This is a genomic window from Geobacter sp. PheSNFMC (assembly GCF_059620965.1).
In genome coordinates, this window is record NZ_JCAMRN010000017.1 from 1 (window position 1) to 56089 (window position 56089).

Consider the following 56089-nt stretch of genomic DNA (forward strand, 5'->3'; position numbering starts at 1 on the left):
ACGGCATCGACGTCATCACTGAAGATACAGTCGTCCGGATCGAGGGGGACGGGGCCGAGAGTGCCGGCGTAACGCTCCGCTCCGGCGATTTCATCCCTTGCGATACGATTATCGTGGCCATCGGGGTGCGCCCCGCCTGCGGCTTCCTCAAGGGAAGCGGGGTTGAGGTGAACCGCGGCATCGTGGTCGACGACCGGATGGAGACTTCGGTTGAAGGCATTTATGCCGCGGGCGACGTGGCCGAAGCAAAGGACTTCTTCTCCGGGGTAAAGAATCCCATGCCCATCTGGCCCGATGCGTACATCCAGGGCGACATCGCCGGGGTGAGCATGGCCGGCGGCGCCAGGGCCTACGAAGGGGGCCTGGCCATGAACTCCATCGAGCTTTTCAAGGTATCGACCATCTCCATGGGGATCACCAATCCGGCGGAGCCCAAAGAGTACGAAATCCTCACCTACCAGGACCTGGAAAACTACCAGTACCGCAAGATCGTCATCAAGGACGGGCTGCTGGCGGGTGCGGTCCTCGTGGGTGCAGTGGACCGGGCCGGAATTTTCTCGGGACTCATCCGGGAGAAGATTGCCGTAGCCCCCTTCAAGGACCAGTTGCTCGCGCCTGACTTCGGCTTTGCCAACCTGCCGAAGGATATCCGGACCACCCTCTTCGCCCCGGCCGGCAAGGTGACGGAAACCGGCAGACAGGCCGTGGCGCTGGGGCACTGAGGGGCCGGCAGCTCACACGATTCGACGACCAGACCGAGGTTCGAACAATGATACAGACAACGCGGAAACCGACGCATAACTTCCAGAAGGACATCTCCAACTGCGGCCTGACCGGCTTCATATCCACGGCGGGAAACCTCGTGGAGGGAAGCGTGATCATCAAGTCGATCTCCCTGATGCACGACCGGGGCAACGGCCTCGGCGGAGGATTTGCCGCCTACGGCATCTACCCGGACTTCAAGGAATTCTTCGCCTTCCATCTCATGTACGAGAACGGCATGGCCCTGCAACTGACCGAGGAATACCTGGAGCGCCACTTCTTTGTGGAGCACTATGAGGAGATTCCTACCCGCCGCACCCCGGCCATCGTCCACCCACCCCTGTTCAAGCGCTATTTCGTGAGGCCCCTGGAAACGCCTGAGTACCGCGAGGCCATCGACTTCCAGAACATGACCGATGAGGACGTGGTCGTGCGCCACGTGATGGCCATCAACAACGAAATCGAAGGCGCCTTTGTGGTTTCCTCGGGCAAGAACATGGGGGCATTCAAGGGGGTCGGCTACCCCGAAGAGATCGCCGACTTTTTCCGCCTCGAAGAATACACGGGGTATATCTGGACCGCCCACAACCGATTCCCGACCAACACCCCGGGCTGGTGGGGCGGCGCCCACCCCTTCACGCTGCTCGACTGGTCCATCGTCCATAACGGCGAAATCTCGTCCTACGGCATCAACAAGCGCTACCTGGAGATGTACGGATACGTCTGCACCATGTTGACCGACACCGAGGTGGTCGCCTACACCCTCGACCTTCTGATCCGCAAGCACGGCCTGACGCCCGAACTCGCCAGCCTTGCCATGGCCGCCCCCTTCTGGGACATGATCGACGGGCTCCCCGATGACGAGCGTCAGCTTCTCACCGCCATCCGCCAGGTTTACGGCAGCGCGCTTCTCAATGGTCCGTTCGCAATCCTCTTCGCCAGCAACGAAGGGCTCATCGGCCTCAATGACCGGGTCAAGCTGCGGCCGCTGGTCTGCGCCACCAAGGACGACTTCGTGTACATGGCATCCGAAGAGGCTGCAATCCGCGAGATCTGCCCGGCCCCCGACAAGGTATGGTCACCCCGCGGCGGAGAACCGGTGATCGTCAAGATGCAGCCGGGCGTCATCTAAACCATCGGGGACCAGGGACCGGATGTCGGTTGCTCCGAGCCTGCCCCCTCAGGAGAGGTTGGTATTATGAACATTAACGCACAGGGTCTTTACTACCGGGATCTGAACCGGAAAGTACGCGAGGCGGTGGCGGCCGGAGCATCGGAGATCGTGCTCGACAACGTGAACGGGCAGTATTTCATCGGCGACGGGATCAACAAGCCGGTAAAAATCATCATCAACGGCGTTCCCGGCAACGACCTGGCAGCGTTCATGAACGGCGCCACCGTGGTTGTCAACGACAACGGCCAGGACAACATCGGCAACACCATGAATGCGGGTAAGGTCATCGTGCACGGCCACGCGGGCGACGTCCTGGGCTACGGCATGCGCGGCGGACGGGTCCACATCCGCAAGGACGTGGGCTACCGGGTCGGCATCCACATGAAGTCCTATAACGAGAACAAGCCCGTGCTCATTGCCGGCGGCAAGGCGGGTGACTTTTTCGGCGAGTACATGGCAGGCGGGGTACTGGTACTGCTCGGCATGTTCACGGATGACCCGGAAAAGCCGAAGCACGGCTTCCGGTTCGGCACCGGCATGCACGGCGGCACGATCTTCGTGCGGGGCGGCGTGGACGAGTCGAAGCTCTCCCGCGAGGTCGGGGTCTTCGAACTGACCGATGGCGACCGCGCCGAACTGGAGCGCTACCTGAAGGACTACTGTGCGGACTTCGACATCGACTTCAGCGAAGTGATTGCGGAAGAGTTCGTGAAAGTCCTGCCCCGGAGCAGGCGCCCCTACGGCACCCTCTACTGCCCCATGCCGCGCTGACGTGGCAATCCTGAAAACGGCAGTGTTCGACTGCCGAATAGAGGATAATTCTCCTGGAAATGAAAAGAGGGATGCCGCCATCGGGCGGCATCCCTCTTTTCATGGAATCAGAGAGGGGCGGCTCACTCCAGCTCGTAGCTGAAGCTGAGCCCCTCCCCCTTACGCACCGACCCGCGCACCGCCTCGGCCACCTCGCCGAACAGCATGTCCCGCAGCAGCTTCCGCTTTTTCGGGGGAATGATCAGGGTTGGCTCCCCCTCGATCCCCGCCAGACGCCCCGCCTCCATCACGGCATCGTGCAGCGTGCCGAGCCGGTCCACGAGCTTCAGGCGCAGGGCCTGCTCGCCGGTGTAGACGCGACCGTCGGCAAGCCGCCGCACCTCCTCGACCGGCAGTTTTCTTCCCTCTGCCACGGCCCGCACGAACTGATCGTGAAGGTTGTCGATAACCCCCTGGAGAACGGCCCGTTCCTCCTCGGTGAGTTTCCGCACGGGGGAGCCCGAGTCCTTGAACTTGCCGCTCTTGAGGGTGAAGGCCTTGAGTCCCACCTTGTCCATGAGCCCTTCGATGTTCGAAAGCTTCATGAGCACGCCGATGCTGCCGGTGATGGTACCCGGATTGGCATAGATCACGGCCGCGGGCACGGCGACGTGGTAGCCGCCCGAGGCCGCCACGCTCCCCATGGAAACCACCACCTTCTTGGTGGCGGCCAGCCGCTTGACCGCGGCGTAGATCTCCTGGGACGGACCGATGACCCCGCCCGGCGACTCGACCCTCAGCACCACCGCCTTGACGCTGCTCTTCTTGCGCAGGTCGTCGAGCTGCTTGACGGTCTCCTGGGAATCGATGATGGGCCCCTTCACCTCCGCGTAACCAACCCCGTCGCCGATGGTTGCGGCCGTCATGTCTCCCATGAGAATTCGCGCCACCTGCACCGAAAACGTGAAGAGGATGATCAGTGCAACCAGGGTTACCCCGGTAATAAGAACATGTTTCCTGGTCATGAATGGTCCGTCGGGTCCGCTCCGCGCCGGAGAAACTGGCGTCGCTTTCCGTGATCAGTGCTTGGGCGCTTCACCATGAGCGGGTGTTCCCACTATTCCTGTTGAGGCGTTCAGTGGCGCTCTGCTAGAATGAACAGTATGAAAATCGTGGTCCTCTCCGATACCCACGGCAATCAGAGCCTGGCACTGAGCATCCTCGACCTGCACGAAGATGCCGGCCACGTGGTCCATCTGGGCGACGAGCTCCAGGATGCCGACTTCCTTGAGGATGCCACGGGAAAAACCATCATCAAAGTCCAGGGCAACTGCGACTGCTCCCCTGCCCACCCCCGTGAGGCATCGCTGGAACTGGCCGGCCGGCGCTTCCTCCTGACCCATGGGGACGCCTACCACGTCAAATCGGGCCTTGAACGGCTCCGGGAGCGGGCCGCGGCCGTTGACGCGGCAGTGGTCCTCTTCGGGCATACCCACGTTGCCTGCGTCGAAGCAATCGACGGCATCCTCTACGTCAATCCGGGCTGCCTGAAGCGCGGTGCCGGCACCCTCACCTATGCCGTTGTAACCATGAACGGCGATACCGTCACGGCGGAAATCCTCCCTGCCGTGCTACCCTGAAAGGGCTGTATCAGCAACCGCAGCCGCAGTTGTGGCAGACCTTGCGGTTATGGTCCTCGGGAGGGACGGTTTCCGGGGCAAAGGCAATGCGGGTCACGGCGCGCCTGATATCGTCCAGCAGGTCGAGATTCGGGCTCTGGCCGATCACGTGGCCAACGCACACGTTGGCAAAGCCGTCGGTCGGGGACGATATCCGGACCGCGTTGAGCAGATCGTTGTAACTGTTGATGTCGATGGTGAAACCGTCGTTGACCGCCCGTTTGAGAATAACCCCGCTACGGGAGAGATCGTCGGCCAGCGTGCCGAAAAACCGTTGCGACTCGGGTCCCTGCAAATCGACCTTCCAGTTGTCCCTCACGTGGTTCTGTTGATAGAAAATGACCGTTATCTCCTTGCCAGCCATCCCATGGCCTCCTTCGTCACCGGCATACCGCTTCCGACGTCTTGCGCTGCAGTGATCCCAATACCATGTCGAGCACTGCCTTCTGGCCGGCCTCGTACTTGTTCATGACCGCCAGGCAGGTTCCCAGGGGAAAGTGCTGGTGCAGGTAGTCCGCATCACGGCTCGACAAGACGATGATCCTGTTCCGGTCCATGCCCACCTGGCAGGCATAGCGAACCACCTTTTCCCCATCCATGACCGGCATCTCGTAATCCACGAGGAGGAGATCCACATCCCCCTTCCTGATGAGTCCGAGGGCCCGGACGGGATCAGAGCAGGTATGCACGCGCAGCGCGGGAAAGCACTGCCGGATGTACTTTTTCAGAAACTGCGAAAACGATCTGTCATCATCAACGATCAGGATGTTTCCCATCAACTACCTCAAAGGGAGCGCCACGGCTGCTCCCTACTTGATCACTCGTGTGGCTGCGCTCAGTGCTTTGAATGGTACATGGAGATCCAGCGTTCTGGCAACTCCCATGTTGAGCACCAAGTCAACCTTGCGCGGCGTGTAAACGGGGAACTCTCCCGGCCTTCGGCCGGAAAGTATCTTGGATGCGTAATCCGCCGCCAGTTGCCCCTGTTCGGTCGGGCTGATTTCGAGGGAAACCAGCGCCCCCCGCTCAGAAGAGCCTGGCGTAAGAGAGATGACCGCCACCCGTGCGTCCGTGGCTTTCCGGACGATGCGGTCGAACCCCTTGCCGATCACCGAACTCTCGGAGACAAAAAGGCAGTCAGCGCGGCCGAGCAGATAGGTAAGCGCCGTATCGAGCCCCGCGGCGGACGGAACGTTCGCCTCGACAACCGCGAACCCCTGCTGGGCAGCCACACGCTTGACCTCCTTGAGCTGGAGGATGGAGCCGGCTTCCCGGGTATTGTAGAGAACGCCCAGCACCCTGATGGGCCGGATATCGCCCATGGCCCTGATGAGGGTTGCCACGGGCACCTTGGAACTGACTCCGCAAAGGCTTCCCCCCGTCTGGGACATGCTGCGCGAGATGCCGGTTTCGACCGGCCCGTAGACGTCCACGAACACAACGGGAATGCCGCTGGTTTCCTGCTTGGCGGCAAGGGTGGCGGGAGCGCCGAACGTCACGAGAAGATCGGGCTTGATGGCATCGAATTTCCGCACACTGTTCGCCCAGGAGATGGGATCGGGGTTGGGCGTCTGCGTTACCACTTCCACGGCCCCCTCCTCATACCCCCTTGCCGCCAGGGCCTTGAGGAACGAACGGTATGCATCACGGTAACGCTCCATGTCGCTGGTCAGAACGGCAGCCACCAGCTTGCCCGCCGCGAACGCCGACGACGCGCCGCAACAGAGGCAGAGCATGCACGCGAGTGCTATGAACGGTTTTCTGAACGCCATTACTCGGTTCCGGTCATCCCGCTACCACTTCGCCCTCACAAGAGCGGTCACCTGATGCACATTCCCCTCGTACAGGGAAGAGAGTTTATTGTCGTAATCCCGATAGGAATAGTCGAGGCCGCAGGAAACCAGTCGCGAGAGATGGTAATTGACCCGCGCGGAGAGCGAGTTCTCGATGGTCTTGGCTCGCGACACATCCCTGATCAGGAAGGTTGATATCCCGTCGGCCGTGGTATCTTCGGGCTTGAAGTCGGAGAGTGAGCGCACCTGCTGGAGCGCCAAGGAAAGGTCGACCCGCTCCGTGAACCGGTAGGATGCGTTCAATGATACAATCTGTGCCTCGGAAGTGTACTGGGTTCCCGCGTATCCGCCGAGGAGAAAGCGGGACAGGAGGATGGCCTGATCGGAGTGGTCCCGGAGGTATCCTGCGCTGACGCTCACCATGAGGGGCTCAAGGGGTGCGAACCAGACACTCGCCGCCCCGTGGACCGAACGGCGATCGCGCGGCAGGGTCAGGGTTCCGTGCAACGGCGGATCGTCGAACGTAGTGACGTCCTGCGTGATGTGATCGTTGTTTTCACGGACGATCTTGTAACTGGCGGAGATCCCCCAGCGCCCGGCCATGGTGTAGGAGGCCAGGATGTTCCCCTCATGGCGGTTTTCAGCCTCGGTGCCGTAGGACGGGCTGTCGGTGGCCGTGTAGGCGTACAGCGCCCGCAGGCGCATCCCCTTGAACGGGCGATACAGCAGGGTCATCGTGCCGCGGTTTGAGGAGGTGGTATCGGGCAGGCGCCAGCGGTCAACGTCCGTGCCGGTGTTCGACCGCTGCAGGAAGTCGCCCCGATACTCGCCGTTAACGGTCAGGATGGTGTTCGGACGGAGGGAAAAGTTGGCCGACACCACATCGCGCCGCGTGTCCATGCCCGACCGGACACCCACAACCGGGTTCGACAGCGAGGGGACCTGAACGACGGACGGCGTGTCCCGGTCGATCTCCTGGTGCCGGTACTTCACCGAAAACGAAAACCATTGACAGGGGGTATAGACGAAATCTCCGGCCACATTCTGCAGGGTGTTGGAGGTCTGGTCGGCCCCGGCCACGGTCGTGAGCGACGACTGGTTGTCCCTTTTGCCGTACGAATAGGAGGCGGACCCGATGATCCCCCCCGTAAGCGACGTGTAGAGCTTGGCGGTATGGGAGTAGTAGCGGCTCTCCGGGGTGGTGTTGTGCTGGAGGAGCCCGGCGCTGCGGATCAGGGCGCCGTTTTCGCCATAGCGGGGCGCAAACTGGAAGCCCGGCGGCGCGATGCCGTCGTCCAGTTGCCTGATCAGGAAGGTGTAGAGGATATTGACCGGTCCCAGGTGGGCGTCAAAGCCGATGGTCCCCTCCTGGGTGTGGTTCTTGACGGGACGGGTCCGGAACAGGAGCCTGTTGCGCCGGTCCTGGTTGTTTGCATCCAGGTCGGCCGGGTCGGGCGACTCGTCGAAGCCGTAATCGGAGAAACGAAGCTGGGAGTAGCCGTCGCGTACCAGCATCCAGTGGCCGAGATTGAGGTGAATGGGATAGTCGTGGAATTTATAACGGAAATTGACGCTGTCCTGCCGCACGTACATGCCGTACTCGTCAGCAGGGTTCAGGTCGGTCGCGATGGGAACGTGCGGCGTTTCATGGTCAAGGTTGTGGTAGAGCGCCTCGGTCCGTAGGTTCAGCCGGTAGTACCCCTTGTAGTCAAACAGCAGGGACGCGTTGTAGTCCTTGGTATTAAGGTATTCGCCCTCAACGACCAGCTTGAGATCCCTGCCCACGGATCCGGCGGTGAACCGCCCCGCCCCGCTCGACCGGAGACGATCGTATTCCGCGGCCCGGCGCCCCTCGCGGCTGACATCGACAAACCGGTAGCCGGCGGAAAGATCGACAATCTCCCGCGTGCGGACGTCAACCTCCTCAAGGGGCACCTCGACGTACTCGCCTTCTTCCGTGACACTCTCCAGCGGAACAGCGGCAGTGTAGGAGAGTTCCTCCGGCTCTGCCGCCACAGCCAGCTCCTCGCCTCCGGCACCGGCCGGAATTGCCGCCGCAAGCAGCACGAACGCCGCCGCCAGCGTTGCTCTTAGCCTCACGAGTTCCTTCACGGGTCAACTCCTTGGCACAGTTGTCGGCAACTCACTGCAGGAACCAGGCACGCCCTTCGGCGGAAGGCATGTCGGTTCCATGGATCTGTGAATGGCAGTCGGTACAGCGGCTGGCGAAAAGCCGCCTGTTCTGGGACGCAGTCGCCGGGTCCGCGTCGAGGGTGTAGAAATGTCCCGAATGGCACTGGAGACACAGGAACGGCATGGCCGCGTTCAGAAGATGGTTGCTGACCGAGCCGTGGGGAGTGTGGCAGGTGGAGCAGTTCTCGGTCACGTCGCCATGCTCGAAGGCAAAGGGGCCCTGTTTGTCCATGTGGCAGCGGGTGCACATCTCCTTGACCGTGTTGCCCCGCAGCAGGTGCTCCTGGGTGGAGCCGTGGGGTTCGTGGCAGTCGGTGCACGCCATTTTCCTCTCCCGGAGCGGATGGTGTGAAAAGAGCTGGGCTTCGGCCTTCACCTGGGGATGGCAGCCGTAGCACATCTCCGCCATCTCCTCCCGGCTCACCTTCTGCTGGGAGCCCTGGTGAAGCTTGTGACAGTCGAAGCATCCGACGTCGTTCAGGGCATGAACGCCGGTGTTCCAGTGGGCAAGACTCGGCGTTGACGCGGCGGTATGACATTTGAGGCAGATGAGCGATTGGGCGGGGGTATGCAGGTTCTTGATATCGAGGAGCTTGCCGGTGTCGCACTTGACCTTGTGTTCGTCATTGTACTCCACGTCCTCCCCGACTTTCTCGATGGCCAGGCTTCCCGGGCCGTGGCATGATTCGCAGTTGACCAGGGGGAGGCCTGTTTCGGGGCGGATTTGCTCCCCGTGGACGCTGTGGCGGAAATCGTCGGTTATCTTCTCATGTTTGTGGCAGCGGGCCACACAGTTGTCGGTCCCCACGTACTCCGCATCGAGCCGCCCGACGATCATCCGCTCATACTCCCTGACCGGCAGGAGCGGACGGTCCTGCTTGAGCGCGGCACAGCCCGCGAGGAACGAGACGCCGGCGACCAGTGTGGCACTCAATGCAACAAACGCTTTTCCGTATCCTCTCATGGATCTTCCCCTGTGGGCGAAACGCCAGACGCGGTCACGCGGTCATTCGCCCTTGATCCCCTTGGTGGTCGTGTAGATGAACCCCCTCACAATCGGGTTCTGGCTTGCCTTTATCTCGGCGGGGGTGCCCACGTCGACGATCCCGCCGTCGTGCATCATGGCGATGCGGTCTGAGACATAAAGGGCGAAGTTCAGATCGTGAGTCACGATTATGGTGGTGTTTTTCGTCGTTTCCTTCAGCCTCAGGATGGTGTTCGCCAGTTCGTCGGTGGTCACGGGATCCAGCTCCGCCGTCGGCTCGTCATACAGGATGAGGTCGGGGTTCATGGCCAGGGACCGGGCAATGGCGACCCGTTTCTTCATGCCGCCCGACAGCTCCGACGTCTTGAGCTGCTCGGTATTCTCCAGCCCCACCATGGCCAGCTTTTCGCGGATGATCTCCCGGATGCGCTGTTCCTTGCAGATACGCTTCTCGCGCAGCCAGAGCCCCACGTTCTCGCCCACGGTCAGGGAGTTGAACAGGGCCGACGACTGGAACACCATGCTGTAGCGGTAGTCGCTCGGCGTATCCTTTCCCCTGTTGACGAAGACCGGATGGCCGTCGATGAAAATCTCTCCGCTGTCAGGTCGCTCCAGCTTGACGATATGGCGCAGGAGAACGCTCTTGCCGGTTCCGGACGGACCGATGATGCAGAAGGTCTCCCCCGCGTTGATGGCCAGATTGACATCCTTCAGGACATGTTTCTCGCCGAAGTGCTTGTTGAGGTTCTCGATCCGGATGGAAACCCCGCGGGTATCGGTCAGGTCAACCCGGCAATCGCACCCCTCTTTCTGGAAAAAGGAGGGGGCAAGACCGTGCATCAGCTTATGAAAGAGCCCTTCGCCATCGTGTGCCGAATCCATCTGTGAAACAAAAACCACGGTATTATTCCTCGCGCGATAGTGGCCGGCATGATACCAGAGGCGCGGTCGTGCCTCAACAGCGGTGTTCAGGGCCGCTTCGCGCTCACATTAAAAAAGATAGCGACGCCGGTTGGTAAAAAACGAGCGGTGCCGGTAAATGTACTGCGTTAACAGCAGGATCGCCAGGGCGCTGGCGATGTTGTTGACCACCAGGGCTTCCTTGTCGATCGGCTCTCCAATAATCCGTTCCAGCTCGGCAGTGGAAATCATGTTCAGGTTGACGATGGTGTTCACCACCTCGAAGAGGTTGTAGCCGATCAGGCAATACCAGGTCAGCAGTTGCCTCTTGTGGATCCCCAGAAAGAGATAGAGGCAGATGAGGCTGTCAACGAACACGATTGCCTTGGCCGCCGTGCCCACGTATATCCTCCCCAGAAAGGGGAAGGGATTACCGTAACTGGTGGCCGTGACGATGAAGAAAAAGAGATAGAGCCCGGTCAGCAGCACGAGGCCGAGGGGGCGCGATTCCATTTCCAGTTCCTGATCTTCGGTCATTTGGCGGCCTTTCCGGGTGATCCGGCTGAATTGCTTCAGCGCTTCGGGCGGCGCATGTCGCTAATGGCGACACAGGCGAAAATCGTGGCCATGACCAGCGCGATGAAGATCCAGTCTGCAATACTGAAGCCAAACATATCCTATTCCTCCCCCGTGGCCTTCCTGAGGCAGGCAAGCGACTCCTCGTGGGCCGGATCGAGCTGAAGCGCGGCGCGGAACGACTCCTCGGCATAACGCGGCATGTCCAGGTGCATGAAGCTCTTGCCAATGACGCAGTGGATGTCGGCAATGGGAAACTCGGCGCAGAAGATCCCGTCCATGAGCACGTCCTGGAGAATGGCGACGGCTTCCTCGTAGCCGCCGGCGTGAAAACAGGCAAAGGCGGCTCCGATGGCCTCCAGGTAATCCACCGGGGCAATGAGGGGGAGCCGCCCCTCGCTGATTCGGGCAAGCCGTACCCGGAAACGCTCCGCTTCATCGGCATCGGCCGGATCAAGGGTATCGCGCCAGCAGGAGGCAGCCTCTTCGTATTTCCCCAGCAGGTAGCAGACCTCCCCCAGCAGGCGGAGCGCTCTGCCGTCCCCCGGCTTCAGTTCCAGGGCGCGCCGCAGGAAGTGCTCGGCCCGGTAGATGCTGACCGTGGACATGTGAAGCGCCGAAAGCCGCAGTCCCCGGTCAAGATAGGCACGGCCGATCTCCAGGGGAAGCCCCCCATTGCCGGGTTCGAGGAGGGAGAGGACCTTGAGGCTGGCGATCTTCCGGTCGATGTAAGGGACCTCCACATCCTTGCTGTCCAGCATGATGGCGTGGCTGGCCAGCTCCGCCAGGTAGTGGGGGTAGGCGTCCCGCAGCAGCGTCGCATAGGCCGCGCAGTGGATGCAGTCCGGGTTGGTCCGCAGGGCCTGGTAGACGCCCCTGCCCACCGCATCATAGGAGGGCTCTCCGTCGAGGGAGGCGTAATCCTCCTCCAGAAGGGGGACCGGCAGCCCGCCATAGGGAATCTCGGCCGCGCCGTCCTTGAAGACGAGCACCGCGTCAAGGGGGGGATAGTAGTAGGTGACTCCCTTGATGGGAGTCAGGTCCTGCACCTGCGCACTCATAGTCGTACTCCTCCTCGTGTTTCGCCAGCGGGGTCGTTCTGCCGGTCGGGAAAGGTATCGACTCCCGCATGGATGCCGATCATCTTATAGATGCGCACGTCGTCCCACGGCTCGTCCATGATGCCGTCGTGGATGGCCCAGCTCCGCCCACGCACCGTCCGTTCGGCGCCGGGCAGCCGGAATGGCGTCGAGCCGTCGAGCCGCTGGTGGAGAATTCCGCCGGGCCTGAATTCCCGGTCGATCTCCAGCATGAGTCGCTTGCCCGTGACATAGTCGAAGCCGTACTTCTCGTACCGGATTGCATTGTCGTAGGTCAGGGGCTCCGCCGCGATCATTTCCACGCCGAGGGCATCCACAAACCGCTCGAACCGGGGAAAGAACTCGCCGAACAGATTGAGCCCGTGACGCGTCTGGTTCGGGAACAACCCCGCAGCCATGGCACGGATCTCCTCGGGAACGTTCCGCCCCTGGGAGGCGAAATAGTTGGACCGCCCTTCGGCATCCCTGTCCACATCGAAACGCGGGGCATGCGGGTCGGCAATGATGCAGAAGGCCAGCTCCATCTGCCGGTACGGGGTATCGGCCAGTTCCAGAAAGAAGACTGTGTCCCGGTCATCGGGCCGTGCCCTCACCTCGATCCGCACCAGGCCGATTCCCTCCGGGGCGATGATCCGCACCCTGCCGAGCCCGTCGGACCCCCTGAGGGTTTCGTGCGACATTCCGAGCAGTTCGAACAGCCGGGGCGGAATCAGGCCGGCGTAAATCCGGTCGCGCTCCGCCTGGCCGAGACCATTGATCTCGCGCAGGGTATGGAGCTCGCGGCCCGAAGCCGCCACCAGCGGTTCATTCCCCGGAAGTCTCGCCATAGGAACCGATGATCACCGGGAAAATCGTCTTCCGGATGAGGGCTATGCTGTGCTCCACCGCATCCAGGGCCTGGTTGCGGTCGTCCTCCTGGGCCCAGTGCATGGCATCGAGGAGCATCCTGTTGGGATAGCCGAGCCGGCCGATAATCGACACGAACGAATCCGGCAGCCGCGGCGGCAGCTCGACCCCGTTCATCACACCCCAGGCAAGGGTCCAGGCCCTGGCCACGTTGACCAGGTTGTATCCGCCCCCTCCCACGGCAACCCAGGGAATGCCGAGCGCCTTGAGCTTGCGCAGGATGTAGGTGTAGCTGTGAGTCGTCACCTCAAGCCGCGTGAGGGGATCGGTACGGAAGGTGTCGGCGCCCAGTTGGGTCACGAGGACATCGGGATTATAGGCGGCGAGAAGCGGAAACGCCACTTCGTCGAAGGCCTTCATGAAAAGCGCATCGTCGGCGTGGGCCACAAGCGGGATATTGACCGAATACCCCGTGCCCGCGCCGGTGCCGGTTTCCCCCTCGAAACCGGTGCCGGGGAAAAAGTACATGCCGCTCTCGTGAATCGAAATGGTCAGGACCCGGTCCGTATCGTAGAACGCTTCCTGCACGCCGTCGCCGTGGTGGGCGTCGATATCGAGGTACGCCACCCGCAGGCCCTTTTCCAGGAGCAGGTTGATGGCCACGACCGCGTCGTTCAGATAGGAAAATCCCGAGGCCTTGGCCCGATGGGCATGATGCCACCCCCCCGCGAGGTTGAAGGCGATGTCGTAGCCCTCCTCGGCAACCAGCCGGGCCGCCTCGATGGTCCCTCCGGCACCCAGCCGGGCCCAGTCGTAGAGCCCCCGGAAAACCGGGTTGTCCAGATCGCCGAGACCGTACCGGAAATCAGCGCGGGCATCGTCCGACTCGCTGAATTCCCTGAGACGATCGAGATAGTCGGGGGAGTGAAAGGTGAGCAGCGCCTCTTCCGTGGCCCGGGGACAGTCGAGGGTGCTGGCGTCCGGAAGCTCCATGAGGCCATAGGCGCGCATGAGCTCGAAGGCGAGGAGAAAACGCTGAATCTTGAACGGATGGTCGTCGCCATAGCTGAACCGGGCGAAATCGTTCGAGTATATGAGGGCTGTTCTGGCTGGCAATAGGATTCCCGTGACAAAAAGACGCAAGAAACCTCAATTTCTTTTAACCACGCGAATTTACAATGTAGACGTTCCCCCGTCAACCCCTATTTTCCCCAGCGGTCGGAGCGTACCGCAGAACGGACGCCATTATGTGAGGCAGCCTTGCCGAAGGGTTGGCCAGGGCGAACATCCAATGGTGCATTCGAATACAGCCATTTCCTGTGATTTCGAACCATTATCGGTTTTGCAGAGAGAGTGCCATCGAAGGCAGAGCCCCAACGGCTGGCATGACCGCAGACCACTGGATGGCTTCTCTGTCACCCGCGCCGGCACCGACTGCCCAGTTCACCAGACAGGCACCTATCCTGAGGATCATGTGCGTTAATCCTGCCTGACATATCGAACAAAAGCCCCCGCCTGCGCCTCCTGTTTCCCCACGACAACCCCCCGGATTTTTTGACAACAACTCTAAAGTATTCTCATTACCGGCCGATTTGATTACCATGGGATACACATGCGACAGGCGAGTGCGCATACGCCGGCCAAGGGTCACACCGCAACCGGTGTGATATCAAGCGGTTGGTATACGGTGCAAAGTGTGTCATAGTAGTGGTCGGACCGCAAGATCACTACCACAAACGCAATGGAGAGCATACATGTCGGACAAGAAGCAGTTGGGCGATCTTCTCGTGGATGCGGGGATCATCACGGTAAAGACCCTTGAGCGGGCCCTTGATCGGCAAAAGGGGAGCGGCAAGCGCCTCGGCCAGATCCTGGAAGAGATGGGGGTCATTAACGGCGACGAACTGATCGACGCCCTCTCCAAGCAGTTCGCCTTCAAGACGGTAAGAGATTTCGCGGACTATGCGTTCCCTCCCGAGCTGCTCGCGCTTGTGCCCCAGGACATCGCGGTACAAAAGCAGGTGTTTCCCATCAAGCAGAAGGACAACATGCTGGCGCTCGCCATCAATGACCCCTTCGACGTAGAAACGATCGATTTTTTGGGCAAAAAAAACGGGGTACAGATCATCCCGGTCCTGGCCACCCGCCAGGAACTGCTGACTGCGATCGAAAAGCACTACCTGCACGGCAAAGCCAAGGATTCCCAGCGTCAGAAGATTCTGGTGGTTGAGGACACGCCGCCGGTGGCCACGATAATCCAGGTGGCCCTGCACAAGGAAGGATACGACGTCCTGCTGGCCGGCGATGGGGTGGAAGGGCTCAAAACCGCCGTGGCGGAAAAGCCCGACCTGATCATCTGCGACTCGGTCATGCCCCGCATGGATGGATTCAGTCTCATGCGGGCGGTACGGGCAAACCCCCTGATCGCCGACACCCCCATGATTCTCCTTACCTCCAAGGCTACCGGCGAGGACGAGCAGCGGGCCCTGGAGGCCGGCTTCATCGACTTCATCGCCAAGCCGGTCCAGCCCATACGGATCGTGACCCGTGTGCGGCGGGCCTTCGATCTCCTGAAACGGTTCAAATAATACCCTGCCCCCAGCCTCGGAAAGTCGCCGGGGCAAGGGCCGGACCTCTCGACACCAAAGGGGCGGCACGAATCCGATCGTGCCGCCCCTTGTGCAGTGCGCTACATGCTTAGGTCTACCGTTCCAGGTACGCCACGGCCCGGCGCAACCGCCGCAGTGTCTCGTCCTTGCCGAGAGCCTCGACAACCTCGTAGATACCGGGTGAAGCGGTGCCGCCGCACAGGGAAACGCGCACGGCCGGTCCCAGTTGCCCGAACTTGATCCCCTTTTCCGCGATGAACTCCTTGAACGCGGCCTCGAGCCCCGAATGGCTGAAATCGGCACACGCGTCGAGCTTCTCCGCGAGCGAGGCGAGCAGGGGCAGCGTTCCCGGCACCAGGTGCTTGGCGGCGGCCTCCTCGTCATAGCTGACATCGCTCCGATAGTAGAACAGGGCGCCATCGGCCATCTCCACGAGGGTCCGCGACCGCTCCTGGAGGGTCTTGACCACCAGGGGAAGGTTCGGTCCGGCCGAGGGGTCGACCCCCCGCTCCCGGAGAAACGGCACCAGCAGCTCCGCGAGCCGCTCGGGTGAGCTCTCCTTGATGTAGTGATGGTTGAGCCAGAGGAGCTTGTCCGGATTGAACACCCCAGCCGACTTGCCCACCGCTTCAATCGTGAACTTCTCGACCAGGTCCTGCCGGCTGAAGATCTCTTCGTCCCCGTGGCTCCAGCCAAGCCGCACCAAGTAATTGACCATCGCCTCGGGCAGGAACCCCATGTCGCGGTAAGCCATGACGCTCGTGGCGCCATGCCGCTTGGAAAGCCGGGTCTTGTCGGCGCCGAGGATCATCGGCACGTGGGCAAAGCGGGGCACCGGATAGCCCAGGGCCTCGTAGAGCAGGATCTGACGGGGCGTATTGTTGATGTGATCGTCACCCCGGATGACAGTGGTGATCCCCATAGTTGCATCGTCGATTACCACCACGAAGTTATAGGTGGGAGTCCCGTCGGTGCGCTGTATGATCAGGTCGTCCAGTTCCTCGTTGTTAAAGGCGATCCGGCCTTTGATCAGATCGTCGAACGCGGTCACCCCTTCGCGGGGGGCCCTGAAGCGGACCACGAAGGGCCTGTCGGCGTCCTGAGCGTCAAGTTCGCGGCAGGTACCGTCATACTTGGGCTTGCGTCCCTCCTTCATGGCCTGTTCGCGCCGCGCCTCCAACTCCTCGGGCGTGCAGTAGCAGCGGTACGCCTTTCCCTCGGCCAGGAGCCGTTCCACGAACTCCCGGTAGACGGGAAACCGCTCGGATTGATAGAAGGGCCCCTCATCCCAGTCGAGGCCGAGCCACTCCATCCCCTGGAGGATGGCATCCACCGATTCCTGGGTGGAGCGGGCAACATCGGTATCCTCGATGCGCAGGATGAACGTCCCGCCCTGCTTGCGGGCCAGCAGCCAATTGAAAAGAGCGGTACGCGCTCCCCCCACGTGGAGGTAGCCCGTGGGGCTCGGCGCGAAGCGCAAACGTACGTCGGACATGGAGTGCTCCTTACTCTCGGTCGTTTTCGTCGTTGTCGGCAGGGGTCTCGGGACCGGCGATGCGATATTCCTCGTCGGCCCAGGCGGCCAGATCAACGGTCTTGCAGCGTGCCGAACAGAACGGCCGGTGGGGATTCCCCTCCCAGACGGTTTCGGTTCGGCAGCGGGGGCATTTCAGAGTGGTGATCATCGGTGTCTCACGGTGAAACAAAAACCCCCAGGAGCAGGCGCATCCCGGGGACGTACGGTATCGGTCGGTCAGATCCCAAGCACGGAATACTACCGCCATCGCGCGTTTCCAGTCAATGTCAAAGTGGGATCAACGGAAGAACTGGAAACCCCGCCGGTGGAGTTCGCCCACCATGGCGTCGGGAACAACCCAGTACATGTTGTCGGGGCCCAGGACGATGGAGACCGGCTGGTCCATGGCAAACGAATGGACCTGGGCCACTGAAAGAAAGGAAAAACGGTAGACTGGCTCTTCCACGTACCTTGGCTCCCTGGACGATTGCGCGTCGGCTCTTTATCTGATTCATCGGCACAACCTCAGTGAACTTTAAAGAAATAGTGCACCCGTTCAGCCAGGGCACCGCAGGCTGGGCGGTGGGAGATGATCAGCACGGTCTTCCCCCCGATCCGATTCGCCAACGCTGCAATCACCCGTTGTTCGGTGGTCCAGTCGAGCCCTTCGGTGGGCTCGTCCAGCAGAAAAACCGGCGCATCCTTCAGCAGGGCCCGGGCCAGGGCGATCCGGCGGGCCTCTCCTCCCGACACGGCACTCCCCCCCTCACCCACCGGGGTATCCAGACCCAGGGGCAATCCGTCGACCCACTCGGCAAGGGCAGCATCCCGGACGGCCCGACGCACCTGTTCCTCTTCGGCCGCCGGGTTGCCCAGAAGGATATTCTCTCTGATGGTGCCGTTGAAGAGGTGGGGCTGCTGGGGAACCACAGCGATCAGCCCGCGAATAGCCTCCCCTCCCAGGTCACGGAGCTCGACTCCCCCCAGGGTGACGCTCCCCCCGTAATCGCGGAAGCGAAGGAGGATGTCGGCCACGGTGCTCTTGCCCGAGCCGCTGGGACCCATGAGCGCCACCCGTCCCCCGGCGGGCACGTCCAGGTTGAAGTCCCGAAGTACCGGCAGGGAAGGGGCATGGGAAAACGAGACGTTGCGGAAGGCGATCCCCGCGGATGCCGGGAGAGGCGCTGGCACGGCAGGTTCCGGCACCGGCGGCGGAGAATCGGCCAGCTCGAGAATTCTTCGCACCGACTCCCGGGCGGCCGGCAGGTGCTGGAGCGCAGCGGGCATTCCGCCGGCTGACTCGAAGGCAGCCGCGGCAAAGAGCAGCAGCATCACCAGCAACGGTCCGCCGAGTTCCCCGGCGGCAACCTGAAAGGATGCAATCGCAAGGACCGCGGCCACCCCGACCCCGCCGCAGGCAATCCCTCCCGCCAGGGTGATGCCTCCTCCTGCCGCCAGACGCTCCTGTTCCGCCACCAGCCGTCGCGAAAGATCGTCAACCAGTGCGGCCTGACGCTCGGTCGCCCCCAGCAGGATCAGCTCCTCTCCGCCCTGCAGCCCTTCGGTCACGGTTTCCCGCAGGCTGCCGGCCAGTTCGGCGGAACGGCGGCCGGGCTCCTCGGCCAGTCGCCGCGCCACCAGGGGCAGGCCCACCCCGGCGGCCAGCAGGGCGAGAAAAAGAACCCCGGCGGCAGAGGTGCTCCAGATTGCAACAAAAGCCGTCGCAGCCAGGATTGCAACCCCACCGGCGGCGAGAGGGAGCATGATCCGCAGATAGAGACTTTCCAGGGCATCCACGTCAGCCCGGAGCCTCCCGGCCACGTCTCCCCCGCCCAACCGCTCCAGCGTTGCCGGCGCCAGGGGCTCAAGCCGCCGGAAAAGCCAGACGCGCAAGAGGGCAAGGACCCGGAAACCGGCCTCGTGGGTCGCCAAGCGCTCCAGGTAGCGCCCCACGGTCCGCAGGATGGCGAGGCCCCGGATGGCGGCCGAGGGGAAAAAGTAGTTGAAGGCGGCGCCCGTGGTGCCGGCAACGGCCATGGAGGCGATGAACCAGCCGGAGACGGCCATGAGAAGCGCGTTGGCGGCGATAACGAGCACGGCGAGGAGCATGCCGGCCGCCATCCAGGGCCACTGCCCGCGGGCCACGGCGAGGATGCGGAAGAGCTCTCTCACGCCGGGCCCTCCTGCGCCAGAAACGCTTCGGGCTCCATGACCCGTTCGATGGTGCCTCCCGCGAGCACCGCCACCCGCCCGGCCCGGCGGATGGTCTCCTCACGGTGGGAAATCACCAGCACCGTCCTTCCCGCGGCGATCCGGTCCAGGGCATCGCCCACCAGGCGTTCGTTTTCGGGGTCGAGACCGGCGGTCGGCTCATCCAGGACCACGAGCGTCGCCCGGCGCACAAACGCCCGCGCCAGGGCCAGCCGCCGCAGCTCGCCCCCGGACAGCCCCGCGCCCCGATCGCCCAGCAAGGTTTCAAGCCCCTGGGGCAGCCGTCGGATGAAAGGCGTTGCCGCCGCCCCATCAAGGGCGGCACGGATATCGTCATCGGAGGCATCCGGCCGGCCGAGCAGAAGGTTCTCCCGAATGGTCGCCCTGAAGAAAAAGGGACGTTGGGGCACCCAGGCGATAGTCGACCGCCAGGCGTCCGGTTGTACGAGTCCCAGGTCGACCCCGTTGACAGTGATCCTCCCCTGCTCCGGCCTGGCCAGCCCCACCAGAAGCCGGACCAGCGTGGTCTTGCCCGCGCCGCTCCCTCCCGCAAGCGCCGTGATGCTGCCGGCCGGCAATTCCAGGTCGATCCCTTCGACCCCGCCCCGTTCGCCGCCATAGCGGAAGCCGACCCCTTCGAACCGGACGGCCGGCGCTCCCGGCGGGACGGGCAGCCCGTCCATCCCGCCATGGGGCAGGGGAAGGGACATGAGGGGGGCGAGCCGCTCGGCCGCGGCCACCCCCTGCATTCGGGCATGGTAGGAGAGCCCCAGCGTCCGGAGCGGCAGGTAGAACTCCGGCGCCAGGAGCAGCACGAAGAGGCCATCGGCGAGCCCCAAGTTGCCGGCCAGGAGCCGGAACCCCACCACCACGGCCACCACGGCCGTGCCGACGGTGGCGAAAAACTCCAGGGTAAAGGCCGAGAGAAAGGCGATCCTGAGCACCGCCATGGTCGCTTGGCGATACTCCTCGGAAACCCGCGCCACGGCCTCGGCCTCGCGCTTGACCGCGCCGAACAGTTTCAGGTCCGGCAGCCCCTGCACCAGGTCGAGGAGGTGTCCGGCCAGCAGGGAAAGCCGGCCCCACTGGCGCCGGTTGAGGCTTTCGGAGCCCCGGCCGATGAGTACCATGAACAGGGGAATGAATGGGGCGGAGAAGAGGAGGACGAGGCCGGCGCGCCACTCGGCCGGGACCACGACGAACAGGACCGCCGTCGGCAGGAGCGCCGCCAGGGCCAGGTGGGGCAGAAAGCGGGCCACGTAGGGTTCGAGCCCTTCCACGCCCGCCGTCACCGCTTCCACCAGAGGGCCGGTCTCCTCCCCTGCCCTGCCGGCCGGTCCCAGGGCCAGGAGCCGCCGGTAGAGAGCGCTGCGCACCCGTTCCTTGAGGCGCGCCGCAGCCGCGGCGGAACGCCGTTCGGACACAAGGGCCAGCACGCCCCGCGCCAGGGCCACGGCGGCAACGGCAGCCGCAAGGGGAAGTACCGACTCTCCTCCGGCGCCCTCGATAACCACCCGATGGCAGGCCGACGCCAGAAGCCAGGCCTGGAGGATGACCAGCAGCCCGGCCACGAAGGCACAACCTATCGCGACCATGAGAGGATCCCGCACCTGCCGGGCCTCGCCCATGAGCCACTGCTCGGGTCGTTGCCCGGTATGCTCAGGCGTGTCGTTACTCATGAAGGGATGAATCTCAGGCAACGGTCCCGACAATGACGCCGGCACCGTTGGGGAGATCCAGGGGAAGACGCCGCAGGTCACGCACGCCGGCTGCCGCCATCATGGCCGTCAGCTCACCTTCGGCATAGGACTGTCCCCGCGCTGTCCCCACCAGCATGTTCAGGGAAAAGAGGGCCGGGAAGAGCGGCCCGTCCTTGGCATCGTTCAGAATAAACTCCTGGACCATGATGATGCCTCCGGGCTCGAGGGCCGCCACCGCCTTTCCAAGGATGACCGCGCACCCTTCGGGCCCCTCGGAGTGAAGAATCTGGGAGAGCCAGGCCACGTCGTACCTCCCCGGAATGTGCCCGGAGAGGAAATCCCCCTCCTCGAAGGAAACCCGGTCTGCCAGGCCGAAGCGGGCAATGGTCCGCTCGGCAAAGGGACGGGTGGTGGGAAGGTCGTAGACCACGGCCCGAAGCCCGGCATTGTGGAGACAGAACTGGATGGCCCAGGTACCGGGGCCGCCCCCCAGGTCCAGGAGCCGTTGCCGTCCCGAAAGATCGATCCGGGGCACCACCTGCGGAGCCGACAGCATGGCCAGGTTGAACATGCCCATCAGGAAGCTCTCCCGCGCCGATTCGTCGCTGCCGTGGGACGAGCTCTGCCGAACCGGTCCGCCGCTGCGCACCGCTTCGTCCAGGCGCGCCCACCCGGCCACCAGGTGATGGTGGTGGCTGATGATATGGCCCAGGTAATCGGGCGAATCCTGCGAGAGAAAGCGGCAGGCGGCGGGAGCTGCCCCGTAGCGCTCTCCCCGCTTGCGCACGAGCTCCATGGCGGTGAGGGCATCCAGGAGCATGGCGAGGGCCCTGCCGTCGACGCCCAGCCGCTCCGCAAGTTCCCCGGCCGTGATATCCCCGCCGGTAAGGGGGGTAAAGACATCCAGGCTCACTGCGGCGTGGAGCGCGCCGATGTTCCAGTGGCCACTCGAAAGGTGCAAGAGTTCTGCCGGTGTCCAGTTTTTCGGTTCCATGCGTGCCTCCGGTCGTAAGCTGTCTCCCGCGGCCGTGAATGGCTCAGGCGCGGGATAATGACAATGAACATACCCGCGTCACTGAAATATGCAAGATTCTTTATTCTGATTTCGGTGCGCGTGCGGCGGATAAGCGGCAGCGCCGCACCCCGTGCCGCCGCTGGAGGCCCGTGCGCACGCGGCTGTCCAAATGGCCGGGCAAGGGATGCGCAACAAAAAATTGCCGTTATACTTTAGGAGATTCAATCGAAGCCCGGCAGCCTTCCGGACCGGGTCATGACGCTCCGGAAGGCACCAGAGGAGATCGTATGAAATCGATAATCACGAGAGCGCTGCGGTTGGCCTGCATCATCATCGTCATGCTCATGATACCGGCCGGCTTGCTTGCGCAGGACGAAGAGAGCGCACCCGAGCAGGCAACTACATTCAGCAAAGAGGAATTGACCCAGATGCTTGCGCCGATTGCCCTCTACCCCGACTCATTGACGGCCCAGATACTGATGGCTTCCACCTATCCGCTTGAAGTGGTGGATGCGGAGCGATGGCGGCGGCAAAACATGGGCCTTAAGGGTGAAGAGTTGGATAAAGCCCTCCAGGAAAAGTCTTGGGATCCCAGCGTCAAGTCGCTCTGCCACTTCCCGGAGGTCCTTTTCGCCATGAGCGAAAAGCTCGACCAGACGAGGAAGCTGGGCGATGCCTTCCTGAGTCAGGAGGACGATGTTACGGCCACCATTCAGGAACTGAGGCGCAAGGCCGAGGAACAGGGAAATCTCAAAACAACCACCGAGCAGAAGGTCATCCATGAGAAGGAAATCATCCGGATCGAACCGGCCGACCCGACCATCGTCTATGTGCCGGTCTACAACCCCCTGTATGTGTACGGCCCCTGGTGGTATCCCGCCTACCCGCCCTACTACTGGTACTATCCGCCCGGGTTCGCCGTCACGGGCGGCTATATCGGCTTCGGCCCGGGGATTTTCATCGGCTTCGACCTCTTTGCCTGGGCCTGGTTCGATTGGCCGGTCCACCGGGTCTACGTGGACATCGGCAAGACGAGACGGTTCCACCGCTACTACTATCGAGGGAACGTGGTCAGCCACGTCTGGCAGCACAACCCCGTTCACCGGCGGGGCGTGGCCTATCGGGACAGGAGAACGAGCGAATTCTACGGCAAGCGGCCGCCACGGATGGCACCGGTCAGGCCGGAAACGCGCGGCTACCCCGATAAATTCCCTGGCCGGCCGGAGAGCAGGCAGCAGCCGGCTCGTGAGCGGCGTGACGTGCCGGGCACGCCACAACCGGGGAAAGGCCCCGGCCAAGTCCAGCGGCGGGACAGCACGGTCGCGCCACAGGCGCAACCACCCCAGCGCGAGCAGGTGCAGAAGCCGGCAAGACGCGATACCCCCTTCCAGGGCGTGGGCGAAGGTTCGTTTGAACGCCGGGCCATCAAACGCGGCGAATCCAGCTTCCGGAGCGTCACGCCGGCGCCCCAGGGGGGCAGCAGGGGGGGCTGGAGCGGACAGCGGGCACCTTCCGGCGGCGGCAGAGGGGGCGGCGAAATGAGAGCGCCGGGCGGCGGTGGCCGCGGTGGAGGCAAGAAGGAATTCAGGTAGCGCCAGCCACTGCCGGACGTTCCGTTCCCCGAGAGCCCACTGCGCGCAGAGGAGAAGACACATGAAACAGTTCGCATCCCACCATCAAGGCGCACGCGGCCGGCTCGCCCTGGCGGCCGTTATCGCAGCCGTTGCCATGCTCCTGTCGCTGATAGCCTCGCCCTCCACGGCCGCAACCGTTCGGCACAGAACCTTCGCCTCACCCGACGATGCGGTCAAGGCCCTCGTTGCTGCCGTAAGAGCGCATGACGAGAAGGAACTGCTGCTGATCCTGGGCCCCGGCAGCAGGGAGTTGATCTCTTCGGGCGACGAGGTGGCGGACAAGACGGATCGGGAGCGCTTCCTCAGTTCGTACGAACAGGCGAACCGACTTGAGCGGAAATCGGCAACCACGGCAGTCGTGCACGTGGGCCCCGACCAGTGGACCATGCCGATTCCCATCGTAAAAAAAGGCTCCCGCTGGGCCTTTGACGTGGGGAAAGGTAAGAACGAAATCCTGAAGCGGAGGATCGGCAGGAATGAGCTGCACGTCATCGATGTGCTCGACGCATACGTGGATGCCCAACAGGAATATGCGAGCAAGGATTGCCGCGGCGGAGGAAAGGTCGAGTTCGCCCAGCGGCTTTTCAGCACGGAGGGAAACCGTGACGGGCTCTACTGGGAAGCGAAGGAGGGCGAGCCGCAGAGCCCCCTCGGTCCGCTGGTGGCCCAGGCGGCAAAGGAAGGGTATGCGCCGGAGCGCAACCTCTCCCCCTTCCACGGCTACTATTTCAAGGTTCTCAAGGGCCAGGGAAAGCATGCCGCCGGGGGAGCATACCACTACGTGATCAAGGACAAGATGCTCCTTGGCTTTGCGCTGGTTGCCTATCCCGCCGAATACGGCAACTCGGGGGTGATGACCTTCATCGTGAATCAGGCGGGCAAGGTGTACGAAAAAAATCTCGGCAAGGACACCCGGCGCAGGGCCGAGGCCATGGAACTGTTCGATCCCGATTCCACGTGGAAGCAGGTAAAGACCGAGCAGGTTCCCGCGCGGAAATAGCGGCGCCGGGGTTCTGCCCCTGCGCAACCTTGCGAGACAGAAAAGGCCCCGGGTTCCGGGGCCTTCTTTATTCCGGAGGTGGCAGTTGCCTACTCACGTTTTGCTGCGGTCGTCCAGATAGTCCCCAAGCACGCCGCGGCTGTGCTCGTCGTCGTGGCACCATACACAGAGGTTCTCCCAGTTGCTGCCATCGGGGGGATTGTTGTGATGGTTGCCGTCCCGGTGGTGCACCGTGAGCAGGTGCAGATTGTTGAGTTCAAACTCCCGGCCGCACTTGGCGCAGATCCAGCCGTGGATCTTCAGCGACTGCTCCCGGTAGCTGCCGGGGCCGGACTGTTCCGCGCGCATGCGCCGCACCATCTCATCGAGCTCGGCATCGCTGCGCACGGGCGGCTTGCCGGGCCTGCGGGGTCGGAACGACTGTCCCATCTCACGCCTCCCGTTGCTCGGCGGCGCCCCAAAGCAGCCTGCCCCCGTCGAAGATCATGGCGATCCGCCCCTCTTCGGACAGGAAGGCGAGGATGGAGCGGATGGTATTCCCCACGAGCACGTACTGGTTCGGGTCGAGGACGATGCCGTACTCCCCGCAGACGCGTTCAAGCACCGTTTCGAAGGAGGCCGGCGCCGCGCAGCAGGACTCCACAAAGGAAACGGTCTGGCGCACCCGCTGTTCATTGGCTTCTATCAGCGGGCCGATCTCCGGGGAAGGCGCCCCGTGGCTCGGCACATAGATGGCCGCGTCCAGCTCCCGGAGCCGCCGGAGCGACGCCAGGTGCTCCCGGACGTCGTAGAGGTAGAAGATGGGGTACTTGGCGAGGATTGACTCCGGAAACAGGCTGTCGGCGGCAAAGAGGACGCCGTCCGGGGTGCGGATGCCGATCATGCCGAAAAAGTGTCCGGCCAGCGTGACCGCCTCCAACCCCGTGTCGAGGATGGGGCCGGTGGCTTCGATGATGTCGGTGACCGTGGACGGCTTGGCCATGAGAAACTTGTTGCGCAGCGCCTTCACGGGATAGCCGCCGTAGAGGAAGGACGGCTCAAGGATCGGATTGGCGATGAAGGCGGCCTCCGGGACCGTGGCAGCGATGCGGCAGCCGGTCTTTTTCTGAAGGAACGCGTTGCCGCCGATGTGGTCGGCATTGGAATGGGTGTTGACGATGAGGTCAAGGGTCCACCCCTGGCCGTTCAGGAGCTTCAGGATCTGCCGTCCCGCATCCTCGTCGTTGCCGCTGTCAATGAGCACGGCCCGTCCGTCGCGCACATACACGCCGATGGCGGCCGGTGCGGGGATGAGCCAGGTGTTGCCTGCCAGGTGTCGAAGGGTGAGGGAAGCCATAACTCTACCTCGCTGGATGGAAATGGGACGGAAGGTGCGCCCTGTCTTGCATAATCGGCAAAACCAATCATACTTCACGTGGATGGGGAGGCACACTCGGTACGGAAAAGGAGGCACCCATGAAACGTCTGCTGCTGCTCGCCTGTCTGGCAACGCTCGTGACCGCAGGAGAGTGCCGGGCCGGTTTTCTCGATGAACTGACGCAACGGGCCGCGCCCCTGCTGCAGGGTTCCGCCCTCGACGACGCCACGGTGGTCAAGGGACTGAAGGAGGCACTGGCCACGGGCACGGAACGGGCAGTGAACGCCGTGGCAAAGCCCGACGGCTATTTCGGCAACCAGTTGGTCAAGATCCTCCTGCCGGAAAAAATCCGCACGGCTGCCGACGTCCTCGGCACCCTGGGCTACCGCAAGCAGGTGGACGAATTCGTTCTGAGCATGAACCGGGCGGCCGAGAAGGCGGCGCCCAAGGCCGCGGGACTCTTCGGCGACGCGGTCCGTCAGATGACCTTTGACGACGCCAAGAAGATCCTCAACGGCGGAGACCGGGCCGCCACCACGTTCCTGGAAGGGAAGACCCGCCCCAAGCTGTTCGAAGAGTTCAAGCCGGTCATCGCCAAGAGCATGTCCGAGGTGGGAACCACCCGGGCGTACCAGGAGATGATCGGCAAGTACGAGGCCCTTCCCCTGGCGGCCCTGGCGGGCGGGACATCCCTTGACCTGGACACCTACGTGACCGACAAGGCCCTGGACGGTCTCTTCACCATGCTGGGCGAAGAGGAGAAAAAAATCAGGACCAACCCCGCGGCCCGCACCACGGACCTGCTCAAGACCGTGTTCGGCTCCAAGTAGGGGGGGCGGATGTCCCGTTTTACCCCTTACCGTCCTCTGCGTCTCCCTCCCCCGGCCTGGGGGCGAGCCCCTTTATCCGCGGGAGGGAAAGGCCGAAGCGCATGGCGAGCAGACGCAGAACAAGGGTGACCGTCAGACAGGTGAAGAGCTGGACCTGCTCTGGCGCGCCGGCGGCCCGGACCGCCACGAAGCATACGCCGCCGAGGATGGCGGCGCTGGCGTAGAAGTCGGTGCGGAGCACGGCGGGGATCTCCATCACCAGGATATCCCGCACCACGCCGCCGCCGGTGGCGGTCATGGCCGCCATCATGACGATGCCGAAGCCGCCGAGCCCACCCGCGGCCCCCTTTTGGGCACCGATGGCGGCAAAGGCGCCCAGGCCCACGGCATCGGCCACCATGACCCAGTCCCAGAGCGGGGCGAGCCGGCCGGCGGCCAGAAAGACCAGGAGCCCTCCGGCCACGCAGATGGCCAGATAGGATTCATTCCTAAAGACCATGGGCGGCGTGGTCCCCAGGAGCAGATCGCGGATCATGCCGCCCCCCACCCCGGTGGCAACCGCCAGCACAAGCACTCCGAGAAGGTCCAGTTCGTGCTTGATCGCCCTGAATGCCCCTGACAGGGCGAAAACGAACGTCCCGAAGACGTCCAGCGCATAAATCATGATCCGGCTCCACCCTTAGCAGCAGACATCGCCCGATTCCCGCCTGAAGACGAGTCCCTCTCCGTGCTCATTGGTAATGTAGTCAAGTATCTGGTCGTCCAGGAGGGAGCGGAAATTACTGGTCACCGCCACCTCGATGCCGTTCAGGACCATCCGCTCATCATTGTCTGCCGGCTCATCCAGAGCCAGTCCCAAGCGGGGACCGCCTCAGCCGAACCCCTCGAAGACAACGCGCAGGATCTTTCCGGGGTGCTCCCCCACGATCGGCGTAAGAACCGCTTTTGCCGCATCAGTGATCGTCATGTCATGCTCTCCTTTCGTCATTGAGCAGATCCGCTATCTGCTCGATCTTGTCACCCTTGTCGCTGCCGCCGTGGGAGCCGTCCGCGTCGGCGCGGCAGACCTCCAGCAGCAGCGGCAACAGGGGGTGGTCCAGGAAGCGGTGCTGATTGCGGGTGAGCCGCGCGGCCGGCGCCAGGTTCCAGGAAAAATGGAAGGTATGGTGCCTGACCAGCCAGGCCACGTCCGCTGCCAGCTCAGGGATTCCCAACCGCTCCATGACCGCCGGTACCATGGCTGCGCCGCGCTCGGCATGGCCCCAGGCGCGCCAGCGCCCGCTGATGAATTCGGTGGTCTCCGCCTTGCCGATATCGTGCAGGAGCACCCCCCAGAAAACACGCGGATCAGCCCCTCCGTCTACGGCCGACAGGGCGAGCATGGTATGGACGAAGGCGTCTCCCTCGGCGTGATACACCTCGGGCTGGGGAACGCCCCGCAGCCGCGCGACCTCCGGGAGGCGCCGGTCGAAACTGCCGTCGGCCAGCCAGCGGTCGACGAGCTCACGGCAGTGGCGGGCGGTCTTCGGGATCGTCTCGCCCCCCTGTGCAGCTCCGTCCCTCATCGGACCCGGTTGACCAGCTCGGTGAATGTTGCCGCGAGAACGTTCACCTCATTGGCGATCCGTCCGTCGGGCGCCCCCACGGCCACGGGGCCGTAGTGCCCGGCCGACGTGAGCCCCTGGACGATGCAGCCGTGGATCAGGAACGCCTTGAGGATGTCGAGGACCACCGTGTCGCCCCCGCCGCCGATCATCCCTTCCGAAGTGAACGCGGCGGCGGCCCTGCCGTCGAGCTTCCTGAAGTACTTGACGCTCTCGTCGATGAACTTTTTCACGGGCCAGGCCATGGTGCCGAAGTAGTTGGGAGAGCCGACGATGAAGCCGTCATAGGAGGGGAGCGTATCGATGTCGACCTCCTCGACCTTGATCAGCTCAACGGTCAGATCTCTGGTCACGAGGCTGTCGGCGATCATGCGGGCCATTTTTTCAGTATTGCCGCTGCGCGAGTAATAGGTTACGAGTACTTTTTTCACTGGTCTCTCCTGTTGCTGGTGTCGTGTCGGCTGTTATCCGCCCGGGGCGCGGCAACGGGCCCGCCCCCTGCCGCCGGCGCATCGAAGAGGCGCGAGGCTGCGGCGAGTTGCTCCGGCGTGCCGAGCAGCAATACGATGTCTCCCTCGTGCAGGACCCAGACCGGGTCGGGGTTGGGGGTCACCTCGTCCCCCCGCTTGATCACCAGGAGCGTGGCGCCCGAGCGGGCTCGCAGGGTCCCCTGCCGCAGGCTTTCTCCTTCGATGGAGGCTCCCTTCTTTACGCGAAAGGTGGCGATCTCCGCGCCGGAGAGGTACCCGGCGATCCCCACGGCGTGGCTGTGCCGGCGGCTCATGGTGCGGAACATGTCGTAGGAGCCCCGCCGGATTTCGCCCACGCACTGCTCGATCTGATCCTGGGGGACGAGGAAGTTGCGCAGGACCCGGGAGAATATCTCGATGGACGTTTCGAACTCCTCCGGCACCACCTCGTTGGCGCCCAGCTTGTACAGGGGCTCCATCTCGGCAATGTAGCGGGTCCGGACGATGATGTGGATGGTGGGGCTCATCTGCCGCGCCTGGGCCACGACCCGGCGGCTGGCGGCCGCGTCGGAAATGGCGATGACGATGCTGCGCGCGCGCTCCACGGCTGAGTGGGTGAGGACCTCGGGCCGGGTGGCGTCGCCGAACATAATGCGTGTTCCCTTGCTCTTTTCCGTAGAAACCGTGAAGGGATTGGTCTCGATCACCACATGGGGGATCTTCTGGACCTTCAGCACCCGGGAAAGATTCCTGCCGTTGACGCCGTAGCCCACCACGATCACATGGTCCGTCAGGGAGAGCTTCTTCTCTTTCCCCCGCAGCGCACCCCGTCCCCGGATCAGGGGAGTCGGCAGAACCCCCACCAGATAAGTCGCCACCGGTGCGCCGATCTTGAGGCAGAGGGGGGTGAGGGCCATGGTGGCCACCGATGCGGCCAGGAATATCTGGTAGAACTCCTTGGAGAGGAGGCCGTACTGCATGCCGGTCTGTGAGAGAATGAATGAGAATTCGCCGACCTGGGCCAGGGACAGGGCCGTGACGATGCCCACCCGCGCAGGGATGCCGAGGGCCATGGCCGCCCCGCCCGTGACCAGAAACTTCACCACCAGGATGGTCAGAACGAGCGTGACCACCAGGACCGGCTGCCGAACCAGGACGGACAGATCCAGCAGCATGCCGACGGAGATGAAAAACAGGCTCATGAAGGCATCGCGGAACGGGATGATGTCTCCCAGGGCCTGGTGGCTGTACTCCGATTCGGAGATGGCAAGGCCGGCGATGAATGCCCCAAGGGCCAGCGACAGTCCCACCTGGGCCGTGAGCCAGGCCGTGCCGAAGCCGATGAAGATGATCGTAAGGATGAAGAGTTCGCGGCTGCGGCTCTTGACCACCTGCTCGAATATCCAGGGGACCAGGAACCGGGAGCCGAAGTGGGCCACCACCACCACGGCCGCCGCCTTGAGAGACACCAGGACTATCCCTGTCCAGCCGTTGCCGGCCCCGGCCAGGAAGGGAGTGAAGAGCATGAGGGGGACCACGCAGAGGTCCTGGAAAATCAGGATGCCGAGCGCCATCTTGCCGTGGGGCGTGTCCATCTCCCCCTTGTCCATGAGCAGTTTCATGAGGATGGCGGTACTGGAGAGGGCCACCAGGAAGCCGAAGAAGGTGGCCTGGGAGAGTGGTATGCCGAAGGCGTATGCCAGGACCGCCACGATGGCGATGGTGACCCCCACCTGCATCCCCCCGCCCCAGAAGACGAGGTGCTTGATCCGCATCAACTCCTTGAGGGAGTATTCGATGCCGATGGTGAAGAGCAGGAGCACCACCCCGATCTCGGCCATCTGCTCGACCTGGTGGGTATCCTTGATGAGCCCCAGGGCGTAGGGCCCGGCCAGAATGCCGGTGGCGAGAAAGCCGATAATGGAAGGGAACATGAGCCGGCGCAAGAGCACCACCGTAAAAACAGCCAGCCCGAAAAGTATTTCCATGTCACGGAGTACCTGAAATTCCACGAAGACCTCATCTTGAATGTTGAAAGGGGCCGGCCGGACCTGAAGCCATGGCTGCCCCAAAGGATGGGATGGCTCCCCGCCGGTCAGAGCACCGTTCCGGTTCTGATCATTCCCAACGAAAGGAGTACGGCAACTGAATCAAGCGGCGCGACCGGTGGTCAAGGCGGTGTTTCGAGCATGGCGCGTATCGCGTTGATTCGCTCGCGCTCGGCCAGGAGATGCACCGTGTCTCCCGCCTCGATGAGGGTGCCGCCGCCGGGGACGACGAACTCTCCCCGCCGCTGGATCAAAACGATAAGTGATCCCGGTGGGAGATGGAGATCCACGATCTGACGATTCACGGCCGATGACGCAGACGAGATCTCAACCTCGACCAGCTCGCCCTTTTCCTCGTCAGACGGCTCAAACTCGAAAGGACGTCGGGGCTTGGCGGAAATGGGGGCGTCCAGGCCAAGCCAGCGGGCGGTGAGCGGGATCGTGGACCCCTGGAGGAGCGCCGAGGTAAAGACTATGAAGAAAACAATGTTGAAAATCATCTCAGCCTTGTCGACACCGGCCATCAACGGAAAGGTGGCAAGCACGATGGGGACCGCTCCGCGCAGGCCGACCCACGAAATCATCGTTTTTTCCCGAACGGTCATGGGGGTAAAGGAAAGCGTCGCAAAGACGCTGACGGGCCGGGCCACCAGCATGAGAAAAGCTGCCGTGCTCAGTCCCACGAGCGTCACGGGAACGAGGTGAGTGGGAAAAACCTGCAGCCCGAGAATCAGGAACATGGTGATCTGCATCAGCCAGGCAAGACCGTCGTGAAACCGGATAAGGCTCTTTTTCTGCACGAAGGAGCTGTTCCCCATGACCAGCCCCGCCGCATAGACCGCGAGAAAGCCGTTCCCTCTCAGAAGAGCGGTGCCGCTGTAGATCAGAAGCACCAGGGTCAGGGTAAGCACGGAGTAGAGCCCTTCGTACTCCAGGCGGAGCCGGTTGATCAGGAGGACTCCTCCCTTGCCCAGGAGATAGCCTGCAGCCGCGCCGACCGCCATTTGCCACAGAACGAGCAGGGGCAGATGGTAGAGCTTGGCGCCGGGATCCACCAGCAGGGAAATAATGGCAACGGTCAGGAAGACCGCCATGGGATCGTTGCTACCCGATTCAAGTTCGAGGAACGGTTTCAGTTCGCCGCGAAGACTTACGTTGCGGGAACGGAGCACCGAAAACACGGCCGCAGCATCGGTGGATGAGACAATGGCCCCCACCAGCAGCCCCTCGAGCAATGAAAAATCGAGAACCTCATGGACAAACCAGCCGACCAGCAGGGCCGTGACAAACACTCCCAGAGTCGAGAGAATCAGCGCCCGGCCCAGCACCGGCCGGACAGAGCGCCAGTTGGTGTCGAGACCGCCGGCAAAGAGGATATAGGCGAGAGCCACGATGCCGAGAGACTGGACGAGGACCGGCTTGTCGAACTCGAAGCCGCCCGGGCCGTCGGAGCCGGCCAGCATCCCCACCAGAAGGAAGAGAAGAAGCGCCGGCACCCCCAGTCGACTCGACACCTTACTGGCGAGGATGCTCACCAGCAAGAGGAGGGAAGTACCCAAAAGTAGATATTCGAATGGGGTCATGGGCAGCGGGATCCCCTCGCGGAAGGTGCGATGTCACGGCCGGGGCGCCGGGAAACGGCGGGAGCCATCAGAGATACTGCTTCAGGCCGCGGCGCTCCAGGTCTTCCACAATCTTCCTGACGTCCTGGGCTCCATCCTTGGCGCAGACCATCAGGGCATCGGGGGTGTCGACGACCACCAGATCCCTCACCCCCACCAGTGCCACGAGCTTTTCACCGCGCACCACGCAGCCGGCCGAGTCCACACTGATGACGGTTTCGTGGCCGAGACGGATGGTACCGTCGTCGTCGGGGGCGATCAATCCGGGCAGCGCGCTCCAGCTTCCCACATCGCTCCAGCCGAAGGAGGCGGGGAGCACCAGCACGTTGTCGGCCTTCTCCATGACGCCGTAGTCGATGGACTGGCCAGGGACCATGGCGTAAACGGCCTCGATCTGGGGAGCGAGGTCGGCCGGTTCCCAGATGTCGGTATCAAAGGCAATGCCGGCAAAGGCCCGGGCCAGGTCGGGCATGTGGTTGGCAATCCGGTCGAGGATCACGTCAACGCGCCACATGAACATACCGCTGTTCCAGTAGAACCCGCCGGCGGCCAGGTACTGGGCCGCAGTGGCTGCGTCGGGTTTTTCCACAAAGCGTTTGACCGGATACGGACCGTCGCCCCGCAGGTCCCGGTCGGCCTCGATGTAGCCATAACCGGTTTCGGGCCGGTCCGGTAGGATGCCGAAGGTGACCAGCCAGCCGTTCATGGCTGGGTTGCGCCCCTCCTGAAGTGCAGCGCAGAAGCCGTCCTCGTCGGCAATGTAGTGGTCGGCGGGCAGCACTGCCATGACCGCCTCCGGGTCGTGGCGGGCAATGAGGGTGGCGGCCAGGCAGATGGCCGGCGCCGTGTTGCGCCCCATGGGCTCCTCGATCACCTCGATGCGCATTCCCCTCAGGTATTCCAACTGACGTCGGGTTTCGTCCGCCTGCAAATGGTTGGTGACCACCAGGATGCGCTTGGGGTTGAGGGGTATGACCCGCTCCACGGTCCGCTGCAGCATGGACTTTCCGCCAAAGACCGACATGAGCTGCTTGGGGTGGGCCTTGCGCGACAGGGGCCAGAAACGGGTGCCGGAGCCGCCGGCGAGGATGACGACGTACATGTGGAGCCCTCCGGGACTATCAAGCTGACAATGAAGACGCAGGGATGGGATGAAACCGGGTCAGCCCGGCTCCTTCATCCCTGCGTCTGACGGGGAAAAACCTGTTAATCCGGCGGTTGGTAGCCGACTTCGAGCAGGGTGAAGACCGCCTCGCCCGCCGGACGGCGAACGTGGATCTCGTCTCCCTCCCGGCGACCGAGCAGCGCCTTGCCCATGGGGGAGTCGAGACTGATGTGCCCCTTGGCGGCATCGGTCTCGTCCGGGCCGACAACCCGGTAGACGACCTCGTCGCCCTCCTCGTTTTCGAGCCGTACCCAAGCCCCGAAAAAGACCGTACCCGTGGCCGGGGGCGGAGCGTCCACCACCGTGAGGGCATCGAGCCGCTGAGTAAGGAAACGGATGCGGCGGTCGATCTCCCGCAGCCGTTTCTTACCATAGATATACTCGGCGTTTTCGGATCGGTCACCCTCGGCGGCCGCATCGGCAACCCCCTGGGTGACCCGGGGGCGCTCCTCCTTCCAGAGCCAGGTCAGCTCGGTCCGGAGCTTTTTCGCCCCCTCGGGAGTGATGTAGTTGGAATGACCCGCCATCCGACCTACTTCTTGTCGTCGAGCTGGGCCTTGAGAATGTCGCCGAACGTTCCCATGGAATCCTTGGCCTGTGCTGCGCCCTTGCCGCGGAATTCGGCAATGCTCCGCTCCTCTTCCTCTGCCGCGCGTTTGGTGGCGGCCAGCGCAAGGGAAAGACGGCGGCTCTCGCGGTCCACACCCTCGACCGTTACCTCAACGGAGTCACCTTCCTTGAGCACCTCCCGGGGGTGGGCGATCCGCTTGCCGGCACCGAGCTTGGAGATGTGGATGAGGCCGTCGATGCCCGGAGCGAGCGTGACGAAGGCGCCGAACGGAGCGAGCCGCGCCACGGTTCCCGTGTGGTAGGACCCTTCCGGGAAACGCTCGGCAACCCCCTCCCAGGGATCGGCCTGAATATCGCGGAGGCTGAGGGATATCTTGTTGTTCTCCCAGTCGATCCGCTTCACCAGGGCAGTCACCTGCTCGCCAGCGGACAGGACGTCGCCGATCTCCTTGACCCGGGTCCAGCCGGCCTCGGAAATGGGAATGAGCCCCTCCACGCCGCCGATGTCAACGAACGCGCCGAAGGGCATAAGGCGGGTCACGGTGCCGGTGACGGTCGTCCCCTCCTTGAGCGTCTCCTTCAGGGCCTCGCGCTTCTGCCGCTCTTCCTCCTCAAGGATTGCGCGGTGGGAAAGGACGATGTTGCGCCCGCGCTCGGCGAATTCCACCACCTTGAACATGAGCTGGCGGCCGACGAATTCGGCCGGGTTGGCCGCCCGGCGGAGCGAAATCTGCGAATAGGGGCAGAAGGCGCGAACAGTGCCGCCGACCTTGATCTCGAAGCCCCCCTTGATCTCCTTCTCGACGTTCCCCTCCACGGGTATGCCGGCACGATAGGCGTCCTCCAGGGCGGACAGGCCCGCCTGCCCCGCGCCGACCTTGGTGGTGAAGCGCATCTCGTTCCGTTCCACCTTCACGAACCAGACCGAGATGGTATCCCCCTCGGCGACGGTCAGGTTGCCGTCCTTGTCCAGGAGCTCCTTGCGCTCCATGACCCCTTCACCCTTGCTGCCAATATCGAGGAAGACCCACTCGGCGCCGATCTTGAGCACCCGTGCGTCAACCTTTGAGCCCGGCCGCAGCCGCTCGGTCCTGCGATTGCTCTTTTCGAAGAGCTCGGCGAAGCTCTCCTCCTCGGCCGGCTCGTTTACGTTGTTTTCGTTGTCGATCATCGTTGTCTCCGTTGCGAAAGAGTTTCGGCTGTTTCGGCGGGTCGGGGCCGGTACAGCCGCACCATGAGAAAGTAGTCGAAAGGGAGTGATTAGTCAAGCTTCTGGAGCCTCTGTCGCTTGCGAAACTCCCATGGCGGCACGGGGTTGTGCTCCTGCCAGAGCCCGAGCCGTTGCCGGCGCGCCTCCTCTTCGGCCCCCCGGTACTCGGACACGTGGGGCCTCCGCAGGTACTGGACATAGGCCCAGGCATAGCCCCGGCGCACCATCTCCAGGTTCGCGTTCACCCCATCAACCTCGATGGTCCCCACCTGGCGATTGTAGGTCGTGTCGCCGGTCAGGGTCACGTGCACCTCCCGGTTGAGGACGAGACGGCTCAGTTCGTCGGCCGCATCCTGCCCGTACGGCTGCCCCTTTTTACGTTTTTTCGGGGTCTCGGGCGTATCGATGCCGTAGAGTCTGCAGGTGTAGGGCTTGCCGCCTCCTGCCGGGGCGATGACCACCGTGTCGCCGTCCTTCACCGCGATGACCCGGTCGCCGGCGGCGCGGTCGGAGGATTCCGGCGGCACCGGAGCCCGCTCGGGGGTGAGCAGGTAGAGCGCCAGGACGAGCCCCATGAGCAGAAGCGTGCCCCCGAGCCACAGCGTGTTTTTCATGCGTCATCCTCCTGCGCAAAAGGGCCGGTCCCCAAAGGAAGACCGGCCCCGCGCGTTAAACAAGGAAATGGCCACGGATCAGACGCCGCAGCCGCAGCTCCTGCTGCACCGGGCGCCGGGCATGTGAATGGCCTTGATGAAGGTGGCGTCGGTGGCGGCGCGTACCTCATCCAGCACCTGGGGCGGCACCGCCGAGTCCAGGGAAAGGATGACCATTGCTTCCCCCTTTTTTTCACTGCGCCCCAGGTTCATGGAGGCAATATTGATCTCATGCTGCCCCATGATGGTGCCGATCTTGCCGATCATGCCCGGCCGGTCGGCGTAGTGAAGCAGCAGCATGTGCTCTTCGGGCGCGAAGTCCATGGAGTAGTCGCGCAGCCGCACGATGCGGGGCACCCCGTCGAAAAGGGTGCCTGAGATAGTGCGGCGCTTGCCCCCCTCCCCTTCAACCACGACGGTGATGAGGTTGGAGAAGGCGTCAACATGGGTCGTCTTGGTTTCCTCCACCACGATTCCCATCCCTACGGCGATCAGGGAGGCGTTCACCATGTTCACGTCCTGGTCCACCATCCGGTTCAGGATCGACGCCAGGCCGCAGACGGTAAGCGGGGTGCAGTCATAGTGGGCGATGGAACCCGCGTAGCCGAAGACGATCTTCGAGATGTTGGCGTCCAGCAACTGAATGCCGAATTCGCACAGGGTGTTCATGAGGTTGAGGAACGGCCGCATCTGGTCCATGAGCGCAAGGTCGAAGCGCGGAATGTTCACGGCGTTCTCCAGGGGCTGGTCGTCCAGGTAGTTGAGAATCTCGCGGGATACGTCCACGGCCACGTTCACCTGGGCCTCAAAGGTATTTGCCCCCAGATGCGGCGTCACCACGACCCTCTCGTGGCCGATGAGCTTTTTCAGATACTCGCTCTTGGGGGGCTCCTCGCTGAACACGTCCACGGCGGCTCCGGCCACCTTGCCCGATTCCAGGTACTTCAGCAGGGCCGCCTCCTCGATGATACCGCCCCGGGCGGCGTTCACGATGATGACGCCGTCCTTCATCATGGCCAGCTCACGCTCGCCGATCATGTTGCGGGTCTCGTCGGTGAGAGGGGTGTGGACGGTGATGATGTCGCAGTTTTTGTAAATCTCGTCGTGGGAGACCAGCTTGACCCCCAGGTCATGGGCCCGCTTCACGGCGATGTAGGGATCGCAGGCGAGCACGTCGCACTCGAAGGCCTTGAGCCGCGTGGCTACCCGGCCGCCGACCTTGCCGAGGCCGATGACGCCGGCCGTCTTGCCCTTGAGCTCGTAGCCGGTGAACGGGGCCCGCTTCCACTCGCCGCTCTTCAGGCTGCCGTTGGCGCGGGTCACGTTGCGGCAGAAGGAGAGCAGCAGCGCCATGGCATGCTCGGCCGCGCTGTTGGTGTTGCCGAAAGGAGCGTTCACCACGATGACGCCGCGGGAACTGGCATAGTCCACGTCCACGTTGTCGATGCCCACGCCCGCCCGGGCCACGAGCCTCAGCCTTTTCCCCGCGTCCAGGAGCTCCCGGTTCACGGTGGTGCCGCTGCGGGTGATGATGACGTCGTACTCGCCGATGATGGCGAGGAGTTCATCCTTTTTGAGGCCGAGCTTCACATGGAGCTCAACACGCGGATCCTGGGCAAGAAGCGCCAACCCTTCCTGAGCCACCTCGTCGGTAACGATGATTTTCATTGCTGATCCCCTGTGGTGTGGAATGTAATGAGTAGCCGGGATGACCCGATGGTAAGAAAGTGCTTTGCGAGGCTGCGGAGAAGCGCTAATAATAGACCCCCCGATTGAAAATTGCAAGGCCGGCGAATTCTTCACCCGGTATACGAGGGGGAGCGTTCCCGCGGGAAGGACCCATGACTGGACAGCAGCCCTTTCACATCGTGCTCGTGGAGCCGGAAATCCCACCCAACACCGGCAACATAGCCCGCCTCTGCGGGGCCACCGGCACCGTGCTCCACTTGGTCGGAAAGCTGGGCTTCTCCACCGATGACCGGCACCTGAAGAGGGCCGGCCTCGACTACTGGAGCGAGGTGGACATCCGCTACTGGGAGAGCCTCGACCAACTGCGGCAGGCCTGGCCCGGGGCTCGCTTCATCTATACGAGCAAGAAGGCGGCGCGCTGTTACGTGGATGCCGGCTTTCGCGAAGGGGACTTCATCGTCTTCGGCAAGGAGACCGTGGGACTGCCCGAGGACCTGCTCCGGGCCAACGAGGAGCACTGCGTGAGGATACCGATCTTCGGCAAGGTGCGGAGCCTCAACCTCTCCACCGCCGCGGGGATCGTCCTGTACGAAGCCCTGCGCCAGACCGGACGCCTTGCCGGCCGGGTAAGTGAAGACGGGGAATGACACCGATGCTCAGGGTCGGAATCATGTTCATGGTGCTGGCGCTCGCCTTCTATACCTACGCGGTCTTCAGCGGCAGGAAGGAGGGGCTCCACGCCAAGCACCTGCTGGTCTTCGGCGCTGGGCTGCTGTTCGATTACCTGGGAACCCACCAGATGAGCCTCTACGCCAGGGCCTTCGGCAAGGCCCCCGAATGGCACAACCTTACCGGCATCCTGTCCCTGGCGGGAATGGCCTTCCACTTTTTGCTGGCCCTTGCGGCATCGTTCGCCCGCAGGGCCGAGCGGATCAACCACACCTTTCACCGGGTGAGTCTCACCATCTACACCCTCTGGTGCATCGCCTTCGCCAGCGGAGCCATCGCCGGAATGCTGAAGGCGGCTAAACACTAGCCCGACCGCGCCAGATACTCCCGCACGAACGCCACGACCCGGGCCACATCCTCTCCCAGAGGAAGGGTCGTCGCCATCTGCTCGACGTAGCGTCGCTCCACCACCAGCCGCCGCGACACGGCGAAATTCAGGTCGAATACCCATGAAAGCTGAAGGAGCTTGAAGTCGTTCAGGGTCCTCAAAGTCGCTAGATTGACCAGTTCTCCCCGCATGACCGTGGCCACCACCCGGGGGGTACAGACCGGCAGGTCCGGGAACCCCAGCCCCACCGCCGAAGCCTGCCTCTCCGGGGGCAGACCGTAGAATTCGAGGAACACCCGCCAGATATCCAGCTTGTCCGCGTCGCGCACCAGGTGCAGCAGCCGGCGGGCCGGGCCGTCAATGGCATCGGGAATCCGGAACGCGTTGTGGAGCGCCACCGTGCCAAGGATCATCCGCCGCTCCTCCGGCGCCAGGCCGTCGAGCACGCCCTGTCGCGTCAGCACGCGGACGCCGAGGGTCCCGTGGTTTTCCGAGTCGCTGTCCCTGAAGGTGCCATAGCAACGGTACTGCTCGAACCGCCCCACATCGTGCAGCAGGGCAACCGCCTCGGCCAGGCGCCGTTCACCCGGATCGAGCCCCAGTTCCAGCGTCAGGAGCTCCATGAAGGCGCAGACCTGCTCCGTGTGCTCCTCTTTCAGGCGGATGTTCCGGTTGTCTTCTTCGCGTGAGGTGTAAAAGGAGCGGCAGTAGCCGAGGAACCACCTTCTGAGGGAAGCAAGCCCCTCCTCGTCCAGGGTGGTTATGACAGAGGGGTCAGCGGACATCGGGCAATGCCACGCGGATGCCGAGGCCGATGAAGGTAACGCCGGCCAGGGCCTGGAGCCGTCCGGCAACGGCGGGCCGACGCCGGAGCCAGTCCCCGATGAGCCCCGCAAAAAGGGCCACGGAGCCGAAGATGATGATGGTGACGACCATGAAGATGATGCCGAGCCCCATGAGCTGAAGGCCCGGAGTGGCCGACGCGGGGGACACGAACTGGGGAAGGAACGCGAGAAAAAAGAGGGTTACCTTGGGATTGAGGATGTTTGCCACGATGCTCTGGCGGTAGATGGCCCCAAGGGCGTCGAAGCCGGCCGGTTCGCCCACCAGGGATGCCCCCCGGTTCCGCAGCGCCCCGATGCCGATGTAGACCAGATAGCAGGCCCCGGCAAGCTTGATCAGGGTGAATGCCACGTCGGAGGACCGGATGAGGGTCGACACCCCCACCGCCGCCAGGGTCGTGTGGAAGATGCAACCGGTGCTGAAACCGGCCGCGGCAGCCAGGCCGGCCATCCGCCCCTGGCTTACCCCCCGGGTGAGGACCTGGATGATGTCGGGCCCCGGCGCAATGGTGACGAGAATGGCGGAGACAAGAAACACACTGAGATTTGTCATGGTCTGCTCCGGAGCGACAACGGAAAAAGGGGGGCTTTTGCCCCCCTTTCACGCCCCTGGCTGCGGGGTGCTAGTCGTCGAAATCTCCTTCAGCGCCCTTGTCGCCCACAATTGACTTGGCCCGTTCGATGATCCGGGCTTCGGTCCAGAGGGCCGGATCTTCTATGCGGCTCCCCTTTGCCCCCACGTCGTGGGAACCGGCCGAGAGAATTGCCTCCATGGCATAAGGTGCCGTGTCCCGGGCATTGAGCACCTCGGTCATCATCTTGTAAGCAAACTCCTCGACCCCCTTGGCCATCCGCTCGCGGATTTCCCTGGGCTGCGCCAGCAGTTTGTTCTCGAAGGGAAGGTTCAGGTTCTTGTAGTCCCCCTTCTTCCAGCCTTTGCCTTCGGCATGGGCCACCATCTCGGCCCACAGCTCGTCGCTCATGCCGGCATCGGGCTTCTTGATGAAATTGCCGTCGGCATCCAGTTGGGCATTGCCGTAATCGTTCACCTCAAGCCCCCAGGAGATCATCTGGAGCGCGGTGGCCACGTTGGCCTTGGTGGTGGCGGTTTCATCGGCGATGGCCCGGAGCCGCTCGGAGCTGTTGCCCGAGGTGCCGTGCTGGGCCCCGTTGACCCGGTAGGGTTCCAGGGCCTTGTGGATCTCGGCGGTGAGCCCCACCTGGATACCGGCATCCGACGCCTCCAGGCCGTGGGTGGTGCCGTTGTTCAGGGCGATCCAGTCGGGGAAGATGCCGTGGGCATTGAGCCCCTGAATGAGGAATTTCGCCTCGTCCACCGTGGAGAGCCCCGTGTTCCCCTTGATCTCGCCCACCTCGGTCTCAAGGCCGGCCCAGGACGGGATGAACGGATTGATGGCCAGGTTGGCCAGCAGGTTCCGGTCGTCCGGCAGGTGGGAGGCGTCGATGGCGATGGAGGTGATGCCCGCCTCGAACATGGTCGGAATCTCCACCTTGGCGGCGTTCAGGTCCTTTTCGTTCTTGATGCCGTAGTGGTCGGCGTGGATGGCCACCGGCACGGTGATCCCCAGCTCGTTGCAGAGGGCGTCGACGATGCGGGCCATGTTCCAGTAATTGACGGCGCAGTAAGCCTTCTGGCCCCCCTCCGACTTGGCGATTTCGATGATGAGCGGGCAGTTGGCCCGCTGGGCGGCCATCAGTGCTCCGCGAATGACGAAGTAGTTGCGGCCGTTGGCGGCCATGGCGATGGCCTTTCCCTTGGCGAGCATGGCCCGGTCCACAACCTTGCCGCTCACGATGAGGGCCTTGGAGTTGGGGAAAAGAGCCCGGATATTGGGGGGGCGGCCGACCTGCAGGGCCTTCTCGAATTCGGCGGAGTACTGGGCTGTCATAGCACCTCCCTGTTTAGTGACATTCAAACATATTTACTACAAATAAAACAGCCTGTTATTAGCACGACCGGGGGTAAAAATCAAGGAACGATTGCCCCGGCGACACTGGTCCTCACTTCCGGCCGAGCCGATCTTCCACGTAGTCGGCGAACTCGTCCATGACCCGGGTCGGCTCGGGCGTGTTGTACTCCACGATATTGCGCAGGTGGATGAACGAATCGACCTCGATGCGCGAAAAGCGGATGGCAACGCCGCTCGCATCGGCGCGGACCACCTCGCCGGCCAGTTCCACATTCAGGGATGGACTTCCCTCGGCCAGGGAGATGACGACCTCCACCTCCTCGCCGATGGCCGGCTGTTCCTCCGTTTTCACGAACATACCGTTCAGGCTCAGGTCGACCACTTCGCCAGTGAACGAGATTTCGCCGCGAGTAACCGTTGCAGAAACAACAAAGGGAACGCGCGTGAATCGCCTTTTATCCATCTTGGACACCTCCCGGATCAGTGCCGCCGCCTCCCTGTGCGAACCGGGCCTCCTGCCGTGCAATCACTGGGGATGATTAACGTTCCGCGCCCATTTGTCAACAGCATTTTGACCGACTAAAACCATCTGCACCACCGATGGAACGGCTCACGACGGCCCCGTCCCGGGCAGAAACAGAGAGAATGCACCCCTCCCCGGCCATCCCGCACGTGGTGGCGCGCCGTCCTTGCAATTGGCCTGGCTCCCCCCGTATAATGCTGTGGTTTGCAAGGAGAATGACGTGATCAAAACCACACCGTTTCATGAATCGCTGCTCGACACCCACCTGGCGGTGGATGTCCGGACTCCCCTCGAATACGAGGAAGACCATCTCCCCGGCGCCATCAACGTCCCGCTCCTCACCAACGAGGAACGGGTGGAGATCGGCACACTCTACAAACAGACCGGCCCCCTGGAGGCACGCCACCGGGGGCTGCACCTGACTGCCCACCGCTTTCCCGCCATGGTGGAGGAGATTGCCCGGGCCGCGGCAGGCCGCCCCATTCTCGTCTACTGCTGGCGCGGGGGGCTCAGGAGCAAGACCGTCGTGTCGATCCTCGACCTGGCAGGGTTCGACGCGATCCAGCTCCAGGGAGGCCACAAGGCGTTCCGCCACCTGGTTCTGTCGTCATTCGAGCCCTTTACCCCGCCCGCGCCGCTGGTTGTCCTCCACGGCATGACCGGCGTGGGCAAGACAACGTTCCTCCTGCAACTGGCACGGACCGGCCATGCCGTGGTCGACCTGGAGGGACTCGCCCGCCACCGGGGATCGGCCTTCGGCGAACTGGGACTTCGCCAGGACATCTCCCAGAAACGGTTCGAAACCCTCCTCTGGGATGCCTTCCGCCGGTTGCCTGCCGGCTGCCCCATCCTGCTGGAGGGCGAAAGCAGGCGCATCGGCAGGCTCACCCTGCCGGGCAACCTCTACGACGTCATGCGGGGAAGCGTGAAGCTGTGGTGCGAGGCGTCGGTGGCCACCCGGGTGGCCCGCCTCACGGAAGAGTACGGCCGCACCGAGTACCGCGACGGCATGGCCGGCGCCCTGGAGCGGATCAGAAAAAAGCTCGGCGGCGACAACTACGAAGCGATCAAGGGCCACCTGGACCGCTGGGAAATGGAACCGTTCATGGAGGGCCTGATCCGGCACTACTATGACAAGCTCTACTACAAGACCCGCGACTGGGTGGAAGATGCCGTCATCTCCCTGGAGGATTTTTCCGAAGGAGAGCGGGACCTGAACGCGTTCCTCGCGTCGCGCCCACAGGCCGCGGTGTAGCCCCATGCTGGCCCAGAGGTTGCGCAACCTCATCCAGTCCATGGTGCTCGTGGCGGGCATGGTGGGGCTTCTTCTCACCCTCGGCTGGCTCTTTGCCGGCGTCTACGGCATGGCATGGACGCTCCTGGTGGGAATCATCCCGCTGGTGGTGAGCCTGAGGGTCCTTCCCGCCCTCGTCCTCAGGATGTACAAGGCAAAGCCCCTCTCCGTCGCCGAGGCCCCCCAACTTCACGCTATCGTTAACCAGCTTTCCCGCCGCGCCGGCCTGGCGGAGCCCCCCCGCATCCACTATATTCCCAGCTCCGCCCCCCTGATCTTCTCCATCGGCAGCGGCAAGGGAGCCTCAGTGGCCGTAACCGACGGCCTGCTGCGGCTTCTGACCGTCCGGGAGCTTGTCGGCGTCCTGGGGCACGAGGTCAGCCATATCGGAAACAGCGACACCTGGGTCATGAGTTTCGCCGACGTGGTGACCCGCGTAACCCGCCTCATCTCGCTGATGGGACAGCTACTGGTCATCCTCAACCTCCCCCTGCTGATCCTGGGGGAGTGGTCGCTGCCGTGGATCCCGCTGATGCTCATGCTCTTTGCCCCCATCATCAGCGCCCTGCTCCAGCTTTCCCTGTCGCGGACCCGCGAGTTCGAGGCGGACCTCTCCGGCTCAAAGCTCACCGGCGACCCGGCGGGGCTCGCCTCGGCCCTGGGCAAGCTGGAGGAGTATCAGCAGAGAGTCCTGAAAAAAAGCCGGCTGCCGGGTATGAAGGGGATCGAGCCGTCCCTGCTCAGGACTCATCCCGTAACCGATGAACGGATCAAAAGGCTGAAAGAGATCGTGCGGGAGATGTACCCGGACGACAGCATGCTGGTCTGCCCCGAAGACGGCGGGCCGTGCGTCCCTCACCACATGGCGGAGGTGAGCCGCGTGCCGCGCCGCCACCTGAACGGCCTGTGGCACTGAAGCCCCGGGCTCGCCTCAGCCCCTGAAGGTGTAGTAGACGCTCAGAAAACCGAGCAGAAGCGATACGGCCGTGGCAAGGGCGCAGGCACCGGCCAGGAAGGTGTGAAAGAGATTGTCGCTGCGCCGTTCACGGTAGCCGAGGATGAAGGCCATAATGATTCCCCCCAGGATTCCCCCGCCGTGCCCCCAGTTGTCGATCCCCGGCACAACGAGGCCGAACAGGAAGAGACCGACCACCCATCCCCAGACCTCCTTGAAAACCGCCTGGCCGTAGAGCCCGCCCCTGCTCTTGCCGTAGTAGAGAAGCGAACCGATCAGGGCGCAGATGGCGCACGACGCACCGATGGTGTAGCCGGTGCCGGCCAGGTAGGATGCCACGTAACCGGCCACCCCGCCGAGGGTATAGATGGAAAACATCCGCCAGGTGCCGTATTCGCGCGCCACCAGCGGGGCGATCTGCCGCAGGGCCATCATGTTGAAGAAGATGTGCAGCAGGCCGCCGTGGAGGTAGTTGGCCGACAGGAGCGTCCAGAACCGGCCGAACCGGTCGATGGGCACCACGCCGGTGGCCCCCAGGAGCAGCAGGCTGTTGCGCCCCGGCGACAGGGCCGAAAAGAGCCCGCCCTGCCCTGGCGGGCGGTTGTCGACCAGCAGCGACGCCACATACATGATGACATTGACCGTCAGGATGATGGTGATGATCCTGTCCGCGTCGCCCCCACTCCTGGTGAAGGGGTTGTTCTTCAGCCACGACCCGGGACGGGAGGTGCCGCAGTAGGGACAGGACGGCTCATCACGGCTGATGAGGCGGCGACAGTTCGGGCAGAGTATCGAGCGGCGCTCGGCAGTGGCCATTCATGGACCTCTCGCTGGGATGGGTGCGGCAGGGGAGCCACCCGGGAGCCGGGGCGAACGCCCACGGGGCACGGGCACCCCAGCATCGTACCGTGAAACGTCCCGGCGCGCAAGGTTCCCCTGCCGAAGCCGCGCCCCGAGCCAGTGCACCATGGCGTACAAATGACAGTCCGGCGCGGCTTCACGGATACGGTGCCTTTGACGGTTCAGGACAATGGGTGTAGTATGTAACTGAAAGAGGATGTTCTTTGACAGCTTCGGTGCCGCACGGACGACGCTGCAGACGCTGTTGCGATGCCATCCGCCAGGAGCGTGACAACCTCTTGAAAAAGGCGAACCGGATCGGCCCCCCGCCCCCGTGGTCCCGCAAGGAGCGCGTGGGCGCAGCCCGTGAACGTACGACCGACGGATTGGGATGAAGTGCCCTGATGCGGCACCGGACGAAAAAGAAGGCCCGGCCTGTGAGCCGGGCTTTCGTGTGTGGTGAACTCCCTGAACGTTCCGGGGATGCATTGACATCATCGCAGGACTTTTTATAGTTGTTGCTAATCATACCCCCAGCAACCCGTGATACCGGGAGGCCATCATGAACCTGGAAATCCACGCCATCAAGATCGATATCCCCCAGGACTGCAACGTTATCCTTGGGCAGACCCACTTCATCAAGACGGCCGAGGATCTGTACGAGGTCGTTGCCACCACTGTTCCCCAGGCCCGGTTCGGCGTCGCCTTCACCGAGGCTTCGGGCCCCTGCCTGATCCGCACCGAGGGAAACGACGAGGAACTGATCCGGACCTGTGTCAGAAACCTTCAGGCCATCGGAGCAGGCCACGTCTTCTGCATCCTGCTGAAGGATGCCTACCCGATCAACATCCTGAACCAGATCAAGAACTGCCCCGAAGTCTGCCGGATCTTCTGTGCCACCGCCAATCCCCTCCAGGTCATCGTGGCGTCCACCTCCCAGGGGTGGGGAGTGCTGGGGGTCATCGACGGATATCCGCCCAAGGGAGTGGAGACGGACGACGACCGGCAGCAACGCAGGGACTTCCTGAGGGCTGTCGGCTACAAGCGTTGAATGCATACGGTACGCACACGCGTCCCGCACACAAGGGGACATCCGCTCATCGAGCGCATGTCCCTTTTGATATTGCCACAGCCCGGCACCGTCCGCCACACATCCCGGCGCGACTGCAGGACAATCGGTCTGACATGCACGTAGTAGAGCCGCTTCACCGGTAGGGGACAATCAGGGGGCGTCACCCGCGACGGGCGAGAAAGTCGACCACAAATGTGGCAAGGGCCGGGTGGAACTGCTGAAAGTCCCCCCTGAGCTCCCGGTGGCACCGGAGCAGTTCCCCTTCGCCCAGGGCAAGGGGATTCGGCCGCCCGACCCGCGCCGACATCCGGCGGAGCACCCGGCCGATCCCGGCAGTGTCTGCGTAAGAGGGAAGCCATTCATCGAACATGGGGGGAAGCAGTTGAACCAGTCGCCCGGGCATGAGGTGGGCGAACCCGAGGGCAATCGCACGGGCACGCGCGATAAAGGAGTGGAGCGGCTCGACGCGGTAGTGCTCCCACTCCGCGGCGAGGAAATGGTCGTAGTAGATATCCACCAGCACCCCCCGGTAGTGACCGAAGAACGGGTCGAGCAGCCGCTTGCTCCGGGTAAACGACTCATGCCCGCTGGCAAAGGAGTCGATGGCCCGGTGGAGCTCCAGGCCCAGCGTGAGCCGCGGAGGATAGCGGCCCGCCAGGGGCCCCTTGACGAAATCCCCCATGAGGTTGCCGGCCATGATCTCCGGATCGTCCCCGGAGAATGCCAAGTGGGCCAGGATGTTCACGGAGCCCCGTCCGCTGGGGGAAGCGCCGGCAGCATCCCGGAGACGGCCCAACGGCCGTTCCAGGGCGGAGTTGCACACGTGGGCTCAGGATTGGGAGGCATGCAGGGCCTGATCGATGTCGGCAATGATGTCGGCCACATCCTCGATGCCGACAGAAAGACGGATGAAATCCGGAGTTACCCCAGCCGAGAGGCGCTCTTCATCGGTGAGCTGCTCGTGCGTGGTGGACGCCGGGTGGATGACGAGGGACTTGGCATCGCCGATGTTGGCCAGGTGCGACAGAAGCTTCACGCTGTCGATGAACTTCTTGCCCGCATCGAGCCCTCCCTTGACTCCGAAGCCGATGATGGCGCCGGCCCCCTTGGGGAGGTACTTGCCGGCATTGCCGTGGTCCCGGTGGCTGGGCAGGCCCGGATAGTTGACCCAGGTGACCAGGGGGTGCCGCTCCAGCCATTCGGCAACCCTGCGCGCGTTTTCCACGTGGCGCGCCATGCGCACCGGCAGGGTTTCCAGCCCCTGGAGGAAGAGGAATGCGTTGAACGGCGCGAGGCAGGCCCCCATATCGCGCAGGAGCGTGATCCGCATCTTGAGGATGTAGGAGAGGTTCCCCAGGGCTTCCCAGTAGCGCAGCCCGTGGTAGGAGGGATCCGGGTCAGTGAACTCGGGGAACCGGCCGTTGTTCCAGGGAAAGCGCCCGCTGTCTACCACCGCCCCCCCGATGCTCGTACCGTGGCCACCGATGAATTTGGTGAGGGAATAGACGGCGATGTCGGCACCATGGTCAAAGGGCTTGAACAGGTACGGAGTGGTCACGGTGTTGTCCACCGCGAACGGGATTCCCGCCCCATGGGCGATCCGGGCTATGACTTCGAAGTCGTCCACGTTGTTTTTCGGGTTCCCCACCGATTCGGTGTAGACCAGGCGAGTGTTCTCATCGATGGCCCGGCGGACGTTTTCAGGGTCAGAGGTGTCGACGAACCGGACCGATATCCCCAGTCTGGGCAGAGTATAGTGGAAGAGGTTGTAGGTTCCGCCATAGAGATAGCTGGTGGAGACGATATTCTGCCCGGCGCCGGCGATGTTGAGCACCGCATAGGTGATTGCCGCCTGCCCCGAGGCGAGGGCAAGCGCGCCTACTCCGCCGTCAAGTTCTGCCAGGCGCTTTTCCAGCACATCGCAGGTCGGATTCATGATCCGCGTGTAGATATTGCCGAACTCCCGGAGGCCGAAGAGATTGGCCGCGTGGTCGGAGCTGCGGAACGCATAGGAAGAGGTCTGGTAAATGGGAACCGCACGCGACAGCGTGGCAGGATCCGGCTCTTGGCCGGCGTGGAGTGCGAGGGTATCGAAGCCTTTGGGGATGTCGGACATGATGGAACTCTCCTTTCGCATGCGACGTTACCCCTCAACAGGAGTATAGTTACTCGTCACAACACAGTATATATACCACACCTAACATGTCAACAAAAAGAACCCTGCCAACCACCACATTCAATCAACTACTTTCTTCCAAAAAGCACGGTTAATTCGAGAAGTTTTTTTGCGTGCTTCTCTGCAAGCATACCTTCACTGTAGCGCCACGACCAGTTGCCGTGGGGCGTGCCGGGAAGATTCATCCGGCTCGCCCCATCGAGTCCCATGACATCCTGGAGCGGAAAAATCGCCATATCGGCCACCGAGGCCATGCCGAGACGGATTAGCTCCCAATGGATATCCTTGCCCGTGGTGCCGGTATAGGCCAGAACCTCGCGGCGCTCCCGGGGGGAGAGGCTCTGAAACCAGCCATGAGTGGTGTCATTGTCGTGGGTGCCGGTGTAGACCACGCAGTCACGGGTGAAGTTGTGAGGCAGGTAGGGATTGCCCGGGCCGGAGTCAAAGGCGAACTGAAGGATCTTCATGCCGGGAAAACGGTAACGGTCGCGCAGTTCCTCCACGGCCGGGGTAATGACTCCCAGGTCCTCGGCAATGATCGGCAATGATCCCACCGCCCCGATGACGGCATCGAAGAGTGCCGTCCCCGGAGCGGGGACCCATCGGCCGTTGACCGCCGTCTTTTCTTTGGCCGGCACCTCCCAGCACGCCTCGAACCCGCGGAAGTGATCGACCCTGACCACGTCGTGAAGCGCGAATGAGCCGCGGAACCGCTCGATCCACCAGCGGAATCCATCGGCGGCCATGGCATCCCAGTTATAGAGGGGATTTCCCCACCGCTGGCCGGTCTTGCTGAAATAGTCCGGCGGAACCCCGGCTACCACGGTGGGCTTGCCCTTGTCATCCAGCTTGAAAAGACTCGGATTTGTCCAGACATCGGCTGAATCGAAGGCCACAAAGATGGGGATGTCGCCGACAACCGCGATCCCCTTGCCACTGGCATACTCCCTGACATGTCGCCACTGGCGGGAAAACTGCCACTGGATGTACTTGTGTTCACCGATGGCCACGCCGAGCCGCACCGAATATTTCTCGACCATCGCCGGTTCGCGGCGGGCAATGCCCTTGGGCCAGGCGTTCCAGCTCTTGCCGCCGAAATGCTCCTTGAGAGCCATGAACAGAGCAGCGTCGTGGAGCCAGGGGGTGGTATCGCAGAAGTGCCAGAACTCCCGCTTACGCTCCGGGTCGCCGTGGACGTGGAACCGGGCAGCGGCGGTCCGGAGCGCCCTCGACTTGAACGCCTCAACTGCCGGAAAGTCCACCTGACCGTCCGACAACTCCGCCACGGCCTCCTCGGGCTCCAGGTCCCCCTCTTCCACCAGGGCCCTCAGGTCGATCAGCAGGGGGTTGCCCGCAAAGGCCGAATAGCAGGAATAGGGGGAATTGCCATAGGCCGCGGGTCCCAGCGGCAGGACCTGCCAGAGACCCTGCCCCGCCTCTTCGAGAAAATCGATGAAATGGCGACACTCTTTCCCCAGCGAGCCGATACCACCGGGGCCCGGCAGGGAGGTCGGATGGAGCAGGATGCCGCTGCAACGCTTCTGTTTCATGAAGTCCTCGCTTTCGGTAAAATCCGTTTACAAATCCGGGGAGAAGACGGTATACAGAAAACAAACGGCCAGCGTCATGCCGGCCGGAAACTGTATCATGGAAGGAGCCGGCCAATCATGGAAACAATCAAGACCGCCCTCTTTGAAACCCTCGTCGACAGCGCAGTCAAAAACGATGACGGCACCTACGCCTTCTCGCTTGAAGGCAAAAGCTACATCATCAGCGATCCTCTTGAGATATCCAAGATAGCCCAGGACCACGGCTACATCATAATCTACTGACCCCTCACGACACGGAGGCCAGGACCTCGTCGATGCGTTTGCCGTCCAGGGTTTCCTCTTCCATGAGGGCATCCACCAGCGCATCGAGCTTGCCGCGGTTGTTGGCAATGACGTCATCGGCCTTCTGCTCGGCCTCCTTGATGATTGCGGCGATTTCCTGATCAATGAGCCATGCCATCTGTTCGGAAAAGGTCTTTTCCTCGGCCAGCTTGCGCCCGAGGAACGGATGCTCCTCCCCGCGGCTGAAGGTCATGGCGCCGATCTTGTCGCTCATGCCCCACTGGCAGACCATCTTCACCGCCAGGTCGTTCACCATCTTGAGATCGTTCTGGGCACCGGTGGAGAGATCGCCGAACACGGCCCGCTCGGCCTGCCTGCCGCCGAGTGCCACGGACAGGCGGTTCATGAGATAGGATTTCGGATAGTGGTAGCGGTCGTCCTCGGGCAGTTGCTGGGTTACCCCAAGGGCTTGCCCCCGCGGGATGATGGTCACCTTGTGGACCGGGTCGGTACCAGGCAGGAGCTTGGCCACGATCGTATGGCCGGCCTCGTGATAGGCGGTAATCCGCTTCTCCTGCTCCGTGATGAACATCTTCCGCTCCCCGCCCATGAGGACCTTGTCCTTGGCCCGTTCCATATGATCCATGGTAACGGTCGCTGCGTTCTCCCGGGCCGCCAGGATGGCCGCCTCGTTGACGAGGTTTTCCAGGTCGGCGCCGGCCATGCCGGGTGTTCCCCGGGCAATGATGGCTAGATCCACATCCTTGTCGAGGGGAACCTTGCGGGTGTGAACATGGAGGATTTTCTCCCGGTCACGCCAGTCGGGACGGTCGATGACCACGTGACGGTCGAACCGGCCTGGACGAAGGAGCGCCGGGTCCAGAACATCGGGCCGGTTGGTGGCTGCCATGACGATCACCTCGTCAAGGGAGTCGAACCCGTCCATTTCGGAGAGGAGCTGATTAAGGGTCTGCTCCCGCTCGTCGTGGCCCCCGCCGAGTCCGGCACCGCGGCTGCGCCCCACCGCATCCAGCTCGTCGATGAAGATGATGCTCGGAGCCGACTTCTTGGCCGTGGCAAAGAGATCGCGCACCCGTCCGGCGCCGACGCCGACAAACATCTCGATGAACTGGGACGCCGAGATGCTCAGGAAGGTAACGTCCGCCTCCCCCGCCACGGCCCGGGCCAGGAGGGTCTTTCCCGTGCCCGGAGGCCCCACCAGGAGCACTCCTTTGGGCACCTTGCCGCCGATTCGCTGGAACTTTTTCGGATCCTGCAAATAGTCGACGATCTCCTTCAGCTCCATCTTCGGGTTCTCCATGCCGGCCACATCATCGAAGGTTACCTTCACCTTGGCACTGGGGGTGTACATCTTGGCACCCGACTTGGAGAAATTTCCCATGACCGAGGAGGGTCCCTGCCCCCGAATCCCCCGCATGGCCAGCCACCAGACGCCGATGATCAGTATCCACGGCAGCACATAGAAAAGCCCGCTGACAATCGGCGACGTTTCCGTTGTCACTGCGGTCACCTCGACATTTTTTGCCTGAAGGTCCGCCATGAGAAAGGGATCGTCGATACCAGGCTTGACAGTGGAAAACCTGGCCGTCTCCCGAGCCACGGTCTTTTCACCCGCAGGCTGGTCCACAGTCACCTTGCTGCGGAACTCACCGGTAATGGTGGTGCCCTTGATGGTGATGCGCTTGATGTTGCCAGCCGCCAGCTCGGCCCGGAACCGGCTGTAGGACACGACCGCGCCGCCATCGACGGACTGGCGGGCAACATAGGTGTAAATCAGGTTGAATACCACCAGCAGGCCAAGCATCCAGAGTATCGGTTTCCAGACCGACTGCCCCATTCATCCACCTCCTGATCATACGCTGTCCGGCTCCCGTGTGGCGAGAGCGCGCCAACGTCTGTTAATTCCTATCACACACGGCCTGCAATGCAAGATCAGCCGACGTCACCGAGCAGATGAAACCGGCCCATGCCGAAGGGAGCCCCTTTCCCCGCGCCGAGATACTCTCCCACCAACAGATAGGGAATGAACTCCTCCACATCGTTCACGGCAAAAACCGCATCGCCGACAAGTCCTCCATAGCGCCCGCGCCGGTCCGCCTCCCGCCAGTCGGTCCACCGCACGGCCTGACCGATGGGCTTCACGTTGGCGCTCAGTTGCGCAAGCCACCTGAAATCGTCATCGATCTCCCGGTCGCAATAGGCTGATGCAAGGGCCGATACCCGCCTCATGAGCGCACGGGCAAACACGGAAAACGAAAAGCTCTGCAGCGGTGCACCATCCTGGATGATCTTCAGGGGAGTAACGAAGGAAAGCGACAGGGCTTCTCCCAGGATGCGGTTGTCCATAAGCCCGGTCCCTGAGAGGATTGTGGGCCCCGCGCCTGCAGTTGCGCCCTCATCGGTCAGACATGGACTCCGCTCGCCGAAATACCCTGCGGACTCGACACGCGCGAGTTCGGCTGTGACGCCGGTGAAACCGCGATCCCCCAGCATTCCGGCAAAAGCCTTCACGAGAAGGGAGGCATGGGTGATCGCCGTCCCCACAAGGGTAAGCCCAACCTCGAACTCCGGCCGATCTCCCAGAACCGGGAACGTGAAGGCAAAAGGAACCGGTGGTTTTTGATGGCGCCTGACCGTGGCCGGATCATTGCCGAGCGGTTGGAGAAATGCACTGCCATAAGCGCAACTCCCCTCCCGGCAGCGGGGGCACCCCTCACCGCCGCAGCCTGAGAGGCGCAAGAGCCACGCCTGAAAGTGTTCACGACACCGGTACAGGGCATACGGGTCACGCACGCTCCCCCGGATCACCCCGGAGAGCAGGAGCTTCACAAAAGTTATATCAATGACAGCCCCCATCACCACTCCTACAGCAGAGTCGCATCCCGCGCGGATAGTTCCAGCCCGTCAACCACCGCCGGAGTTGTGGGCTTCCCGGCCACGCCTGTATCAACAACGCCGTGGTGCTGACCACAACACCTCCGAATTCCTTCGCAGGACGGGACACGGGAGACGCCGGGGACATCTTCACCGGCCCGGCACTACCGTCCCCAGCGGTGTACAAAAAAAGGGGCGGATTGTCAATCCGCCCCTTCCGTTCATTTGTCGCAGCGTGCAAAATCCACTGCGCGCCCGCTATTTGCAGAGAGACTTGAGATACTCCCTGTTCAGCGTGGCGATGAACTTCACGTCGATCCCCTTGGGGCACGCAGCCTGGCACTCGTAGTGATTGGTGCAGTTGCCGAAACCGCACTCCTGAAGGGCCTCGCTCATTGCTTTGACGCGGCGGGCAGCTTCGGCCTTGCCTTGGGGCAGGACCGCCAACTGTGACACCTTGGCAGAGGTGAACAGCATGGCCGAGCCGTTGGGGCAGCCTGCCACGCAGGCACCACAGCCGATACACTCGGCGGCGTCCATGGCGTAATCGGCATCGCCCTTCGGAATGAGCAGGGCATTGCCGTCGGCAACCCCTCCGGTGTGGGCCGAGGTATAGCCGCCGGCCTGGATGATGGTGTCAAGGGCCGTCCGGTCAACGACCAGATCCTTAACGATCGGAAATGCGCGGGCACGCCACGGCTCAATGTAGATGGCATCGCCATTCTTGAACATCCGCATGTGGAGCTGGCACACCGTTGTCCGATCCATGCCGCCATGGGCAACGCCGTTGATGACCTGGGAGCACATGCCACAAATGCCCTCGCGGCAGTCGTGATCGAAGGCGATGGGGTCCTTCCCCTGCTTGATGAGTTCTTCGTTGACGTCGTCGAGCATCTCGAGGAACGACTGGTCGGGACTGACGTCTTTCGCCTCGTAGACCTCGAATTTCCCCGGGTCCTTCGGCCCCTTCTGGCGCCAGACATGAAGGGTAAGAGTCATATTCTTGTCATGATGGCTCATTATTTGTAGCTCCTTATCGCAAGGTGGACGTTTTCAAACTTCAGCGGCTCCTTGTGAAGCTCGGGCTCCTTGCCAACCCCCTTGAATTCCCATGCGGCGACATAGCAGTAGTTTTCGTCGTCACGCTTGGCCTCGCCGTCGGGCATCTGGTGCTCGACCCGGAAGTGACCGCCGCAGGACTCGTTGCGATGCAGGGCATCCAGCGTCATGAGCTCGGCAAACTCCAGGAAGTCGGCCACGCGGCCGGCGTTCTCCAACTGCTGGTTGAACTCGGCGCCGGAGCCGCTAACCTTCACGTTCTTCCAGAACTCATCACGGATCTGCGGGATGACCTTGAGAGCCTCCTTGCAGCTCTCCTCGCTCCGGGCCATGCCGACGTTGTTCCACATGATCTTGCCCAGTTCGCGGTGGAACTCGGTGACGGTTTTCTTGCCGTTGATCGACATGAACTTCTTGAGGTCGTTGTTGACATCGTCGATCGATTTCTTGCACTCGGGGTTATCCGCCTTGACCTTGCCGGGGGCAATGCGGGCCAGGTAGTCGGCGATGGTGTAGGGAATGACGAAGTAGCCGTCGGCAAGCCCCTGCATGAGGGCGCTGGCGCCGAGGCGGTTCGCTCCGTGCACCGAGAAGTTGGCTTCGCCCAGGACAAAGAGGCCCGGCACGTTGCTCATGCAGTTGTAGTCGACCCAGAGGCCGCCCATGGAGTAGTGGGGGGCCGGATAGATCCGCATCGGGACCTTGTAGGCGTTCTCATCGGTGATCTTCTCGTACATTTCGAAGAGGTTGCCGTAACGCTCGCGAATAGTATTTTCGCCAAGGCGCTGAATGGAGGAGGCAAAGTCCAGATAGACGCCGCGTCCGCCCGGTCCGACGCCGCGGTTGTCGTCGCACTGCTCCTTGGCCGCGCGGGATGCGATGTCACGGGGTGCCAGGTTTCCGAAAGAGGGGTATTTCCGCTCCAGATAGTAGTCGCGGTCCTCGTCTGGAATCTGGCCCGGCGCACGGTTGTCGCCCTGCTTCTTGGGCACCCAGCAGCGGCCGTCGTTACGGAGCGACTCGGACATGAGGGTCAGTTTTGATTGCTTGTCACCGTGCTGCGGAATGCAGGTCGGGTGAATCTGGGTGTAACAGGGGTTGGCGAAGAAAGCACCCTTCTTGTGGGCCTTCCAGACAGCGGTAACACTGCACCCCATGGCGTTGGTGGAGAGGTTGAAGACGTTCACATAGCCGCCGGTGCAGAGAACAACCGCATCGCCCACGTGAGTGCGGATCTCGCCGGTCACCAGATCGCGGATCGTGATCCCCTTGGCCTCGCCGTCAACAATGATCAGGTCGAGCATCTCGGTGCGGGGGAACATCTTGACGGTACCGGCCTTGATCTGCCGGGCAAGGGCGGAATAGGCGCCCAGCAGCAACTGCTGGCCCGTCTGGCCCCGGGCATAGAAGGTACGGGATACCTGAGCGCCGCCAAAGGAGCGGTTGTCCAGATAACCGGCGTAGTCGCGGGCAAAGGGTACGCCTTGGGCCACGCACTGATCGATGATGTTGTTGGACACCTGGGCCAGACGCCAGACGTCGGCTTCACGGGCGCGGAAGTCGCCACCCTTGATGGTGTCGTAGAAAAGACGGTAGATGCTGTCGCCGTCGTTCGGATAGTTCTTGGCAGCGTTGATACCGCCCTGGGCGGCGATGGAATGCGCGCGGCGCGGGCTGTCCTGATAACAGAACGCTTCCACGTTGTAACCAAGCTCCCCCAGCGATGCAGCGGCTGCACCACCGGCAAGGCCGGTCCCGACGACGAGGATCTTGTACTTGCGCTTGTTGGCGGGGTTGACCAGCTTCATGTCGAAGCGGTGCTTGTCCCACGTTTTCTCAATTGGCCCTGTCGGACATTTTCCGTCGAGTATCACTATGAACCCCCTAACCTTTCAGAATGCCGGTGACGATGACGAACGGAATGGTCGCATAGCCGAGGAGAAGAACCACTG

The 56089-nt window shown here is 62.9% G+C and carries 57 protein-coding genes (1 of these 57 cut by a window edge); 14 read left to right on the forward strand and 43 right to left on the reverse strand.

Going from position 1 to position 56089, the window contains the following annotated elements:
* The 3 genes from AC6CDK_RS05365 to AC6CDK_RS05375 all read left to right on the forward strand — a co-directional run.
* Nucleotides 1-722: NAD(P)/FAD-dependent oxidoreductase (locus AC6CDK_RS05365; protein WP_496639763.1), on the forward strand; the 722-nt coding region annotated here is incomplete at its 5' end.
* 47 nt (nt 723-769) lie between these two features.
* Nucleotides 770-1894 (forward strand): class II glutamine amidotransferase, encoded by a 1125-nt coding sequence (locus AC6CDK_RS05370; protein ID WP_039645563.1) that lies wholly within the window; start codon nt 770-772, stop codon nt 1892-1894.
* A gap of 66 nt (nt 1895-1960) precedes the next feature.
* Nucleotides 1961-2707, forward strand: coding sequence for a GltB/FmdC/FwdC-like GXGXG domain-containing protein (locus tag AC6CDK_RS05375; protein ID WP_039645565.1), 747 nt, complete (start codon nt 1961-1963; stop codon nt 2705-2707).
* 122 nt (nt 2708-2829) lie between these two features.
* On the opposite strand, the gene sppA is transcribed toward AC6CDK_RS05375, so the two are convergent.
* Nucleotides 2830-3711 carry a signal peptide peptidase SppA gene (gene sppA, locus AC6CDK_RS05380; protein WP_039645566.1) on the reverse strand — a complete coding sequence of 294 codons (882 nt, stop codon included), beginning with the start codon at nt 3709-3711 and terminating at the stop codon, nt 2830-2832.
* A 138-nt stretch (nt 3712-3849) separates the two neighbouring features.
* On the opposite strand from sppA, the gene AC6CDK_RS05385 reads away from it, so the two are divergent.
* Entirely contained in the window at nt 3850-4326 is a 477-nt protein-coding gene (locus tag AC6CDK_RS05385) for a metallophosphoesterase family protein (RefSeq protein WP_039645568.1), read from the forward strand.
* A gap of 10 nt (nt 4327-4336) precedes the next feature.
* On the opposite strand, the gene AC6CDK_RS05390 is transcribed toward AC6CDK_RS05385, so the two are convergent.
* The 10 genes from AC6CDK_RS05390 to AC6CDK_RS05435 form a co-directional block, all read right to left on the reverse strand.
* Nucleotides 4337-4729, reverse strand: coding sequence for a hypothetical protein (locus AC6CDK_RS05390; RefSeq protein ID WP_039645570.1), 393 nt, complete (start codon nt 4727-4729; stop codon nt 4337-4339).
* A 16-nt stretch (nt 4730-4745) separates the two neighbouring features.
* Entirely contained in the window at nt 4746-5141 is a 396-nt protein-coding gene (locus AC6CDK_RS05395) for a response regulator (RefSeq protein WP_039645572.1), read from the reverse strand.
* A 33-nt stretch (nt 5142-5174) separates the two neighbouring features.
* The gene (locus AC6CDK_RS05400; protein ID WP_039645574.1) at nt 5175-6137 is read right to left on the reverse strand and encodes an ABC transporter substrate-binding protein; all 963 of its coding nucleotides are present in this window, start codon (nt 6135-6137) and stop codon (nt 5175-5177) included.
* 21 nt (nt 6138-6158) lie between these two features.
* Entirely contained in the window at nt 6159-8270 is a 2112-nt protein-coding gene (locus AC6CDK_RS05405; RefSeq protein WP_192905551.1) for an MtrB/PioB family outer membrane beta-barrel protein, read from the reverse strand.
* Nucleotides 8271-8301: 31 nt separating this feature from the next.
* Complete coding sequence (locus AC6CDK_RS05410; protein ID WP_039645577.1) at nt 8302-9315, reverse strand: DmsE family decaheme c-type cytochrome; 1014 nt, start codon at nt 9313-9315, stop codon at nt 8302-8304.
* Between the two features lie 42 nt (nt 9316-9357).
* Nucleotides 9358-10218 (reverse strand): ABC transporter ATP-binding protein, encoded by an 861-nt coding sequence (locus AC6CDK_RS05415; protein ID WP_039648285.1) that lies wholly within the window; start codon nt 10216-10218, stop codon nt 9358-9360.
* A 108-nt stretch (nt 10219-10326) separates the two neighbouring features.
* On the reverse strand, nt 10327-10773 hold the full coding sequence (locus AC6CDK_RS05420; RefSeq protein WP_039645579.1) for a hypothetical protein: 447 nt from the start codon (nt 10771-10773) through the stop codon (nt 10327-10329).
* Between the two features lie 140 nt (nt 10774-10913).
* Nucleotides 10914-11873 carry a tetratricopeptide repeat protein gene (locus AC6CDK_RS05425; RefSeq protein WP_039645582.1) on the reverse strand — a complete coding sequence of 320 codons (960 nt, stop codon included), beginning with the start codon at nt 11871-11873 and terminating at the stop codon, nt 10914-10916.
* Nucleotides 11870-12739 (reverse strand): hypothetical protein, encoded by an 870-nt coding sequence (locus tag AC6CDK_RS05430; protein WP_039645584.1) that lies wholly within the window; start codon nt 12737-12739, stop codon nt 11870-11872. The genes AC6CDK_RS05425 and AC6CDK_RS05430 overlap by 4 nt, the downstream gene beginning before the upstream one ends.
* Complete coding sequence (locus tag AC6CDK_RS05435; RefSeq protein WP_039645586.1) at nt 12717-13874, reverse strand: acetoin utilization protein AcuC; 1158 nt, start codon at nt 13872-13874, stop codon at nt 12717-12719. Before AC6CDK_RS05435 ends, AC6CDK_RS05430 begins: the two co-directional genes overlap by 23 nt.
* A 638-nt stretch (nt 13875-14512) precedes the next feature.
* On the opposite strand from AC6CDK_RS05435, the gene AC6CDK_RS05440 reads away from it, so the two are divergent.
* Nucleotides 14513-15346, forward strand: a complete 834-nt coding sequence (locus tag AC6CDK_RS05440) for a response regulator (RefSeq protein WP_039645588.1) — start codon at nt 14513-14515, stop codon at nt 15344-15346.
* 115 nt (nt 15347-15461) lie between these two features.
* On the opposite strand, the gene gltX is transcribed toward AC6CDK_RS05440, so the two are convergent.
* The 6 genes from gltX to AC6CDK_RS05470 form a co-directional block, all read right to left on the reverse strand.
* Nucleotides 15462-16862, reverse strand: a complete 1401-nt coding sequence (gltX, locus tag AC6CDK_RS05445; protein WP_039645589.1) for a glutamate--tRNA ligase — start codon at nt 16860-16862, stop codon at nt 15462-15464.
* A gap of 10 nt (nt 16863-16872) precedes the next feature.
* The gene (locus AC6CDK_RS05450; protein ID WP_039645591.1) at nt 16873-17052 is read right to left on the reverse strand and encodes a DNA gyrase inhibitor YacG; all 180 of its coding nucleotides are present in this window, start codon (nt 17050-17052) and stop codon (nt 16873-16875) included.
* Nucleotides 17053-17181: 129 nt separating this feature from the next.
* Complete coding sequence (locus AC6CDK_RS05455) at nt 17182-17349, reverse strand: hypothetical protein (protein ID WP_010941874.1); 168 nt, start codon at nt 17347-17349, stop codon at nt 17182-17184.
* Between the two features lie 59 nt (nt 17350-17408).
* The gene (cydC, locus tag AC6CDK_RS05460; RefSeq protein WP_192905552.1) at nt 17409-19055 is read right to left on the reverse strand and encodes a thiol reductant ABC exporter subunit CydC; all 1647 of its coding nucleotides are present in this window, start codon (nt 19053-19055) and stop codon (nt 17409-17411) included.
* Nucleotides 19052-20773: a thiol reductant ABC exporter subunit CydD gene (gene cydD / locus AC6CDK_RS05465; RefSeq protein ID WP_039648288.1), complete on the reverse strand. Its 1722-nt coding sequence runs from the start codon at nt 20771-20773 to the stop codon at nt 19052-19054. The genes cydC and cydD overlap by 4 nt, the downstream gene beginning before the upstream one ends.
* A 13-nt stretch (nt 20774-20786) precedes the next feature.
* Nucleotides 20787-21788, reverse strand: coding sequence for a methyltransferase (locus tag AC6CDK_RS05470; protein WP_192905553.1), 1002 nt, complete (start codon nt 21786-21788; stop codon nt 20787-20789).
* A gap of 308 nt (nt 21789-22096) precedes the next feature.
* Here AC6CDK_RS05470 and AC6CDK_RS05475 point away from each other — a divergent pair, with 308 nt between their 5' ends.
* Together AC6CDK_RS05475 and AC6CDK_RS05480 are read left to right on the forward strand one after the other, a co-directional pair.
* Nucleotides 22097-23401 carry a DUF3300 domain-containing protein gene (locus tag AC6CDK_RS05475; RefSeq protein WP_039645596.1) on the forward strand — a complete coding sequence of 435 codons (1305 nt, stop codon included), beginning with the start codon at nt 22097-22099 and terminating at the stop codon, nt 23399-23401.
* Nucleotides 23402-23462: 61 nt separating this feature from the next.
* Nucleotides 23463-24443 (forward strand): DUF2950 domain-containing protein, encoded by a 981-nt coding sequence (locus tag AC6CDK_RS05480; protein ID WP_039645598.1) that lies wholly within the window; start codon nt 23463-23465, stop codon nt 24441-24443.
* Nucleotides 24444-24536: 93 nt separating this feature from the next.
* Here the strand turns inward: AC6CDK_RS05480 and AC6CDK_RS05485 are convergent, their stop codons facing one another.
* The gene (locus AC6CDK_RS05485; RefSeq protein ID WP_039645600.1) at nt 24537-24872 is read right to left on the reverse strand and encodes a YajD family HNH nuclease; all 336 of its coding nucleotides are present in this window, start codon (nt 24870-24872) and stop codon (nt 24537-24539) included.
* Nucleotide 24873: 1 nt separating this feature from the next.
* Nucleotides 24874-25779 (reverse strand): MBL fold metallo-hydrolase, encoded by a 906-nt coding sequence (locus tag AC6CDK_RS05490; RefSeq protein WP_066357646.1) that lies wholly within the window; start codon nt 25777-25779, stop codon nt 24874-24876.
* Between the two features lie 119 nt (nt 25780-25898).
* Between AC6CDK_RS05490 and AC6CDK_RS05495 the strand changes: the two genes are divergently transcribed.
* The gene (locus AC6CDK_RS05495) at nt 25899-26630 is read left to right on the forward strand and encodes a DUF4197 domain-containing protein (RefSeq protein WP_039645604.1); all 732 of its coding nucleotides are present in this window, start codon (nt 25899-25901) and stop codon (nt 26628-26630) included.
* A 19-nt stretch (nt 26631-26649) separates the two neighbouring features.
* On the opposite strand, the gene AC6CDK_RS05500 is transcribed toward AC6CDK_RS05495, so the two are convergent.
* The 11 genes from AC6CDK_RS05500 to serA form a co-directional block, all read right to left on the reverse strand.
* Nucleotides 26650-27294, reverse strand: a complete 645-nt coding sequence (locus AC6CDK_RS05500; RefSeq protein ID WP_039645606.1) for a trimeric intracellular cation channel family protein — start codon at nt 27292-27294, stop codon at nt 26650-26652.
* Nucleotides 27295-27309: 15 nt separating this feature from the next.
* Nucleotides 27310-27597: an iron-sulfur cluster biosynthesis family protein gene (locus AC6CDK_RS05505; protein ID WP_082021148.1), complete on the reverse strand. Its 288-nt coding sequence runs from the start codon at nt 27595-27597 to the stop codon at nt 27310-27312.
* 1 nt (nt 27598) lies between these two features.
* On the reverse strand, nt 27599-28195 hold the full coding sequence (locus tag AC6CDK_RS05510; RefSeq protein WP_066357647.1) for an HD domain-containing protein: 597 nt from the start codon (nt 28193-28195) through the stop codon (nt 27599-27601).
* Complete coding sequence (locus tag AC6CDK_RS05515; RefSeq protein ID WP_039645609.1) at nt 28192-28665, reverse strand: flavodoxin family protein; 474 nt, start codon at nt 28663-28665, stop codon at nt 28192-28194. Before AC6CDK_RS05515 ends, AC6CDK_RS05510 begins: the two co-directional genes overlap by 4 nt.
* Nucleotides 28662-30716 carry a monovalent cation:proton antiporter family protein gene (locus AC6CDK_RS05520; RefSeq protein ID WP_039648289.1) on the reverse strand — a complete coding sequence of 685 codons (2055 nt, stop codon included), beginning with the start codon at nt 30714-30716 and terminating at the stop codon, nt 28662-28664. The genes AC6CDK_RS05515 and AC6CDK_RS05520 overlap by 4 nt, the downstream gene beginning before the upstream one ends.
* Nucleotides 30717-30874: 158 nt before the next feature.
* Nucleotides 30875-32335 (reverse strand): potassium/proton antiporter, encoded by a 1461-nt coding sequence (locus AC6CDK_RS05525; protein WP_039645612.1) that lies wholly within the window; start codon nt 32333-32335, stop codon nt 30875-30877.
* A 67-nt stretch (nt 32336-32402) separates the two neighbouring features.
* Nucleotides 32403-33476: a mannose-1-phosphate guanylyltransferase gene (locus AC6CDK_RS05530; protein ID WP_039645613.1), complete on the reverse strand. Its 1074-nt coding sequence runs from the start codon at nt 33474-33476 to the stop codon at nt 32403-32405.
* Between the two features lie 104 nt (nt 33477-33580).
* On the reverse strand, nt 33581-34066 hold the full coding sequence (gene greB / locus AC6CDK_RS05535) for a transcription elongation factor GreB (protein ID WP_039645615.1): 486 nt from the start codon (nt 34064-34066) through the stop codon (nt 33581-33583).
* A gap of 5 nt (nt 34067-34071) precedes the next feature.
* The gene (gene rpsA / locus AC6CDK_RS05540) at nt 34072-35280 is read right to left on the reverse strand and encodes a 30S ribosomal protein S1 (protein ID WP_039645617.1); all 1209 of its coding nucleotides are present in this window, start codon (nt 35278-35280) and stop codon (nt 34072-34074) included.
* Nucleotides 35281-35369: 89 nt separating this feature from the next.
* A complete protein-coding gene (locus AC6CDK_RS05545; protein WP_039645619.1) occupies nt 35370-35933 on the reverse strand; it encodes a thermonuclease family protein in 564 nt (187 codons plus the stop codon).
* 78 nt (nt 35934-36011) lie between these two features.
* Nucleotides 36012-37640, reverse strand: a complete 1629-nt coding sequence (serA, locus tag AC6CDK_RS05550) for a phosphoglycerate dehydrogenase (RefSeq protein WP_039645621.1) — start codon at nt 37638-37640, stop codon at nt 36012-36014.
* A gap of 173 nt (nt 37641-37813) precedes the next feature.
* Between serA and AC6CDK_RS05555 the strand changes: the two genes are divergently transcribed.
* Nucleotides 37814-38308, forward strand: a complete 495-nt coding sequence (locus tag AC6CDK_RS05555; RefSeq protein ID WP_039645623.1) for a tRNA (cytidine(34)-2'-O)-methyltransferase — start codon at nt 37814-37816, stop codon at nt 38306-38308.
* Nucleotides 38309-38313: 5 nt separating this feature from the next.
* Nucleotides 38314-38697, forward strand: coding sequence for an HsmA family protein (locus AC6CDK_RS05560; protein ID WP_039645625.1), 384 nt, complete (start codon nt 38314-38316; stop codon nt 38695-38697).
* Here AC6CDK_RS05560 and AC6CDK_RS05565 read toward each other — a convergent pair.
* The 4 genes from AC6CDK_RS05565 to AC6CDK_RS05580 form a co-directional block, all read right to left on the reverse strand.
* Complete coding sequence (locus AC6CDK_RS05565; protein ID WP_192905559.1) at nt 38694-39473, reverse strand: HD domain-containing protein; 780 nt, start codon at nt 39471-39473, stop codon at nt 38694-38696. The two genes, AC6CDK_RS05560 and AC6CDK_RS05565, sit on opposite strands and share 4 nt — an antisense overlap.
* Nucleotides 39474-39492: 19 nt before the next feature.
* A complete protein-coding gene (locus tag AC6CDK_RS05570; protein WP_192905554.1) occupies nt 39493-40113 on the reverse strand; it encodes a LysE family translocator in 621 nt (206 codons plus the stop codon).
* Between the two features lie 70 nt (nt 40114-40183).
* A complete protein-coding gene (locus tag AC6CDK_RS05575; protein WP_039645629.1) occupies nt 40184-41470 on the reverse strand; it encodes a class II fructose-bisphosphate aldolase in 1287 nt (428 codons plus the stop codon).
* Between the two features lie 112 nt (nt 41471-41582).
* Nucleotides 41583-41954 (reverse strand): PilZ domain-containing protein, encoded by a 372-nt coding sequence (locus AC6CDK_RS05580; RefSeq protein ID WP_039645631.1) that lies wholly within the window; start codon nt 41952-41954, stop codon nt 41583-41585.
* A gap of 280 nt (nt 41955-42234) precedes the next feature.
* Here AC6CDK_RS05580 and mnmH point away from each other — a divergent pair, with 280 nt between their 5' ends.
* A complete protein-coding gene (mnmH, locus tag AC6CDK_RS05585) occupies nt 42235-43269 on the forward strand; it encodes a tRNA 2-selenouridine(34) synthase MnmH (protein ID WP_039645633.1) in 1035 nt (344 codons plus the stop codon).
* Between the two features lie 4 nt (nt 43270-43273).
* On the forward strand, nt 43274-44224 hold the full coding sequence (locus AC6CDK_RS05590; protein WP_192905555.1) for a zinc metalloprotease HtpX: 951 nt from the start codon (nt 43274-43276) through the stop codon (nt 44222-44224).
* A gap of 15 nt (nt 44225-44239) precedes the next feature.
* On the opposite strand, the gene AC6CDK_RS05595 is transcribed toward AC6CDK_RS05590, so the two are convergent.
* On the reverse strand, nt 44240-45079 hold the full coding sequence (locus tag AC6CDK_RS05595; protein WP_066357658.1) for a rhomboid family intramembrane serine protease: 840 nt from the start codon (nt 45077-45079) through the stop codon (nt 44240-44242).
* 586 nt (nt 45080-45665) lie between these two features.
* On the opposite strand from AC6CDK_RS05595, the gene AC6CDK_RS05600 reads away from it, so the two are divergent.
* Entirely contained in the window at nt 45666-46154 is a 489-nt protein-coding gene (locus AC6CDK_RS05600) for an adenosine-specific kinase (RefSeq protein WP_192905556.1), read from the forward strand.
* A 181-nt stretch (nt 46155-46335) separates the two neighbouring features.
* On the opposite strand, the gene AC6CDK_RS05605 is transcribed toward AC6CDK_RS05600, so the two are convergent.
* From AC6CDK_RS05605 to malQ, 3 genes are all read right to left on the reverse strand, one after another.
* A complete protein-coding gene (locus tag AC6CDK_RS05605; protein WP_039648293.1) occupies nt 46336-46920 on the reverse strand; it encodes an acyl carrier protein phosphodiesterase in 585 nt (194 codons plus the stop codon).
* An 84-nt stretch (nt 46921-47004) separates the two neighbouring features.
* Complete coding sequence (locus tag AC6CDK_RS05610) at nt 47005-48291, reverse strand: O-acetylhomoserine aminocarboxypropyltransferase/cysteine synthase family protein (RefSeq protein ID WP_066357661.1); 1287 nt, start codon at nt 48289-48291, stop codon at nt 47005-47007.
* Nucleotides 48292-48419: 128 nt separating this feature from the next.
* Nucleotides 48420-49901 (reverse strand): 4-alpha-glucanotransferase, encoded by a 1482-nt coding sequence (gene malQ, locus AC6CDK_RS05615; protein WP_039645643.1) that lies wholly within the window; start codon nt 49899-49901, stop codon nt 48420-48422.
* A 117-nt stretch (nt 49902-50018) separates the two neighbouring features.
* On the opposite strand from malQ, the gene AC6CDK_RS05620 reads away from it, so the two are divergent.
* The gene (locus AC6CDK_RS05620) at nt 50019-50183 is read left to right on the forward strand and encodes a hypothetical protein (RefSeq protein ID WP_052269427.1); all 165 of its coding nucleotides are present in this window, start codon (nt 50019-50021) and stop codon (nt 50181-50183) included.
* Between the two features lie 4 nt (nt 50184-50187).
* Here the strand turns inward: AC6CDK_RS05620 and ftsH are convergent, their stop codons facing one another.
* The 5 genes from ftsH to AC6CDK_RS05645 all read right to left on the reverse strand — a co-directional run.
* Nucleotides 50188-52041 carry an ATP-dependent zinc metalloprotease FtsH gene (gene ftsH / locus AC6CDK_RS05625; protein ID WP_192905557.1) on the reverse strand — a complete coding sequence of 618 codons (1854 nt, stop codon included), beginning with the start codon at nt 52039-52041 and terminating at the stop codon, nt 50188-50190.
* Between the two features lie 95 nt (nt 52042-52136).
* A complete protein-coding gene (cas6, locus tag AC6CDK_RS05630) occupies nt 52137-53060 on the reverse strand; it encodes a CRISPR system precrRNA processing endoribonuclease RAMP protein Cas6 (RefSeq protein WP_066357662.1) in 924 nt (307 codons plus the stop codon).
* A gap of 276 nt (nt 53061-53336) precedes the next feature.
* On the reverse strand, nt 53337-54098 hold the full coding sequence (locus tag AC6CDK_RS05635; protein WP_039645649.1) for a succinate dehydrogenase/fumarate reductase iron-sulfur subunit: 762 nt from the start codon (nt 54096-54098) through the stop codon (nt 53337-53339).
* Nucleotides 54098-56011 carry a fumarate reductase/succinate dehydrogenase flavoprotein subunit gene (locus tag AC6CDK_RS05640; protein ID WP_039645650.1) on the reverse strand — a complete coding sequence of 638 codons (1914 nt, stop codon included), beginning with the start codon at nt 56009-56011 and terminating at the stop codon, nt 54098-54100. The genes AC6CDK_RS05635 and AC6CDK_RS05640 overlap by 1 nt, the downstream gene beginning before the upstream one ends.
* 10 nt (nt 56012-56021) lie before the next feature.
* A protein-coding gene (locus AC6CDK_RS05645) for a succinate dehydrogenase cytochrome b subunit (RefSeq protein ID WP_039645652.1) crosses the window boundary here: on the reverse strand, nt 56022-56089 show its 3' end. 595 nt of this gene lie beyond the right edge of the window; 68 of the gene's 663 nt are visible here — the last part of the coding sequence; its start codon lies beyond the right edge, outside the window — the gene reads right to left on this strand; its stop codon occupies nt 56022-56024.

What these genes read in the sequence shown, in the direction of transcription:
- AC6CDK_RS05450 (WP_039645591.1), bottom strand. Translation starts at nt 17,052, where the DNA reads ATGATCACCACTCTGAAATGCCCCCGCTGCCGAACCGAAACCGTCTGG.
- AC6CDK_RS05480 (WP_039645598.1), top strand. Translation starts at nt 23,463, where the DNA reads ATGAAACAGTTCGCATCCCACCATCAAGGCGCACGCGGCCGGCTCGCC.
- gltX (WP_039645589.1), bottom strand. Translation starts at nt 16,862, where the DNA reads ATGTCCGACGTACGTTTGCGCTTCGCGCCGAGCCCCACGGGCTACCTC.
- AC6CDK_RS05470 (WP_192905553.1), bottom strand. Translation starts at nt 21,788, where the DNA reads ATGGAACCGAAAAACTGGACACCGGCAGAACTCTTGCACCTTTCGAGT.
- AC6CDK_RS05375 (WP_039645565.1), top strand. Translation starts at nt 1,961, where the DNA reads ATGAACATTAACGCACAGGGTCTTTACTACCGGGATCTGAACCGGAAA.
- malQ (WP_039645643.1), bottom strand. Translation starts at nt 49,901, where the DNA reads ATGAAACAGAAGCGTTGCAGCGGCATCCTGCTCCATCCGACCTCCCTG.
- AC6CDK_RS05420 (WP_039645579.1), bottom strand. Translation starts at nt 10,773, where the DNA reads ATGACCGAAGATCAGGAACTGGAAATGGAATCGCGCCCCCTCGGCCTC.
- AC6CDK_RS05425 (WP_039645582.1), bottom strand. Translation starts at nt 11,873, where the DNA reads ATGAGTGCGCAGGTGCAGGACCTGACTCCCATCAAGGGAGTCACCTAC.
- greB (WP_039645615.1), bottom strand. Translation starts at nt 34,066, where the DNA reads ATGGCGGGTCATTCCAACTACATCACTCCCGAGGGGGCGAAAAAGCTC.
- AC6CDK_RS05395 (WP_039645572.1), bottom strand. Translation starts at nt 5,141, where the DNA reads ATGGGAAACATCCTGATCGTTGATGATGACAGATCGTTTTCGCAGTTT.
- sppA (WP_039645566.1), bottom strand. Translation starts at nt 3,711, where the DNA reads ATGACCAGGAAACATGTTCTTATTACCGGGGTAACCCTGGTTGCACTG.
- AC6CDK_RS05485 (WP_039645600.1), bottom strand. Translation starts at nt 24,872, where the DNA reads ATGGGACAGTCGTTCCGACCCCGCAGGCCCGGCAAGCCGCCCGTGCGC.
- AC6CDK_RS05590 (WP_192905555.1), top strand. Translation starts at nt 43,274, where the DNA reads ATGCTGGCCCAGAGGTTGCGCAACCTCATCCAGTCCATGGTGCTCGTG.
- AC6CDK_RS05530 (WP_039645613.1), bottom strand. Translation starts at nt 33,476, where the DNA reads ATGTACGTCGTCATCCTCGCCGGCGGCTCCGGCACCCGTTTCTGGCCC.
- AC6CDK_RS05440 (WP_039645588.1), top strand. Translation starts at nt 14,513, where the DNA reads ATGTCGGACAAGAAGCAGTTGGGCGATCTTCTCGTGGATGCGGGGATC.
- AC6CDK_RS05560 (WP_039645625.1), top strand. Translation starts at nt 38,314, where the DNA reads ATGCTCAGGGTCGGAATCATGTTCATGGTGCTGGCGCTCGCCTTCTAT.
- AC6CDK_RS05495 (WP_039645604.1), top strand. Translation starts at nt 25,899, where the DNA reads ATGAAACGTCTGCTGCTGCTCGCCTGTCTGGCAACGCTCGTGACCGCA.
- AC6CDK_RS05555 (WP_039645623.1), top strand. Translation starts at nt 37,814, where the DNA reads ATGACTGGACAGCAGCCCTTTCACATCGTGCTCGTGGAGCCGGAAATC.
- AC6CDK_RS05580 (WP_039645631.1), bottom strand. Translation starts at nt 41,954, where the DNA reads ATGGATAAAAGGCGATTCACGCGCGTTCCCTTTGTTGTTTCTGCAACG.
- AC6CDK_RS05510 (WP_066357647.1), bottom strand. Translation starts at nt 28,195, where the DNA reads ATGAGGGACGGAGCTGCACAGGGGGGCGAGACGATCCCGAAGACCGCC.
- AC6CDK_RS05415 (WP_039648285.1), bottom strand. Translation starts at nt 10,218, where the DNA reads ATGGATTCGGCACACGATGGCGAAGGGCTCTTTCATAAGCTGATGCAC.
- AC6CDK_RS05490 (WP_066357646.1), bottom strand. Translation starts at nt 25,779, where the DNA reads ATGGCTTCCCTCACCCTTCGACACCTGGCAGGCAACACCTGGCTCATC.
- AC6CDK_RS05635 (WP_039645649.1), bottom strand. Translation starts at nt 54,098, where the DNA reads ATGAGCCATCATGACAAGAATATGACTCTTACCCTTCATGTCTGGCGC.
- AC6CDK_RS05385 (WP_039645568.1), top strand. Translation starts at nt 3,850, where the DNA reads ATGAAAATCGTGGTCCTCTCCGATACCCACGGCAATCAGAGCCTGGCA.
- AC6CDK_RS05475 (WP_039645596.1), top strand. Translation starts at nt 22,097, where the DNA reads ATGAAATCGATAATCACGAGAGCGCTGCGGTTGGCCTGCATCATCATC.
- AC6CDK_RS05400 (WP_039645574.1), bottom strand. Translation starts at nt 6,137, where the DNA reads ATGGCGTTCAGAAAACCGTTCATAGCACTCGCGTGCATGCTCTGCCTC.
- cas6 (WP_066357662.1), bottom strand. Translation starts at nt 53,060, where the DNA reads ATGGGGGCTGTCATTGATATAACTTTTGTGAAGCTCCTGCTCTCCGGG.
- AC6CDK_RS05390 (WP_039645570.1), bottom strand. Translation starts at nt 4,729, where the DNA reads ATGGCTGGCAAGGAGATAACGGTCATTTTCTATCAACAGAACCACGTG.
- AC6CDK_RS05525 (WP_039645612.1), bottom strand. Translation starts at nt 32,335, where the DNA reads ATGACCCCATTCGAATATCTACTTTTGGGTACTTCCCTCCTCTTGCTG.
- serA (WP_039645621.1), bottom strand. Translation starts at nt 37,640, where the DNA reads ATGAAAATCATCGTTACCGACGAGGTGGCTCAGGAAGGGTTGGCGCTT.
- ftsH (WP_192905557.1), bottom strand. Translation starts at nt 52,041, where the DNA reads ATGGGGCAGTCGGTCTGGAAACCGATACTCTGGATGCTTGGCCTGCTG.
- AC6CDK_RS05620 (WP_052269427.1), top strand. Translation starts at nt 50,019, where the DNA reads ATGGAAACAATCAAGACCGCCCTCTTTGAAACCCTCGTCGACAGCGCA.
- AC6CDK_RS05600 (WP_192905556.1), top strand. Translation starts at nt 45,666, where the DNA reads ATGAACCTGGAAATCCACGCCATCAAGATCGATATCCCCCAGGACTGC.
- AC6CDK_RS05500 (WP_039645606.1), bottom strand. Translation starts at nt 27,294, where the DNA reads ATGATTTATGCGCTGGACGTCTTCGGGACGTTCGTTTTCGCCCTGTCA.
- AC6CDK_RS05410 (WP_039645577.1), bottom strand. Translation starts at nt 9,315, where the DNA reads ATGAGAGGATACGGAAAAGCGTTTGTTGCATTGAGTGCCACACTGGTC.
- AC6CDK_RS05575 (WP_039645629.1), bottom strand. Translation starts at nt 41,470, where the DNA reads ATGACAGCCCAGTACTCCGCCGAATTCGAGAAGGCCCTGCAGGTCGGC.
- AC6CDK_RS05370 (WP_039645563.1), top strand. Translation starts at nt 770, where the DNA reads ATGATACAGACAACGCGGAAACCGACGCATAACTTCCAGAAGGACATC.
- cydD (WP_039648288.1), bottom strand. Translation starts at nt 20,773, where the DNA reads ATGAGTAACGACACGCCTGAGCATACCGGGCAACGACCCGAGCAGTGG.
- AC6CDK_RS05570 (WP_192905554.1), bottom strand. Translation starts at nt 40,113, where the DNA reads ATGACAAATCTCAGTGTGTTTCTTGTCTCCGCCATTCTCGTCACCATT.
- rpsA (WP_039645617.1), bottom strand. Translation starts at nt 35,280, where the DNA reads ATGATCGACAACGAAAACAACGTAAACGAGCCGGCCGAGGAGGAGAGC.
- AC6CDK_RS05595 (WP_066357658.1), bottom strand. Translation starts at nt 45,079, where the DNA reads ATGGCCACTGCCGAGCGCCGCTCGATACTCTGCCCGAACTGTCGCCGC.
- AC6CDK_RS05430 (WP_039645584.1), bottom strand. Translation starts at nt 12,739, where the DNA reads ATGGCGAGACTTCCGGGGAATGAACCGCTGGTGGCGGCTTCGGGCCGC.
- AC6CDK_RS05610 (WP_066357661.1), bottom strand. Translation starts at nt 48,291, where the DNA reads ATGTCCGACATCCCCAAAGGCTTCGATACCCTCGCACTCCACGCCGGC.
- AC6CDK_RS05545 (WP_039645619.1), bottom strand. Translation starts at nt 35,933, where the DNA reads ATGAAAAACACGCTGTGGCTCGGGGGCACGCTTCTGCTCATGGGGCTC.